General features: G+C 69.2%; 52 protein-coding genes. 25 read left to right on the forward strand and 27 right to left on the reverse strand.

Translation table 11 applies throughout. The features are described from left to right. Positions 1–120: 120 nt before the first annotated feature. Genes BKN37_RS03720 through BKN37_RS03730 form a run of 3 tightly spaced genes read left to right on the forward strand, consistent with a single transcriptional unit; the run spans position 121 to position 3,295 of the window. Complete coding sequence (locus tag BKN37_RS03720; protein ID WP_071021696.1) at positions 121–1,014, forward strand: alpha/beta hydrolase; 894 nt, start codon at positions 121–123, stop codon at positions 1,012–1,014. 4 nt (positions 1,015–1,018) lie between these two features. Beyond that, complete coding sequence (locus tag BKN37_RS03725) at positions 1,019–2,131, forward strand: acyl-CoA dehydrogenase family protein (protein ID WP_071021700.1); 1,113 nt, start codon at positions 1,019–1,021, stop codon at positions 2,129–2,131. A gap of 3 nt (positions 2,132–2,134) precedes the next feature. Further along, positions 2,135–3,295, forward strand: a complete 1,161-nt coding sequence (locus BKN37_RS03730) for an acyl-CoA dehydrogenase family protein (protein WP_071021702.1) — start codon at positions 2,135–2,137, stop codon at positions 3,293–3,295. A 76-nt stretch (positions 3,296–3,371) separates the two neighbouring features. Here the strand turns inward: BKN37_RS03730 and BKN37_RS03735 are convergent, their stop codons facing one another. The 3 genes from BKN37_RS03735 to BKN37_RS03745 all read right to left on the reverse strand — a co-directional run bounded on the left by BKN37_RS03735 (position 3,372) and on the right by BKN37_RS03745 (position 6,947). Then, on the reverse strand, positions 3,372–4,667 hold the full coding sequence (locus BKN37_RS03735) for an amidohydrolase family protein (RefSeq protein ID WP_071021705.1): 1,296 nt from the start codon (positions 4,665–4,667) through the stop codon (positions 3,372–3,374). After that, positions 4,661–5,779, reverse strand: coding sequence for a CoA transferase (locus BKN37_RS03740; RefSeq protein WP_071021708.1), 1,119 nt, complete (start codon positions 5,777–5,779; stop codon positions 4,661–4,663). Before BKN37_RS03740 ends, BKN37_RS03735 begins: the two co-directional genes overlap by 7 nt. 172 nt (positions 5,780–5,951) lie before the next feature. Further along, positions 5,952–6,947: a MaoC family dehydratase gene (locus BKN37_RS03745; RefSeq protein ID WP_242657068.1), complete on the reverse strand. Its 996-nt coding sequence runs from the start codon at positions 6,945–6,947 to the stop codon at positions 5,952–5,954. A 46-nt stretch (positions 6,948–6,993) separates the two neighbouring features. On the opposite strand from BKN37_RS03745, the gene BKN37_RS03750 reads away from it, so the two are divergent. After that, on the forward strand, positions 6,994–8,151 hold the full coding sequence (locus tag BKN37_RS03750; RefSeq protein ID WP_071021711.1) for an acyl-CoA dehydrogenase family protein: 1,158 nt from the start codon (positions 6,994–6,996) through the stop codon (positions 8,149–8,151). Positions 8,152–8,252: 101 nt separating this feature from the next. On the opposite strand, the gene BKN37_RS03755 is transcribed toward BKN37_RS03750, so the two are convergent. Next, positions 8,253–8,870, reverse strand: coding sequence for a TetR/AcrR family transcriptional regulator (locus tag BKN37_RS03755; RefSeq protein ID WP_071021860.1), 618 nt, complete (start codon positions 8,868–8,870; stop codon positions 8,253–8,255). Between the two features lie 85 nt (positions 8,871–8,955). Here BKN37_RS03755 and BKN37_RS03760 point away from each other — a divergent pair, with 85 nt between their 5' ends. The 3 genes from BKN37_RS03760 to BKN37_RS03770 all read left to right on the forward strand — a co-directional run bounded on the left by BKN37_RS03760 (position 8,956) and on the right by BKN37_RS03770 (position 11,898). Beyond that, entirely contained in the window at positions 8,956–10,245 is a 1,290-nt protein-coding gene (locus BKN37_RS03760) for an NAD(P)/FAD-dependent oxidoreductase (protein ID WP_071021714.1), read from the forward strand. Between the two features lie 246 nt (positions 10,246–10,491). Continuing rightward, positions 10,492–10,890, forward strand: a complete 399-nt coding sequence (locus tag BKN37_RS03765) for a YidH family protein (protein WP_071021718.1) — start codon at positions 10,492–10,494, stop codon at positions 10,888–10,890. A gap of 69 nt (positions 10,891–10,959) precedes the next feature. Further along, complete coding sequence (locus BKN37_RS03770) at positions 10,960–11,898, forward strand: LysR family transcriptional regulator (protein WP_071021721.1); 939 nt, start codon at positions 10,960–10,962, stop codon at positions 11,896–11,898. 26 nt (positions 11,899–11,924) lie between these two features. Here BKN37_RS03770 and BKN37_RS03775 read toward each other — a convergent pair whose 3' ends face one another. From BKN37_RS03775 to BKN37_RS03795, 5 genes are all read right to left on the reverse strand, one after another. Beyond that, the gene (locus BKN37_RS03775; protein WP_071021724.1) at positions 11,925–13,028 is read right to left on the reverse strand and encodes an FAD/NAD(P)-binding protein; all 1,104 of its coding nucleotides are present in this window, start codon (positions 13,026–13,028) and stop codon (positions 11,925–11,927) included. 261 nt (positions 13,029–13,289) lie between these two features. Continuing rightward, positions 13,290–14,231, reverse strand: coding sequence for an enoyl-CoA hydratase/isomerase family protein (locus BKN37_RS03780; RefSeq protein WP_071021727.1), 942 nt, complete (start codon positions 14,229–14,231; stop codon positions 13,290–13,292). Beyond that, positions 14,228–15,745: a fatty-acid--CoA ligase FadD4 gene (gene fadD4, locus BKN37_RS03785; RefSeq protein WP_071021732.1), complete on the reverse strand. Its 1,518-nt coding sequence runs from the start codon at positions 15,743–15,745 to the stop codon at positions 14,228–14,230. Before fadD4 ends, BKN37_RS03780 begins: the two co-directional genes overlap by 4 nt. A 127-nt stretch (positions 15,746–15,872) precedes the next feature. After that, complete coding sequence (locus tag BKN37_RS03790) at positions 15,873–17,693, reverse strand: phosphoenolpyruvate carboxykinase (GTP) (RefSeq protein WP_071021734.1); 1,821 nt, start codon at positions 17,691–17,693, stop codon at positions 15,873–15,875. Between the two features lie 141 nt (positions 17,694–17,834). After that, complete coding sequence (locus BKN37_RS03795) at positions 17,835–19,508, reverse strand: hypothetical protein (RefSeq protein WP_071021736.1); 1,674 nt, start codon at positions 19,506–19,508, stop codon at positions 17,835–17,837. A gap of 250 nt (positions 19,509–19,758) precedes the next feature. Here BKN37_RS03795 and trmB point away from each other — a divergent pair, with 250 nt between their 5' ends. From trmB to mmpL3, 3 genes are all read left to right on the forward strand, one after another. Continuing rightward, positions 19,759–20,532: a tRNA (guanosine(46)-N7)-methyltransferase TrmB gene (gene trmB, locus BKN37_RS03805; RefSeq protein WP_071021864.1), complete on the forward strand. Its 774-nt coding sequence runs from the start codon at positions 19,759–19,761 to the stop codon at positions 20,530–20,532. Positions 20,533–20,612: 80 nt separating this feature from the next. Beyond that, positions 20,613–21,224, forward strand: a complete 612-nt coding sequence (locus BKN37_RS03810) for an NYN domain-containing protein (protein ID WP_423212756.1) — start codon at positions 20,613–20,615, stop codon at positions 21,222–21,224. 43 nt (positions 21,225–21,267) lie between these two features. Then, positions 21,268–24,093, forward strand: coding sequence for a trehalose monomycolate exporter MmpL3 (gene mmpL3, locus BKN37_RS03815; protein ID WP_071021747.1), 2,826 nt, complete (start codon positions 21,268–21,270; stop codon positions 24,091–24,093). Here the strand turns inward: mmpL3 and BKN37_RS03820 are convergent. Then, complete coding sequence (locus BKN37_RS03820; RefSeq protein ID WP_071021751.1) at positions 24,090–25,220, reverse strand: AI-2E family transporter; 1,131 nt, start codon at positions 25,218–25,220, stop codon at positions 24,090–24,092. The genes mmpL3 and BKN37_RS03820 overlap by 4 nt on opposite strands. A 118-nt stretch (positions 25,221–25,338) precedes the next feature. Here BKN37_RS03820 and BKN37_RS03825 point away from each other — a divergent pair, with 118 nt between their 5' ends. Beyond that, positions 25,339–26,448, forward strand: a complete 1,110-nt coding sequence (locus BKN37_RS03825) for a lysylphosphatidylglycerol synthase transmembrane domain-containing protein (RefSeq protein ID WP_071021754.1) — start codon at positions 25,339–25,341, stop codon at positions 26,446–26,448. Next, a complete protein-coding gene (locus tag BKN37_RS03830) occupies positions 26,445–26,801 on the forward strand; it encodes a DUF3054 domain-containing protein (protein ID WP_071021757.1) in 357 nt (118 codons plus the stop codon). The genes BKN37_RS03825 and BKN37_RS03830 overlap by 4 nt, the downstream gene beginning before the upstream one ends. 153 nt (positions 26,802–26,954) lie before the next feature. On the opposite strand, the gene BKN37_RS03835 is transcribed toward BKN37_RS03830, so the two are convergent. After that, positions 26,955–27,512, reverse strand: a complete 558-nt coding sequence (locus tag BKN37_RS03835) for a hemophore (RefSeq protein ID WP_071021760.1) — start codon at positions 27,510–27,512, stop codon at positions 26,955–26,957. A 246-nt stretch (positions 27,513–27,758) separates the two neighbouring features. Between BKN37_RS03835 and BKN37_RS03840 the strand changes: the two genes are divergently transcribed. From BKN37_RS03840 to BKN37_RS03850, 3 genes are read left to right on the forward strand one after another with little or no spacing between them, the layout of a single operon-like run. Beyond that, entirely contained in the window at positions 27,759–30,710 is a 2,952-nt protein-coding gene (locus BKN37_RS03840; protein WP_071021763.1) for an MMPL family transporter, read from the forward strand. Beyond that, positions 30,707–31,210, forward strand: coding sequence for a transcriptional regulator (locus BKN37_RS03845; protein WP_071021766.1), 504 nt, complete (start codon positions 30,707–30,709; stop codon positions 31,208–31,210). Before BKN37_RS03840 ends, BKN37_RS03845 begins: the two co-directional genes overlap by 4 nt. After that, positions 31,210–31,617, forward strand: coding sequence for a CoA-binding protein (locus tag BKN37_RS03850; protein ID WP_071021769.1), 408 nt, complete (start codon positions 31,210–31,212; stop codon positions 31,615–31,617). The genes BKN37_RS03845 and BKN37_RS03850 overlap by 1 nt, the downstream gene beginning before the upstream one ends. Before the next feature lie 82 nt (positions 31,618–31,699). Here the strand turns inward: BKN37_RS03850 and BKN37_RS03855 are convergent, their stop codons facing one another. The 3 genes from BKN37_RS03855 to BKN37_RS03865 form a co-directional block, all read right to left on the reverse strand. Next, the gene (locus tag BKN37_RS03855; protein ID WP_131823519.1) at positions 31,700–32,974 is read right to left on the reverse strand and encodes a DUF7373 family lipoprotein; all 1,275 of its coding nucleotides are present in this window, start codon (positions 32,972–32,974) and stop codon (positions 31,700–31,702) included. Positions 32,975–33,100: 126 nt separating this feature from the next. Further along, entirely contained in the window at positions 33,101–33,790 is a 690-nt protein-coding gene (locus BKN37_RS03860) for a hypothetical protein (RefSeq protein WP_071021775.1), read from the reverse strand. After that, positions 33,787–34,398, reverse strand: coding sequence for a hypothetical protein (locus BKN37_RS03865; RefSeq protein ID WP_071021778.1), 612 nt, complete (start codon positions 34,396–34,398; stop codon positions 33,787–33,789). Before BKN37_RS03865 ends, BKN37_RS03860 begins: the two co-directional genes overlap by 4 nt. 60 nt (positions 34,399–34,458) lie before the next feature. Between BKN37_RS03865 and BKN37_RS03870 the strand changes: the two genes are divergently transcribed. Further along, a complete protein-coding gene (locus tag BKN37_RS03870; RefSeq protein ID WP_071021781.1) occupies positions 34,459–36,441 on the forward strand; it encodes a M13 family metallopeptidase in 1,983 nt (660 codons plus the stop codon). An 87-nt stretch (positions 36,442–36,528) separates the two neighbouring features. On the opposite strand, the gene BKN37_RS03875 is transcribed toward BKN37_RS03870, so the two are convergent. The 4 genes from BKN37_RS03875 to BKN37_RS28240 all read right to left on the reverse strand — a co-directional run bounded on the left by BKN37_RS03875 (position 36,529) and on the right by BKN37_RS28240 (position 39,861). Beyond that, positions 36,529–37,545 (reverse strand): L,D-transpeptidase, encoded by a 1,017-nt coding sequence (locus tag BKN37_RS03875; RefSeq protein WP_071021786.1) that lies wholly within the window; start codon positions 37,543–37,545, stop codon positions 36,529–36,531. Between the two features lie 140 nt (positions 37,546–37,685). Next, positions 37,686–38,921, reverse strand: coding sequence for an MFS transporter (locus BKN37_RS03880; RefSeq protein ID WP_071021789.1), 1,236 nt, complete (start codon positions 38,919–38,921; stop codon positions 37,686–37,688). A 70-nt stretch (positions 38,922–38,991) separates the two neighbouring features. After that, positions 38,992–39,282, reverse strand: a complete 291-nt coding sequence (gene ricR / locus BKN37_RS28235; RefSeq protein WP_071021793.1) for a copper-sensing transcriptional repressor RicR — start codon at positions 39,280–39,282, stop codon at positions 38,992–38,994. Next, positions 39,283–39,861 (reverse strand): DUF305 domain-containing protein, encoded by a 579-nt coding sequence (locus BKN37_RS28240; RefSeq protein ID WP_071021867.1) that lies wholly within the window; start codon positions 39,859–39,861, stop codon positions 39,283–39,285. 77 nt (positions 39,862–39,938) lie between these two features. On the opposite strand from BKN37_RS28240, the gene ilvD reads away from it, so the two are divergent. Further along, on the forward strand, positions 39,939–41,648 hold the full coding sequence (ilvD, locus tag BKN37_RS03895; RefSeq protein ID WP_071021796.1) for a dihydroxy-acid dehydratase: 1,710 nt from the start codon (positions 39,939–39,941) through the stop codon (positions 41,646–41,648). A 108-nt stretch (positions 41,649–41,756) separates the two neighbouring features. Here the strand turns inward: ilvD and BKN37_RS03900 are convergent, their stop codons facing one another. Both BKN37_RS03900 and BKN37_RS03905 read right to left on the reverse strand, forming a co-directional pair. After that, a complete protein-coding gene (locus BKN37_RS03900) occupies positions 41,757–42,200 on the reverse strand; it encodes an SPW repeat protein (protein ID WP_071021800.1) in 444 nt (147 codons plus the stop codon). A gap of 129 nt (positions 42,201–42,329) precedes the next feature. Continuing rightward, complete coding sequence (locus BKN37_RS03905; RefSeq protein ID WP_071021804.1) at positions 42,330–42,989, reverse strand: O-methyltransferase; 660 nt, start codon at positions 42,987–42,989, stop codon at positions 42,330–42,332. A 156-nt stretch (positions 42,990–43,145) separates the two neighbouring features. Between BKN37_RS03905 and mymT the strand changes: the two genes are divergently transcribed. Next, complete coding sequence (gene mymT, locus BKN37_RS03910; RefSeq protein WP_071021808.1) at positions 43,146–43,301, forward strand: copper-binding metallothionein MymT; 156 nt, start codon at positions 43,146–43,148, stop codon at positions 43,299–43,301. A gap of 57 nt (positions 43,302–43,358) precedes the next feature. Here the strand turns inward: mymT and BKN37_RS03915 are convergent, their stop codons facing one another. From BKN37_RS03915 to BKN37_RS03925, 3 genes are read right to left on the reverse strand one after another with little or no spacing between them, the layout of a single operon-like run. Next, positions 43,359–43,862, reverse strand: a complete 504-nt coding sequence (locus BKN37_RS03915; RefSeq protein ID WP_071021812.1) for a TIGR04338 family metallohydrolase — start codon at positions 43,860–43,862, stop codon at positions 43,359–43,361. Continuing rightward, positions 43,859–44,608, reverse strand: a complete 750-nt coding sequence (locus tag BKN37_RS03920) for a DUF2786 domain-containing protein (protein WP_071021815.1) — start codon at positions 44,606–44,608, stop codon at positions 43,859–43,861. The genes BKN37_RS03915 and BKN37_RS03920 overlap by 4 nt, the downstream gene beginning before the upstream one ends. 45 nt (positions 44,609–44,653) lie before the next feature. Beyond that, positions 44,654–45,493 (reverse strand): alpha/beta hydrolase, encoded by an 840-nt coding sequence (locus BKN37_RS03925; RefSeq protein ID WP_071021819.1) that lies wholly within the window; start codon positions 45,491–45,493, stop codon positions 44,654–44,656. Between BKN37_RS03925 and BKN37_RS03930 the strand changes: the two genes are divergently transcribed. After that, positions 45,441–46,523, forward strand: coding sequence for a sigma-70 family RNA polymerase sigma factor (locus tag BKN37_RS03930; RefSeq protein ID WP_083341555.1), 1,083 nt, complete (start codon positions 45,441–45,443; stop codon positions 46,521–46,523). The two genes, BKN37_RS03925 and BKN37_RS03930, sit on opposite strands and share 53 nt — an antisense overlap. A 16-nt stretch (positions 46,524–46,539) precedes the next feature. Here the strand turns inward: BKN37_RS03930 and BKN37_RS03935 are convergent, their stop codons facing one another. Both BKN37_RS03935 and BKN37_RS03940 read right to left on the reverse strand, forming a co-directional pair. After that, complete coding sequence (locus BKN37_RS03935) at positions 46,540–47,442, reverse strand: endonuclease domain-containing protein (RefSeq protein ID WP_071021825.1); 903 nt, start codon at positions 47,440–47,442, stop codon at positions 46,540–46,542. Between the two features lie 101 nt (positions 47,443–47,543). After that, complete coding sequence (locus BKN37_RS03940; protein WP_083341556.1) at positions 47,544–48,677, reverse strand: NAD(P)H-dependent amine dehydrogenase family protein; 1,134 nt, start codon at positions 48,675–48,677, stop codon at positions 47,544–47,546. Between the two features lie 72 nt (positions 48,678–48,749). Between BKN37_RS03940 and BKN37_RS03945 the strand changes: the two genes are divergently transcribed. The 6 genes from BKN37_RS03945 (at position 48,750) to BKN37_RS03970 (ending at position 54,968) form a co-directional block, all read left to right on the forward strand. Next, positions 48,750–49,589, forward strand: a complete 840-nt coding sequence (locus tag BKN37_RS03945; RefSeq protein WP_071021828.1) for an IclR family transcriptional regulator — start codon at positions 48,750–48,752, stop codon at positions 49,587–49,589. A gap of 84 nt (positions 49,590–49,673) precedes the next feature. After that, positions 49,674–50,414, forward strand: a complete 741-nt coding sequence (locus BKN37_RS03950; RefSeq protein WP_071021832.1) for a glucose 1-dehydrogenase — start codon at positions 49,674–49,676, stop codon at positions 50,412–50,414. Between the two features lie 68 nt (positions 50,415–50,482). Then, complete coding sequence (locus tag BKN37_RS03955; protein ID WP_071021836.1) at positions 50,483–51,607, forward strand: NDMA-dependent alcohol dehydrogenase; 1,125 nt, start codon at positions 50,483–50,485, stop codon at positions 51,605–51,607. 37 nt (positions 51,608–51,644) lie between these two features. Continuing rightward, positions 51,645–52,367: a pirin family protein gene (locus BKN37_RS03960; protein ID WP_071021839.1), complete on the forward strand. Its 723-nt coding sequence runs from the start codon at positions 51,645–51,647 to the stop codon at positions 52,365–52,367. Positions 52,368–52,369: 2 nt separating this feature from the next. Beyond that, positions 52,370–53,725: a DUF3533 domain-containing protein gene (locus BKN37_RS03965; RefSeq protein ID WP_083341557.1), complete on the forward strand. Its 1,356-nt coding sequence runs from the start codon at positions 52,370–52,372 to the stop codon at positions 53,723–53,725. Between the two features lie 166 nt (positions 53,726–53,891). Further along, positions 53,892–54,968: a phosphodiester glycosidase family protein gene (locus BKN37_RS03970; protein ID WP_071021842.1), complete on the forward strand. Its 1,077-nt coding sequence runs from the start codon at positions 53,892–53,894 to the stop codon at positions 54,966–54,968. A gap of 96 nt (positions 54,969–55,064) precedes the next feature. On the opposite strand, the gene BKN37_RS29720 is transcribed toward BKN37_RS03970, so the two are convergent. Together BKN37_RS29720 and BKN37_RS03980 are read right to left on the reverse strand one after the other, a co-directional pair. Next, positions 55,065–55,844 carry an Mce protein gene (locus BKN37_RS29720; RefSeq protein WP_242657070.1) on the reverse strand — a complete coding sequence of 260 codons (780 nt, stop codon included), beginning with the start codon at positions 55,842–55,844 and terminating at the stop codon, positions 55,065–55,067. A gap of 218 nt (positions 55,845–56,062) precedes the next feature. Then, positions 56,063–56,665: a hypothetical protein gene (locus BKN37_RS03980; protein ID WP_071021846.1), complete on the reverse strand. Its 603-nt coding sequence runs from the start codon at positions 56,663–56,665 to the stop codon at positions 56,063–56,065. Between the last annotated feature and the right edge of the window lie 339 nt (positions 56,666–57,004).

Raw genomic sequence — 57,004 nt, forward strand, 5'->3', positions numbered from 1 at the left:
GGGTAGCGGGTCTGCGCTGGCGCCGTCATCCCCGGAGCGTACCGCGGCGGGGTCGCGCTCCCCCGCCGATCCGGCCGGGTTGTCGGCCGCCGCCCCCGGCGATGGCGTAATACTGAACCGATGCCGAGCACCGCATTCCATCCCGACCTTCGTCGCGTTGCCCGCGTCGCGCCCCGCGCGCTGGTGAGCCCCCGCAGCCTGCCGTTGCTACGGCGGCTGACCATGCTGCAGGGGCGTCGCACCCCCAAAGACGTTGAGCTGCTCACGTTGCCCTCCGGGGTGGGGATCCGGTTGTTCCGGCCGCCGCACGGCGGCGGCGACCCGGGGCCTGCGCTGCTGTGGATGCACGGAGGCGGTTACGTGCTGGGCCAGGCCGCCCAAGACGACGGGCTGTGCCGCCGGTTCAGCCGCGAACTGGGGGTGATGGTCGCGTCGGTGGACTACCGGCTGGCGCCCGAACACCCCTACCCCGCCGCGCTCGACGACTGCTACGCGGCGTTGACCTGGCTGGCCGGGCTGCCGGCGGTGGATGCGGCGCGGGTGGCGATCGGCGGGGCCAGCGCCGGCGGCGGGCTGGCGGCGGCACTGGCACTGCTGGCCCGGGACCGCGGCGAGGTGGCACCGGTGCTGCAGCTGCTGACATATCCGATGCTCGACGATCGCAGCGCGGACCTGCCCGGCAACCCGGACTACCGGCTGTGGAATGCGCGCAGCAACCGGTTCGGCTGGACGGCGTATCTGGGCGGCGCCGACCCGGCGCTCGCGGTGCCGGCCCGGCGCGCCGACCTGGGCGGGCTGGCCCCGGCCTGGCTGGGGGTCGGCACCCTCGACCTGTTCTACGAAGAAGACCTGGCCTACGCGGAGCGGCTGCGGCAGGCCGGGGTGCCCTGCCAGGTCGAGCAGGTCGCGGGCGCCTTCCATGGTTTCGATTTGCTGGTCCCCAAGGCCGGGGTGTCCCAAGCATTTTTCGCCAACCAGTGCGCGAGCCTGGGCGCGGCGTTCACCGGGGGGTAGGGCGATGTCGTTTGCGGCCACCGACGAGCAGCGCGCCCTGCGGCGCGCCGTCGCCGACCTGATGGCCAAGCGTTGCACCGAGTCCGATGTGCGCGCGTTGATGGCCACCGACACCGGCGTCGACCCGGCGGTGTGGCGGGAGCTGGCGGCGATGGGCCTGCTGGGGCTGCTGATCCCCGAAGAGCACGGCGGCGCCGGCGCCGGGCCGGTCGAGCTGGGCATCGTCGCCGAGGAGATGGGCCGGGCCCTGCTGGTCAGCCCGTTCCTGGCGACGGCCGTGCTGGCGGTGCATCTGCTGACCGAGTCCGGCGACGCGGCCGAGCAGGCGGCGGTGTTGCCGCGGATCGCCGCCGGTGAGCTGATCGCGACCATCGCCTACGCCGAGGACGGCTCGGCCCGGCTGCCGGCCCGGATCGCCACGTCGGCCGGCGCCATCGGCGACGCCTGGCACGTCACCGGCTATAAGCATTTCGTGTTGGACGCCGCGGCCGCCGACCTGCTGTATGTGTTGGCCGCCACCGACGCCGGCCCGGCGATCTTCGCCGTCGAGCGTGACGCGGCCGGCCTGGACGTGGTGCCGCTGACCACCGTGGACGCCACCCGCAAGCAGAGCCGGCTGCAATTCGTCGACACCCCGGCGCGGCTGGTCGGCCGACCGGGCGTCGGCGCCGAGGCGTTCACCGCGGCGTTGGACCGCTCCGCGGTCGCGTTGGTCGGCCAGCAGGCCGGCGCGGCGCGGCGCGCCGCGCAGATGGCCGCCGACTACGCCAAGACCCGCTACCAGTTCGGGCGGGCGATCGGCAGCTTCCAGGCCGTCAAACACCTGTGCGCCGACATGCTGCTGGAGGCCGAGTCCGCCACCTCGGCCGCCCGGTTCGTCGCGGCCGCGTTCGCCGCGCAGTCGCCGTCACGGCTGGCGGATCTGGCGCTGGCTCAGGCGTATTGCTCGGATGCCTTCGTCTTCGTGGCGGCCACCAACATTCAGGTGCACGGCGGCATCGGGTTCACCTGGGAGCATCCGGCTCACCTGTACCTGCGCCGCGCCCGCAGCGACGCCCAGCTGCTGGGTAGCCCGTCCTGGCACCGCGAGCGCTACCTGCAGCAGATCGGAGCGTGACACGTGACTGATGACGAGCTCCGCAGCGAGGTCCGGGACTGGTTGGCGGCCAACTGGTTCCCCGGTGTCGACCGGGCCGGCTACGCCCAGGCCGTGCTCGACGCCGGCTGGGCGGTGCCCAGCTGGGAACCGGACCGATACGGCCGCGGCCTGCCGGATCGGCAATCCCGGCTGGTGGCCGCCGAATTCAACGCCGCCGGGGCGCCGGGCGCCGGGCACGACCGGGCGAATCTGTTCGCCTGCACCCTGCACGACTGCGGTTCGGAGGAACAGCAGCGACGGCTGATTCCGCCGTCGCTGCGCGGCGAGAGCAAGTGGTGCCTGCTCTACAGCGAACCCGGCGCCGGGTCGGATCTGGCCGGGCTGCGCACCCGCGCCGACCGCGACGGCGACGACTGGGTTATCAATGGGCAGAAGGTGTGGACGTCGTTTGCCACCACCGCCGACTACGGTCTGCTGGTCGCGCGCACCGACTGGGACGTACCCAAACATCAGGGCATCACCTTCTTCATGCTGCCGATGCGCCAACCCGGGGTCGAGGTGCGCCCGATCCACCAGATCACCGGGGAATCGGAGTTCAACGAGGTGTTCCTGGAGAACGCCCGGGTGCCCGACGCCAACCGGGTCGGTGAGCCCGGCGGCGGGTGGGGCGTGCTGCAGGTGGCGCTGGGCTACGAACGCCGGCTGATGGGCGATTTGGCCCGCACCACCAAGGACAGCCGGCGGCTGCAGGACGAAAAGCCGCACGAGCTGGTGGAGTTGGCGCGCGACGCGGGCCGGCTCGACGACGCCGCAATCCGTCAGCAGATCGCCCGGGTGGATGCGCTGGCCACCGTCAACCGCTGGAACACCCAGCGGGCCAAGGCCACCGGCGACCGCGCGGAGGCCGCCACCCTGCTGGCGTTGGGCAAGATCGCGATGTCGCGGATCCTGCACGAGACCGCCCGGGTGGAGACCGAGATCGTCGGGTCCGAGGCGATGCTGTGCGGTCCGGACAACCCGGTCGGTGACGCGGTGACGTTTAGGACGCTCAACGCGTATTTCACGTCGATCGGTGGGGGCACCGACCAGATTCAGCGCAACATCATCGGCGAGCGGGTGCTGGGCCTGCCCAAAGAGCCCGACCCGTACCGCGACGCCCCCTTCCGCGACCTGCCGTTCTGAGCTCCTTCCCCCGCGAGCGTGCGTGTCCCCGGCCGACACGCCGGGCTAATCACCGTATTTCCGCACGCTCACCGGGTCACGGGTTGACGACCGCGCCGCCCATGATGGTGGCGGCCACCATGTCGGAGGCCAGGTCGGGAAGCGCCTCGGCGGGGGGAACGCTCAGCACACACAGGTCGCCGGGCTGCCCGGGCGCGACGGCCCGCGGTCGGCCGGGGTCGTCGGGATGACCGAGAAAGAGCTGCAACGCCCGTATCGGCGGAATGCGTTCGTCGGGTCCGAGCACCGCACCGGAGTCGGTGGTGCGGTGCACGGCGGCGCGCATCGCCGCCCACGGGTCGAGGGCGCCGAACGGCGCGTCGGTGCTGCCGCCCACCCGGATCCCGGCGGCCAGCAGCGCGGCCAGCCGCCACAGCTGCGGCTGTTCGTCGGCGGCAACGTCTTCCACATACTGGTCGCCGCGTTCGGCGACGAAATTGGGTTGGGTGACGACGGTGACACCCAGGTCGGCGAGGTCCGCCAGGGTGTCGTCGGGCGCGATCGCGGCGTGCTCGATACGGTCGCGCCGATCGGGGCCCGCGGCGCGCAGCGCGGCGATGGCCACCACCAACTGGGCGGCGGTCACGCAGTGCAGGGCGACCGGGTTGTCGTCCCGGTGGCGATCGCGAATCCAGTCGGTCAACCCGTCGAGATCCAGCGCATCGTCGTGCAGGATCTTTTTGCCCGGCGCCAGGAAACGCGGCCGGGGTCGGAAGTCACCGCGACGGTGAGCCACCATCAGTGCGACCATGTCGTCGGCGTCCAGATCCGGTGTGGCGTCCGTGACGCCGGTGACACCGAAGGCGGTGAGCTGGCGACCCAGCGCGGTCAGGTCGGTGTCGCGGCGCGGTAACGCATCCGACCAGCGGTCCGCGCTGCGCAGCCGACCGTCGGGATGATCCGCCAGCCCGATACGGATCAGGCCCGTGGAGTTGAGGATCCACAACACGCCGCTGCGGTGCTGGATGCGTAGCGGCGTCGCCGGCAGCAGTGCGTCGAGCACCGCGCGGCCCAGTTCGCCGGCCACCGATTCGTGGTAGCCGACGGCTCGGATCCAGCCGTCGGCGCCGGCTGTCGCACTCGATAGGGCCTGTGCCAGCTCGGCTTTGGTGCGCACCACCGGTGGCCCGACCCGCAGCGAATCCAGCGCGGCGGCGACGGCGCGCAGATGCAGGTGATGGTCGTGCAACCCGGGCAACACGGTCCCGCCGCCGGCGTCGAGAACCTCTTCACCCGCACGCCGGTCCAGCGTGGCGGCAACCTCCTGGATCCGGTCGTCGACCCGGACGTCGACCCTGCGCCCGTCCAGCAGGGTGCCGCGGCGGATCAGCATGGGAGACGACGTTCGGCGACCAGGCGGCGCACCGCCGCGTTGTCCGCGCCCAGCGGGCGGGCCGGCCGCGGCGGCAGCGTCGGCAGCCGGGGCGCGGCAGCACCGGAGGCGGACGGTAGCGCGGCATACGTTGCGGCGACGGCCGCCATCGCGACGTCGACGATCTCGCCGCCGCCGCGGGCCAGGCTGTCCAGCACCGCACCGGCGGCCTGTAGCCCGGTCAGCGGGTCGGCGATCGCGTCGCCGCAAAACAGCGGCCCGTCCCGACCGGCGGTGACCAGCCCGCCGGCCGCGGCGGCGTCGTCGCCGAACGCGACCCATGGATGCGCGGGGCCGTAGCCGGTGATGCGGACCCACACCCGGCCGGGCCGGGCCGGTGTCTGATCGGCGCCCAGCCCGCGGCGCGCCAACCCGGCCGGGCGTGATCCTTCGATGACGACGTCGGCGACCGCGAGCAGCTCGGCCAGCTCGGGCGCGTCGAGATCGACGGCATACGAGAGCTTTTCGCTGTTCACCCAGTCGTAGAAGCCGGGGTGCCCGGCGCGGGTGCCGTCCGGGCGGCCCGGGGTTTCCACCTTGACGACGGTGGCGCCGGCGGCCGCGAGCAGCCGCCCGCACAGCGGACCGGCCCACATCGAGGACAGGTCGGCCACCAACAGTGTGGGCAGCGGGCGACCGGCCGGGGCGGTGTGGGGCCGCACCGTCGGCTCCCCCGGTGCACACTCGCCGAGCAGGGCGGCGGGCATGCCCAGTAGTCGGGCGCGGGCCACCAGGTCGGCGCCGCGAGCCGCCGTCGACGCCCGGGCCAGCGCGGGCCACGGGTCGGGTCCCACCTCGGATAGTTCCAGCAGCGCGGGCACCGCGTCGATGTCGTCGGGACGCGACAACGTCAGCGCCCACCAGCCGTCGGCGCTGGCCAGCAACCGCGACGCGCCGCCCGCCGAAACCCGGCCCGGTGCCGGCAATCCCAGCAGCGCCGCGCGCCCGGTGAGGATTTCGGCGGCGTCGATGCCGATCGGCCGTCCGCCGAGGTCGCCGATCCGGGCGGCAATCGCGTCGGCGACCCGCTGCGCGTGGGTCAGCGCCGCGTCGGGGATGCCCAGCGAGCCCATCGGTTCATTGTCCCGTCGTCCCGCGAGCAGTCCCCCAGAGGGGGTGCCCCCAGCAAAATCCCTTTTCGGCGGCGTCGCGAGCCAGAGTGTCCGTCACGGTGCGGTGCCATACGCCCCATTGCCGCAGAGCGTATGCAACCACACAATCGGCGCAATGGATAGCTGCTCGCGCCTAGAACTGCAGCGCGGTGAACCGCCAGTCCAGTACCTGCCGATCCGGCTCGTCGGCTGCTCCGCTGACCGCGTAGACCAGCGACCGCAATCCCAGCACGCCGCCCTGCGCGACGGGTTCGGCGGATTCCACGTGCAGCTCGCTGTAGAGCGTGTCCCCCTCGCGCACCGGGCCGGTGTGGTCGCAGGATTGCCAGCCCAGCACGGTGGCCAGGTTGGGCAGCAGCCGGGTCGCCTGCGCCAACGCCAGCCCGATGGTGTGCCCGCCGTACACCAGCCGCCCGCCACCGGGTCGTGAATCGTGGTGGGTGGCCGCGATATTCAGGCTGAGGCGAGCCAGCTCCGGGGCGCTGGAGACCACGTCGGCGGTGCTGTGCAGTACCGCACCCGCCAGGCCGGGGTCGAAATGCGGGCCCGGTACCCGGCGGCGGAACTCCTCGGCGTCCCAGCCGGCGGCCGGATCGGGCACCGGCCCGGCGGTGTCGGTGCCGATCGTGGACAGATCGTCGCCGCCGCCCGCGTCGGGGCTCCAATCCGGGCTGGCCGGCAGCATGGCGCAGCGATAGAAGTCGAGCACCAGTTGGTCGGCCTGGTCGATGGTGGTCATCCGCAGCGCGGCCAGCCCGGTCGGCGCCCGGCCCGGTTTAATGGAGTTCGCCCGCAGCCCAACGACTTCGGTGCGGGTGTAGAGGGTGTCCCCGATCACCGGGAACCGGTGGAAGACCAGGCCGCGGTAGAACAGGTTGGCTTTGACCCGTTGGGTGGCCAGCGTGCTCTGCCCGATCGCCACGTCGCACACCAGCGCCGGGTGGGCCAGCGGTGCGACCGCGCCGGTGACCGCATGAGCGAGGACGCCATCCAGCGAGAGCCGCAGCCGGTCGCCCAGGATCGACTGATGCACCGCGGCCGCCCCCGCCGACAGCGTCATCGCCGGCACCGCGTCAAACACCTGGCCCACCGTCAGGTCGTCGAAGTAGGGTCCACCGCCGTTGTGCACGCCTGTCAGTATGGCGGTACAGGCTCGGGCGCGCGGAAGGTGATCGATGAGGAGCGAACTAAGCGAGGAAGAAGCCCTGCTGGTCGCCACGGTGCGGGAGTTCATCGACCGTGACGTGAAGCCGACGGTGCGGGAGGTGGAGCACGCCAACACCTATCCGGAGGCCTGGATCGAGCAGATGAAACGCATCGGCATCTACGGCCTGGCGATTCCCGAGGAGTACGGCGGATCACCAGTGTCGATGCCGTGTTACGTAGAAGTCACCCAGGAACTGGCCCGCGGCTGGATGAGCCTGGCCGGGGCGATGGGTGGCCACACCGTCGTCGCCAAACTGCTGACCCTGTTCGGCACCGAGGAGCAGAAGCGAACCTACCTGCCGGCGATGGCCACCGGCGCACTACGGGCCACCATGGCGTTGACCGAGCCCGGCGGCGGCTCCGACCTGCAGAACATGACCACCACCGCGCTGCCCGACGGCGACGACCTGGTGATCAGCGGCTCCAAAACCTGGATCTCCAACGCCCGCTACTCCGGGCTCGTCGCGCTGCTGTGCAAAACCGATCCGAGCGCCACCCCGCGGCACCAGGGGATCTCGGTGCTGCTGGTGGACAACCCGTGTCCGGGGCTGACGGTGTCGCGGGATCTCCCCAAGCTGGGCTACAAGGGGGTGGAGAGCTGCGAGCTCAACTTCGACGCGTGTCGGGTGCCCGCGGCCGCGGTGCTGGGCGGGGCGCCCGGCCAGGGGTTCGCCCAGATGATGAAGGGGTTGGAGACCGGCCGCATCCAGGTCGCGTCGCGGGCGCTGGGGGTGGGCACCGCGGCGCTGGAGGACGCGTTGGCCTACGCGCAGACCCGGCAGAGCTTCGGCCAGCCGATCTGGAAGCACCAGAGTGTCGGCAACTACCTGGCCGATATGGCCACCAAGCTCACCGCCGCCCGCCAGCTGACCCGGTACGCCGCGAAGCGCTACGACAGCGGGCAGCGCTGCGATATGGAGGCCGGGATGGCCAAGCTGTTCGCCTCCGAGGCGGCCATGGAGATCGCGCTCAATGCGGTCCGTATCCACGGCGGCTACGGGTACTCCACCGAGTACGACGTCGAACGCTACTTTCGCGACGCGCCGCTGATGATCGTCGGCGAGGGCACCAACGAGATCCAGCGCAATGTGATCGCCGCGCAGTTGGTCTCCCGCGGAGGGATCTGATACGCCTTCTCGCCGCGTCGAGTGTGTGGTTGTGACACGGCTTTTCGCTGCTCGCGTTCGTTAACTGCACACTCGGCGATCCCACCCGGTTGTCACTTCGGCTAGGCCCGGCCCCGGACCAGGTCGCCGAGCGTGACGACGCCTTGCATCAGCAGTCCAACGCTGGCGGCGGGATCGTTTTGGAGGCGCTCGGGAAGGTTAGCGGTCAACAAGAGGGTCGCGAATCCGTGCGCTATCGACCAGCCGGCCATCGCCACACCAAGGACATCGTCGTCGCTGACCGCCGCCTTCCGCTGTGCCTGCAAGCTGGCGCGGGCGCTGCCGTAGAGGAGGTCGAAGGCGGCTTCGCGGGCGGCGACGAGGGCGGGGTCATCGGCTCGGTACAGGTAGGGCCGAAACATCACCTCGAAATATCCGGGGTGGGTGACGGCGAATTGCACATAGGCCTGGCCGCCGGACAGGAACCCGTCGGGTCCGGTCGCGACCCCGCCGATCGTCTTGGCCTGCAGCCGAAATCCCTCGGCGGCAACCGCGGTGAAAATGCCTGTCTTGTCGCCGAACTGGTAGGCCAGCGCGGCATGCGACACCCCGGCCCGGCGGGCGATGCGCCTCATGCTGACCGCCCCGACTCCGACCGTGTTGACCTCTTCGACGGCACCCTCGATCGCCGCGCGAACAAGGTCACCGTGGTGGTAAGGCCGCGACCGTTCCGTGCTCATGGCCATTAGCCTAGCCAGAATCTGACCATTGATAAGTTCCACCGGCCGCGGCATACTTACCACTGGTAAGACCCAGGAGGGGCTCGTGGACGATTTCGACGTGGTGATCGTGGGGGCCCGCTGTGCGGGCTCACCGCTGGCGATCATGCTGGCCCGCCACGGCCTGCGGGTGTGCGTGCTCGATAAGGCCCACTTCCCCAGCGAAACGCCGTCCACGCACGTCATTCAGCCCTGTGGAGTGCGCATCCTCGACGACCTCGGCGTCCTCGAGGCCGTCCGCGCCGCCGGCGCCGTGCCGCTGTACCGGGTCACCCTGATTAACGACGACGTGCGCATCGACGCGAAGACCCGCAGTCCGGGGTTGTGTGTGCGGCGGGTGACCCTCGATGCGCTGCTGGTCGACGCCGCCAGCCACGCCGGCGCCGAGGTCCGCACGGGTTGCCGGGTGACGGGATTGATGCGCGACGAGGCGGGCCGGGTGAGCGGCGTGCACACCGACCGCGGCCCGGTGCCCACCCGACTGGTGGTCGGCGCGGACGGGTGCCACTCGACCGTCGCCGCCGCAACCGGCGCCGCCGAGTACCTGGGCACACCAGCGGGGCGAGTATTCGCCTGGGCGTACTTCGATGGGGTCGCCGACCGGGAGGGGCGCTTGCGCCTGGGCAAGCGGGGCGATCAGGGGTTCCTCGCGAGCCCTACCGACGGTGGACTGTACATGGCGGCCATCGCGATCGACCGAGCTCATCGGGACGACTTCCAGACCAACCGGGATCGGCACTTCACCGACGGATTAACAAAGTGGCCGGAGTTGGCCGACCTGCTGGCCGACGCCACCCGGGCGGGGCCCATTCGAGTGATCAGCAATTGGCACGGCTACTTCCGCCAAAGCGTCGGGCCCGGCTGGGTGCTGGTCGGCGACGCCGGGCACTTCAAAGATCCCAGCCCCGGCCAGGGCATCTCCGATGCCCTGCGGCAGGTGCAGCGGCTCGCCGAATCCATCACGTCCGGGTTCGCCAGCGGCGGGTCCCTGGATGTGCAGCTACAGCGGTGGTGGCAATGGCGTGATCGGGATGCCAACGAAATGTATTGGTTCGCACACGATATGGCTACACCCGGTGCTTCAACCCCGTTGGCTACCCGCATGCTGCGCGATATCGCCGCGGACGCGGCAGCAACCCAACAACTCCTCGACGTGCTCAACCACGACCTGCGTCCCTCGCAACTTTTCACCACGGGCCGGGTGATCAAGGCCGCGGCCCGTGCGCTCCGCGACCGGCCCGACCTGATGTGGGCCACCCTGCGGGAGATCGCGTCAGCGGTCAAGGCTGAGGTTTACCGCGCCAGACATCGGCACCCGCCGAGTGGTCAGTTATGACACGGATTTTCGTGGTTTGGGTGCATTAAGTGGCCACTCGGCGAGGTCGGATGAGCATGGGCCCGGCAGCGCGGACCTGCTGAGCGCTGCACCACAGTCACAAGACGCGTTGGTGACCTCCCAACGTCGAGACCCCTACCGGACTGCATCTTCGGGCGGGAACCATCAAAGGCATGGCGACACAGACCCGGAACACAAGGGCGGCGCCCGCCGCCGCCTTACCGGCACTGGATCGGGGGGCGTTAGATGTCTGGTCGGCGTGAAATCGACGACAACAGCCGCGAGTTGGTCAACGGGCGCGATCCGGAGCCCGAACCCGACTACCGGTTCACTCTCGCCAACGAACGGACCTACCTCGCCTGGCAGCGCACCGCACTCGGTCTGCTGGCAGCCGCCGTCGCCGCGGTACAACTCATCCCCCCGCTGCAGATCACCGGGGCGCGCCATGCGCTGGCTGGACTGCTGGCCGTGTCGGCGATTGTGGCCGCGGGGGTGGGATTGCGCCGCTGGCAGCGGGCCGATCGCGCCATCCGCAGCGGCACGCCGCTACCCCGCCATCCCACACCCGCCTATCTCGGGGTGGTCCTGGTTGTACTCGGCATCATCACACTCGGGTCGGTGATCGGCATGGTGGCGCCGCGGTGACCGATCTCGGGCCGCGCAGACCTCCCGTCGCCTAAGTCTCACAAGGCATGTTTGTGATTGGATCGGGTCATGGCACTCGGCCCCCGCATGCCCGAACTGTCCGCGTTCGAAGTGTTGCTGGCCATCGCCAAGACAGGCAGCCTCGGTGCCGCAGGGCGGGAGCTCGGACTGACCCAGCAGGCGGTCTCGGCGCGGCTCACCTCGATCGAGGCCCAGACCGGTGTGCAACTCGTGGTGCGCACTCCGCGCGGCTCCCGACTGACCCCCGCCGGGGCCGTTGTCGCGCAGTGGGCGGACCGGTTGCTGGATGTCGCTCAGCAGGTCGACGCCGGACTGGCGTCGCTGCGAACCGAAAGCCGCAAACGAATTCGGGTGGTTGCAAGTCTGACGATCGCCGAACAGCTGATGCCCCGCTGGCTGGTGGGATTGCAGGCCGCCGCCCAACGCGGCCGCGGCGCCCCGGAAGTGATTCTGACCGCCACCAACAGCGAACACGCGATATCGGCGGTCCGAGACCTGACCGCGGACCTTGGCTTCATCGAAAGCCCCGGTGTGCCCACCGGGCTCCGTAGCCGCGTGATCGGGCACGACGATCTCGTCGTGATCGTCCCGCCCGGGCACAAGTGGGCGCGCCGCGCAAAAGGTGTCAGTGCAGCCGAACTCAGCCAGACACCGCTGGTCGCGCGGGAACCGGGTTCGGGGACACGCGATTCGCTGACGGCGGCGTTGCGCAGCGCCCTGGGCGACGCTGCCGAACAAGCCCGCCCAATATTGGAATTGTCGTCTGCTGCCGCGGTGCGCGGTGCCGTGCTGGCCGGCGCGGGGCCGGCGGTGATGAGCAGGTTAGCGGTGGCCGACGATCTGACCGTCGGACGACTACGCGCCGTCGAAGTGCCCGAGCTGAACCTGCGCCGTGACCTGCGCGCCATCTGGGTGGGCGGGGCCACACCACCGGCCGGCGCTATCCGAGACCTGCTCAGCCACATCGGCGCCACCGGCGCACCGTAGTCCGCGCGGCGCCCCAAGACAGCGAGTCAACTGGCGAATGCGGGTGCCGCGCACCGATCGAGGGTGCCGAGTTCCGGTGCCGGGTTGCTGTGCCCTGCTCCGTAGTGCAGCCATAGCGGTAGAACGTCGTTCAGCCGTTGCATGAATTTGTGCAGGCCGACCCGGTACTGGCCCGATTCGAGTGGGTGGATGCGGTACTCGGGAAAGGCGATACCGACCCCGAAGAGGCCGGGTGCGAGGATCCCGTTGGCGGTGTCGTATTGCAGCGGCCCCCACTGTGGGGTGAGCGGCAGCTGCCGGCGTTCGAATCCGACGGTGTACACGACGTGGTCGCACTCTTGGAGCCGCTCCTGGAATTCCGGGCTGTTCACCCGGCACCTCTCCAAGCGTGCCGGCTGCTCCCCGTCGATGTTCGTCCGCGCCCAGGCGGCGGCCTGACCCTTGAGTCCGGTGTCGTCGAACAATGTCCAATCCTCGAAGCGCACGGCGTAGCGCAGCGGGCTCTGGTAGAAGTTGACCACTTTGCGCGCCGCGGTGCTCAGCAGGTTCGGCAACGCGACCATGGCTGAGTGCGACGAACCGAACACCGCGACCGTCGCCCCGTCCAGGGCGGGCCCGTCGAGCCGCCGGGGATCCAGAGCCGCTTCCAGCGGGATCTCCACCAGCCCGGGGTAGTTGAGCTTCTTGGGAACCGAGCCGACTGCGAGGATCACGTTCTTCGACCGAATCTCCCCTTGCTCGGTGCGCACGCTCCATTGCCCGTTGCTCAGTGCGAGATCGGTCGCGGTCGTCCGGAGGGGCCGCACCCGTTCGCCGAGCTGCTGGGAGATCCACACCAGGGGATCGGCGACCACACCCAGCGGGCAGGTCTGCTGCGGATCGAGTTCGTTGAGCTCGAAGGGCGGCGCTTCGGCGAAGCGAAAAGACGGTGACGCGTTCAGATAGTCGAGAAACAGCGCCACATGCGTGTTGCCGGGGACGGCGCGCCATTTGCCGCCGATATCACCGGCGGCAAATTCCGGGTCGATCCAGGCGATGTCCTGGCCGGCTATGCCATGGTCGAGCAACCTGCCCACCGCCGCGATACCTGCGGGTCCTGCTCCGATCACAGCCCACGCGTACTGAGTCATGTCCTGCCTTCCGCCAGCGTTCGGTCGGACGAGACCGGCAAGTCCCGACCGCCATCCTCGATGCTGCCCCGGCGACCCGCACCCGAGTAGGGGTGCCGTTCTTGTCGACCCACAAGCCAGGCTTGTCACTGCCATCACGACCAGGCTGCGCATGCGGTCCCACCGGCCAGCCACCAAGGACACCGGCGGGGCTCCGTCAACTGTCAGGGTATGACGCAGTTTTCGTGAAACAGGGGCATTACCAGCCGGCGACTCGAGGGATTAACCAACCGCATCCACCAGCCCCCACGCCAGCGCGGTGTCGACATCGATCATGGCGCCCGACAGCACCAGATACGCGGTGCGCCACCGCCCGATCCGGCGGGTGATGCTGACGGTGCCACCGGCCCCCGGTATCAGTCCCAGCTGAAGTTCCGGCAGCCCGAATACCGAATCCGGCTGCGCGACAACCGTTCCGCAAAAGCAGGCCATTTCCAGACCGCTGCCCAGCACCTTCCCGTGCACCTCGGCGCGGCAGGCCGGGCCCAGCCGGGTAGCGAGGTCGGCGAGGGCCAGCGCCGGGCTGTGGCGGGTGCGGGCCAGGTGCGCGCTGGCCGGGTCGGCGAACGAGCCGAATTCGGCCAGGTCGCCGCCGCTGCAAAACGATGGGCCGTTGCCGGATAACACCACTTCATCGATCGACGGGTCCAGCCGGGCCACTGTCAGCGCCTCCAGCAACGCGGCACGCGCGTCGGTGGAAAACGCGTTGTGGCGCTGGGGTCGGTTGAAAGCGATCCGCAGCGTGTCGCCGTCGCGCTCACACAGCACCGGATCGGGAACCGCCGGCACCCGGGCGGGACCCCGCTCGGTCAGCCAGCGGGCGAACTCCGGGCCGGCCTGCAGTGTGGAGTAGGCCAGCGATTCGGTGACCAGCCCGGGCAGCGCGGGCCCGGTGACGTCGACCGCGCGCAGGACGTCGTCGCAGACGGCCGCCGCGTGCGGCCAGCGGTCCACCCGCGCGGCGAGATCGGCGACGGCGGTGTCGACCGAGTCGACGGTGATCACCCGACGGTCGTCGGTGCCGTCCTCGCTCACCGTGAATGTGGCGTGCTCCAGCCAGAATTCAGCAGCGCCGCGCAGTCCGCCGACCGCGACGACCGGGCCGGATAGCCCGGCACCATCGACCTCCGGCGGCGCCGACAGGTCAACAATGCGCAGGGTCATGCCGAGTACTTTGCCACCAGTTCGTTCTTGTAGAGCTTGCCGGTGTCGGTGCGCGGCAGCTGCGCCTCGAACGCGATCGATCGGGGACATTTGTAGTGCGCCAGGCGGTCCCGCAGCCAGCCGAGCAGCTCGTCGGCGAAGGCAGCGGTGGCATCGGCCGGGTCCACGGTCTGCACCACCGCCTTGACGCTTTGCCCCATCTCGTCGTCGGGAATCCCGAACACCGCCGCGTCCAACACCTTTGGGTGGGTGACCAGCAGGTTCTCCGCCTCCTGCGGGTAGATGTTCACCCCGCCGGAGATGATCATGTGGTGGCGGCGGTCGGTGAGGTACAGATAGCCGTCCTCGTCGAGGTAGCCGACGTCGCCGACGGTGATCCAGCCGTGCCGATCGCGCGACTTGGCCGTCTTATCCGGGTCGTTGAGGTACTCGAACGGGTTGCCGCCCTCGAAGTAGATCTCCCCCGCCTGCCCCGGCGGCAGCTCGTTGCCGTCCTCGTCGAGGATGTGCACCGCACCCATCATCGGCTTGCCGACCGAACCCGGGTGCGCCAGCCACTCTTCGGCGCTGATCAGCGTCGAGCCGTGCGCCTCCGAGGAGGCGTAGTACTCGTCGACGATCGGACCCCACCAGTCGATCATCTGCTTTTTGATTTCTACCGGGCATGGCGCCGCGGCGTGCATCACCCGCTGCAGGCTGGAGACGTCATACGAATCCCGCACCGACTCCGGCAGTTTCAGCATCCGGGTGAAATGGGCGGGCACGAACTGGCCGTGCGTGACCCGGTGACGCTGGATGGCATCCAGGCAGCCCTCGGGGTCGAACTTCTCCATCACCACGGTGGTGATACCGCCGGCTTGCGCGCTCATCGACCACACCGACGGGGCGGTGTGGTACAGCGGCGCCGGGCTCAGGTAGACCGATTCCGGGGTCATCCAGACCGACACCAGCATCGACATCAGGCCGGGCGCCTCGGCCGGCGGCAGGTGCGGCAGGGCACGTTTGATGCCTTTCGGTCGGCCGGTGGTGCCCGAGGAGTACTGCAGTAGATCGCCCTCGATCTCGTCGGCGATCGGGATATCCGGTTGGCCGGCGACGCATTCGGGGTAGCGCAGCCAGCCGTCCAGGTCATCATCGGCGATCATCAGCACGTCGGGTAGCCCGCCCGGCAGGTGCTGGGCCAGGTTCTCGCAGGTCTTGCGGAGCGCCGCGGAACCGATGATGGCCTTGGCTCCGCTGTTGTCGATGATGTAGCCGGCCTCGGCGGCGGTCAGGTGGGTGTTGATCGGCACGTAGTACAGACCGCTGCGCCGCGCCGCCCACATGACGGCGTGGATGTGCTCGTTGTTCTCCATGAGGATCGCGACGGTGTCGCCCTCGGCCAGGCCGGCGCCGCGGAAATAGTGCGCCAATCGGTTGGCGCGGGATTCCAGCTCCTCGAAGGTGAGGACGGTGCCGGACGGATGCAAGATGATGGCGGGTTTGTGGGCGCCGAGGTGCTCGCGGATCTGCATGCGCAGACTGTACCGCCGCCAAACTTGACGGGTGTCAAGTGGTCGGGTTGCCGGCCGTGAGCGTGCGCAAATCCGGAAATCTGCGCGACGTGTCGGCCGGGGACACGCACGCTCGCGAAAAAACGCCCTACCCCAGGCGCTGTTTGAGGGCGTCGAACTCGTCGCGGATGCCGGTCGGCAACCGGTCGCCGACGAACTCGAACCATTCCTCGATCAGCGGCAACTCGTCGCGCCACTCCTCGGGACGCACCGCCAGCGCCGCGTTCACGTCGGCCGGGTCGACGTCCAGGCCGTCCAGGTCCAGGTCGTCGGCGGTGGGCACGGTGCCGATCGCGGTGGTGGCACCCTCCCCGGTGCCCTCGATGCGGTCGACGATCCACTTCAGCACCCGGCTGTTCTCACCGAACCCGGGCCACAGGAACTTGCCGCCCTCGCCGCGGCGGAACCAGTTCACGAAGAACACCTTCGGCAGCTTGGACTCGTCGGAGTTCTTACCCAGGTCCAGCCAGTGCTGGAAGTAGTCGCCGACGTGGTAGCCGCAGAACGGCAGCATCGCCATCGGGTCGCGGCGCACGGTGCCGACCTTGCCCTCGGCCGCGGCGGTCTGCTCGCTGCCCATGGTGGCGCCCATGAACACACCGTGCTGCCAGTCCCGCGCCTGGGTCACCAGCGGCACGGTGGTCTTGCGCCGGGCGCCGAACAGGATCCCCGAGATCGGCACACCCTGCGGGTCATCCCACTCCGGCGCCAGGATCGGGCACTGCGACATCGGGGTGCAGTACCGCGAATTGGGGTGCGCGGCCTTGGTTTCGGTTTCCCGGATGACCCAGTCGTTGCCCTTCCAGTCGATCAGGTGCTCGGGCTCGCCCTCCAGGCCCTCCCACCACACGTCGCGGTCATCGGTGAGCGCGACGTTGGTGAAGATGGTGTTGCCCTCGGCGATGGTGCGCATGGCGTTGGGGTTGGACGACCAGTTGGTGCCCGGGGCCACCCCGAAGAAGCCGAACTCCGGGTTGACCGCGTAGAGCCGGCCGTCCTTGCCGAACCGCATCCAGGCGATGTCGTCGCCCAGGGTTTCGGCGCGCCAGCCCGGAATGGTCGGCTGGATCATGGCCAGGTTGGTCTTGCCGCACGCCGACGGGAACGCCGCGGCGAAGTAGTACGCCTTGTTCTCCGGGGAGATCAGCTTGAGGATCAGCATGTGCTCGGCCAGCCAGCCCTCGTCGTGGGCCATGGCCGACGCGATGCGCAGCGAGTAGCACTTCTTGCCCAGCAGCGCGTTGCCGCCGTACCCGGAGCCGTAGCTCCAGATCTCCCGGGTCTCCGGGAAGTGGGTGATGTACTTGGTGTCGTTGCACGGCCACGGCACGTCTTTTTGCCCGGCCTCCAACGGCGCACCCACCGAATGCAGCGCCTTGACGAAGAACCCGTCGTCGCCCAGCTTCTCCAGCGCGGCGGCACCCATCCGGGTCATCACCTTCATCGAGACGACCACGTATTCGGAGTCGGTGAGCTCGACACCGAGCTTGGGGTCCTCGGCGCCCAGCGGACCCATGCAAAACGGCACCACATACATGGTGCGGCCCCGCATGCAGCCGCGGTACAGGTCGGTCAAGGTGGACCGCATTTCGCCCGGGTCCATCCAGTTGTTGGTGGGTCCGGCGTCCGCCTCGTGCTCGGTGCAGATGAAGGTGCGGGATTCGACGCGCGCGACGTCGGACGGATCGGACAGCGCGAGGTAGGAGTTGGGCTGCTTCTCGTCGTTGAGCCGGGTGAACGTGCCGGCCTCGACCAGCTGCGTGCACAGCCGGTCCCATTCCTCATCGGAGCCGTCGGCGAAGACCACCCGGTCGGGTTGGGTGAGTTCGGCGACTTCCTGAACCCAGGTGAGCAGGCCCTGGTGCTTCGTCGGCGCAGTGTCCAGACCGGGAATGGTCGCTGACGTCATCGAACTCTCCTGTGTAGGTTGCACGGGTCACGCTGGCGGAACCGCTCTCAATAAACCCTTAGTAGAGGTTATCGCGGGCGAGTTATCCAGCAACGATCGGGCATCTTGCGGAATACCCGCAGCGCCGCGATCCAGAACCCGTCAAACCGCGCGGTCCGCCGGTTTGGCGTCAGATGCGCCGGTCGTCGCCTCGTTCGGGGTGGACCCGCCGGTGTCGGGTTCCCCCGATTCGCCGCCGTCGGGTTCCTCGGACTCGTCACCGTCGGGTTCCCCCGAGGCGTCGCTATCCGGCTCCTCCGACTCGTCGCTGTGCGCTTCCTCCGCCTCGTCGCTATCCGGTTCCTCCAGTTCGTCGCTGTCGGGCTCCTGCGACTCGTCGGGTTGGCCCAATTCGGCGCGCACCGTGTCCAGCGCGCGGCGCAGCGCCGGCATTTCCCGGTCCCGCGTCGCCGCGGCCCGCGCGGCGGCCACCGCGTGTTCCCGCAGCTCGCTGTCGATCACCTTGACCTGCTCGGCGACCTTCTCGGCTTCGGCGGCGTCGCGCTCGCTCAGCGCGGCCAGCAGCGCCGACTCGGCCGCGAGCACCCGGGTGGCGACCAGCTGCTCGACCGCGGACCGCAGCGACGCGGTCACCTCGCCCACCCAGCGGTCCAGCACCGCCCGGTCGTGCAACACCCCGCGAATCCCCACCACCCAGACGGTCAGCGCCAGCCCGATCACCGCGCACACGGCCGCCCCGGCGGCCGCCCACCCGGGCGGCAGGTCGACGAACAACCGGCTCACGGCGAGCGCCACCCCCAACCCGAAGCCCGCGCCCAACAGCATCATCAGCCGGGTTTGCAGCCGCCGTGACTTCAACGCCGGGTCGGGCACCGCCACCTCGGGCAGCTCCGCGGCCGCCGGGAGGTCCGCGGACAGCTCCAGCTCCTGGGCGACGTCGGCCAGGTGCTCCGCGCAGCCCTGATCCACCTCGGCGACCACCTCGTCGACCCGGCTGCGGGTGTAGGCCTCGAACTCGGGCAGCTTGCGCCGGGTCATACCCGCCGCATCCTCCTGCAGTTCGCTGCGCACCGAACCACACCGGTTGCGGGCGAAGTAGGTCAGCTGCACCCGGGCCTGCTGGATCTGGCTGCGCAGCGCGATGGTGCGCTCGGATTTGGCCAACCGCCGCTGCCGCAGCGCGGTGTCGCGTCGCTCCTGCAGGGCGGTCACCCGGGCCCGCCGGCCCAGCCCCTCGACCTCGTGGTCGTGTCGATCAACGGCGGTTTGGAGCCGGGATTCCCAGGCGCGTAGCCGGTTTCGGCGCGCCAGCGCCACGTCGGCGAGCTGGTCGCGGACCGTCTCCACCAGCTCGTCGACCCGCGGTTCGCCTTGTTGCGGGGCGGCGGCCACCCCCACCCACGGCACGTTGCGGTACCGCGGGGCGTGGGCGGCCAGCCGGTCGCGGGCACCGGCCAGCATGTCCGACCAGCCGCGGTGCACATCGATCTTGGACACCGCGCAGACCACCGCGTCGGTGTGCACCACGGCCGCGTCCAGCAGCGCGCAGTCGGAGGCGGTCAGGGCGGCGGCCGCCGACACGACGAACACCACCGCGGCCGGCGCCTCGCCGGGCGCCAGCTCCGTGGACTCGACAAACACCAGGTCGGGCAGCCGGTCGCGCAGCGCCGCGGCCACGCCGCTGACCCCGGCCAGCCAGGGCCCGGTGACCAGCACCACGTCGCGGCGCTGCACCGCCGGCGGTCGCACCCGCGGGCCGATCCCGGCGACCAGGGCATCGACCTGGGCGGCCGCATCCTCGGATGCCGCGTTCACGCCGTTACCCCCGCCGCGGCTCGCTCGGCGATCGCGGTCACCCGCGCGTCGGCCGCCTCGGCGGCCAATCGCCTCAGTTCATCGACGAAAATCTGGTGCTCCTGTGCTCTGATCGCCAGCCCCGGTGATCGGGCTAACCGAATCGTGACATCTACGCCTCCGCGCCGCGAGCCACCCCCATACATCGGCTACCAGTCCAAGGCAACTGTTGGGTATCAATCTGCACCACGGCGCGGGCACACTGCAGGGCATGGGTCACCATGGACGGATGCAGGCGCACAGCGGCACGGGGCCGACCAGCTCACCGGCAGCACCGGGGGCCGACGTGCCCGTGCAGCGCTCCAGCCAATTTCCGCGCACCACCAGCTTCCGGTCCCGGCGCTCGGCGCTGTCCGACGCCCAGCAGCGCACCTGGGCGCGACGCTGGCCGACGCTGGGCCGGCAGGCCACCGACACGCCCGAACTGCTGGACACCGAGTCCTGGTTCGGCCGGGACGCGCCGCTGGTGTTGGAGATCGGGTGCGGCACCGGCGCCTCAACGGTGGCGATGGCGCAAGCCGAACCCGATATCGACGTGCTGGCCGTGGAGGTGTACCGGCGGGGGCTGGCACAGCTGCTGAGTGCCATCGACCGGGAAGACGTCACCAACATCCGGTTGATCCGCGGCGACGCGGTCGACGTGCTGGACCACATGCTCGCGCCGAATTCCCTAGTCGGCGTGCGGGTGTTCTTTCCGGACCCGTGGCCCAAGGCCCGCCACCACAAGCGGCGGCTGCTGCAGCCCGCCACCATTGCGCTGATCGCCGACCGGTTGCGGCCCGGCGGTGTGCTGCACGCCGCCACCGATCACCCCGGCTACGCCGAGCAGATCGCCGAGGCCGGCGACGCCGAACCCCGGTTGCGTCGGGTGTACCAGGACACCCCGGGGCTACCGATCTCGGTGGTCCGCCCGATCACCAAGTACGAGACGAAGGCTCAGGAGGCGGGCAGCGCCGTCGCGGAGTTGCTCTGGGAGAAGCCGTGAGCGTGACCGAGGAAACAGCCGCCGACGCGCCCGATGGCGGTGCGACGGAGACCCCGAGCGTTGCTCCCGCGGCGCGGCGGGTGCTGCTGGTGTGGGACGCGCCCAACCTCGACATGGGCTTGGGCTCCATCCTGGGGCGCCGCCCGACCGGTGTGGAACGCCCCCGCTTCGACGCGCTGGGCCGCTGGTTGTTGGCCCGCACCGCCGAGGTGTCGGCCCGCTACCCGGAGATCACCGTCGAACCCGAGGCCACCGTGTTCACCAATATCGCCCCCGGCACCGCCGATGTGGTGCGGCCGTGGGTGGAGGCGCTGCGTAACGTGGGGTTCGCGGTGTTCGCCAAACCGAAGGTCGATGAGGACAGCGATGTGGACGCCGACATGCTGCATCACATCGCGCTGCGCCGTGACGAGGGCTTGGCGGCGTTAATGGTGGCCTCCGCCGACGGGCAGGCGTTCCGGCTGCCGCTGGAGGAAATTGCGCAGGCCGGAACCCAGGTTGAAGTGCTGGGATTTCGTGAACATGCCAGTTGGGCGCTAGCCTCGGATACCTTGGAGTTTGTCGACCTGGAAGACATTCCTGGTGTGTTCCGGGAGCCGCTGCCGCGGATCGGTCTCGATTCGCTACCAGAGCAGGGGGCGTGGCTGCAGCCGTTCCGGCCGCTGACCTCGCTATTGACCTCGCGTGTGTGACAACTGTAAAGAGCGCGGGTCGCCACAGAAGTAAGGAGCGTAGGTGTTCGCCTGGTGGGGTCGAACTGTATATCGCTACCGGTTCATCGTAATCGGGGTCATGGTGGCGCTCTGCCTCGGCGGCGGCATTTTCGGGGCGAGCCTGGGCAAGCACGTCACCCAGAGCGGCTTTTACGACGAAGGCAGCCAGTCGGTGCAGGCGTCGATCGACGGCGACAAGGTGTACGGGCGCGACCGCACCAGCCACGTCGTGGCGGTGTTCACCGCCCCCAAGGGCAAGACCGTCGACGACAAGAAGTGGTTCGACAGCATCAAAAACGGCCTCAACAAGGTCAAAAGCGATCACCCCGAGCAGGTGCTCAGCTGGGTGGGGTACTTCACCAACCCCGAGGCGCTGCGCACGATGGCCGACCCCGACAAAAAGCACGCGTTCGCCTCCATTCAGCTCAAGGGTGACGACGACGACACCATCCTGAAGAACTACCAGGACGTCCAGCCGGCCCTGCAGAAACTCGACGGCGGCACCGTCAAACTCGCCGGTTTGCAGCCGGTCGCCGATGCACTGACCGGCACCATCGCCACCGACCAGAAGCGAATGGAGGTCCTGGCGCTACCGCTGGTGGCCGTGGTGCTGTTCTTCGTGTTCGGTGGGGTGATCGCCGCCAGCCTGCCGGTGATAGTCGGCGGTTTGAGCATCGCCGGGGCGACCGGCATCTTGCGGGCGGTCACCCTCTTCGGGCCAGTGAACTTCTTCGCCCAGCCGGTGATCTCGCTGATCGGTCTCGGTATCGCCATCGACTACGGGCTGTTCGTGGTGAGCCGGTTCCGGGAGGAGATCGCCGAAGGCTACGACACCGAGGCCGCGGTGCGCCGCAGTGTGATGACCGCCGGTCGGACCGTGGTGTTCTCCGCGGTGCTGATTATCGTCTCGGGCGCCAGCCTGCTGGTGATGCCGCAGGCCTTCGTCAAGGGGCTGACCTACGCCATCTTCGCGGCGGTCGGGTTGGCGGCGTTGCTGTCGATCACGCTGCTGCCGGCCATTCTGGGTGTGCTGGGCCGCCACGTCGACTCGCTGGGGGTACGCACCCTGTACCGGGTGCCGTTCCTGCGGAACTGGGGGCTGTCCAACCGCATCATCGGCTGGTTCGCCGAGAAGACCCAGAAGACCAAGACCCGCGAGGAAGTCGAGGGCGAGTTCTGGGGCAAGCTGGTCAACGTCGTGATGAAGCGGCCGTTGGCGTTCGCCATCCCGATCGTGATCGCGATGATCCTGCTGATCATCCCGTTGGGGAAGCTGTCGTTCGGCGGCATGAGCGAGAAGTACCTCCCACCGGACAATTCCGCCCGAGTCGCCCAAGAGCAGTTCGACAAGATCTTCCCCGGCTTCCGGACCGAGAAGCTGACACTGGTGATCGAATCCGACAACCACAAGGACGTCACCGACCAGCAGGTCGCCGACGTCCGCAACAAGGCGATGGCGATCAGCGGCTTCGTCGAGCCGGACAACAACCCCGCCGACATGTGGAAGGAACGACCCGAGCTGCCGGGTGCGTCGAAGGACAAGTCGGTCCGGGTGATCGAAAACGGCTTGATCAGCCGCAACGATGCCGCCCAGAAGATCAAGGACCTGCGGGCGATCCCCGCCCCCAAGGGGCTTCGCCTGCTGGTCGGCGGCACCCCCGCGCTCGAGCAGGACAGCATCCACGCCCTGTCCGCGCAGGGTCCGCTGATGCTGGTGATCATGCTGACCACCACCACGCTGTTGATGTTCCTGGCGTTCGGGTCGGTGGTGCTGCCGCTCAAGGCGTCGGTGATGAGCGCGTTGACGCTCGGGTCCACGATGGGCATCTTGACGTGGATCTTTGTCGACGGGCACGGCGCCGGCTTGCTGAACTTCACCCCGACCCCGTTGATGGTGATCATCATCGCCCTGGTCGTCGCGGTGGGTTGGGGTCTGGCCACCGACTATGAGGTGTTCCTGGTCTCCCGCATGGTGGAGGCGCGCGAATCCGGGATGTCCACCACCGAGGCCATCCGGATCGGCACCGCGACGACCGGGCGGCTGATCACCGCGGCCGCGTTGATCCTGGCCGTGGTCGCCGGATCGTTCGTGTTCTCCGACCTGGTGATGATGAAATACCTGGCGTTCGGTCTGATGGCGGCGTTGCTGCTGGACGCCACCGTGATCCGGATGTTCCTGGTGCCCTCGGTGATGAAGCTGCTCGGCGACGACTGCTGGTGGGCGCCGCGCTGGATGAAGCGGGTGCAGATCCGCATCGGGCTGGGTGAGATCCGGCTGCCCGACGAACGCAAGCGGTCGGTCGCCCGCAGCCGGGCCGTCGCTGCCGCACCGGCTCCCAGCAGACCGCGGCCCCCGCACGACCCCACCCATCCCAGCGGACCGGGCCCGACGCGGCGTCGTCCCGCCGGCGCGGTGGAGACCCGGCCCGCCAGTGGCCCCTCGGATACCGGCACCACCCGGATGCGGACCGCGCCCGAACCCGAAGAGCCGGCGACAACCCGCTTCTCTGCCGCGGGCGGCCAAGGCGGCAGCCCCGCGCGCCGCAGCGAAACCCCGCCCCGGACCGCGTCGCCGGCACCCGGTCAGGCTTCCGAACGAGAAATCGAGTCGTGGCTCGGCGAGCTGCGCGGTGGGGCCGGCGAACGCCGCGGCTCGGGCAGCGGCGAGACCCCCGCCGAGTCGCTCGAGACCACCGCCTTCCGGCAGCCGGAGGGCGATGACCCCGACATCGCCACCGAGAAGTTCAGCGCGCCCGGGCAGCCGGGGAACGGCAGCGGCAAACCGCGCCCGCGGCGCGGCGGCGGAGTCAGCGCCCAGGATCTGTTGCGCCGCGAGGGCCGCTTCTAAGGTTTGGTTTCGGCGCCGACGCTGTCCGGTTCGGCGTGGATGATCGCCGGCGCCTCGTCCTCGTCGGCTTCGGAGAAGTCCGGTGCGATCAGCACCCGCACCGCCCGGTCGGCGAACGCGATCGTCGGCACCGCCAGCAGCGCACCGACAATGCCGGCGAGCACGCCCCCGGTCGAGATGCCCAGCACCACCGCGAGCGGATGGATCGACACCGCGCGGCCCATCACCAGCGGCTGCAACACATGCGCTTCCAGCTGGTTGACGCCGATGATCACCCCCAGCGTGATCAACGCGTAAATCCAGCCCTTGGCGATCAACGCCACGATCACCGCCAAGAACCCGCTGACCACCGCACCGACCAGCGGAATGAAGGCGCCCAGGAACACCAGCGAGGCCAGCGGCAACGCCAGCGGCACACTCAGGATCGCCAGGCCGGTGCCGACGCCGGCGGCGTCGACCAGCGCCACCAGGAACGTGGCCCGCACGTAGCCGATCAAGGACTGGAAGCCGGCGATACCCGCGGCGTGCACCCGGCCCCGGACCTGGCTCGGGAAGATCTTGACCAGGAACTGCCAGATGTTGCGGCCGCCGTACAGGAAGAAGATGACCGTGAACAGCACCACGAATGCGCCGGTGATGATCTCGGTGATCGTCGCGGCCGTCGACAACGCGCCGTGGGTCAGCTTGGCCTGATTACGCTGCAGCATCTCGGTGACGGTGTTGCCGATGTTGTTGACTTGGTCCCGGCTCAGATGCAGCGGGCCTTCAACCAGCCACTTGCGCGACGAGTTGATCAACTGCGTCACCTGCTCAACCAGCGCCGGCAGGCCCTCGATGAACTGGCTGACGACAAAGGCCAGCACCCCGGCGATGATCGCGAGCCCGCTCAGCATCAGCAAAAACACCGCCAGGCCGCGGTTCACCCGGTGCCGGTCCAGCCAGTCCACCCCGGGCAGCAGCAACGCCGACAGCATCAGCGCCAGCGCCACCGGAACGAAGATCACCTCGAGTCGTTTGACCAGCCAGCCCACCGCCACCGCGGTGGCCAGCAGGATCAGCAGGCGCCACGACCAGGCAGCGGCCTTGCGGACCAACGGGTGAACGGCGGCGTCCTCAGGGGCGGGCATGCCGGTAGCGTAACCGCCACTTCCGTTACCCAACCGCCCAATATCGGTACTCAACCGAGACAGCGCTGCGTCACCGCATGCCCCTGTCCGCGGGGGCCGCGCGGCTACCCTAAACGGCGTGTCGCACGACGCGCCGGCTAACAGCGCCCGCCAGCAGACGGGTGCTGTCCGCGGCCGGTACTGGTGGGTGCGCTGGGTGGTCCTCGGCGTGGTGGCGATCGTGCTCGCCGTCGAGGTCGCCTTGGTGTGGGACCAGCTGGCCAAGGCGTGGCAAAGCCTGTACGCCGCCAAGTGGTGGTGGCTGGTGGCCGCGGCGCTGGCCGCGGGCGCGTCGATGCACAGCTTCGCCCAGATCCAGCGCACCCTGCTGCGCTCGGCGGGGGTGCGGGTCAAACAATGGCGATCCGAAGCCGCCTTCTACGCGGCCAATTCGCTGTCCACCACCCTGCCCGGCGGGCCGGTGCTGTCGGCCACCTTCTTGTACCGCCAGCAGCGGCTGTGGGGGGCCTCGCCGATGGTGGCGTCTTGGCAGCTGGTGATGTCGGGGGTGCTGCAGGCGGTGGGGCTGGCGGTGCTCGGGTTGGGCGGCGCCTTTTTCCTCGGCGCCAAGAACAACCCGTTCTCGCTGCTGTTCACCCTGGGCGGCTTCGTTGCCCTGCTGCTGTTGGCGCAGGCGGTCGCGTCGCGGCCGGAACTGATCGACGGGATCGGGGTGCGGGTGCTGTCCTGGGTCAACTCGATCCGCGACAAACCGGCCAACACCGGCCTGGCGAAGTGGCGCGAGATGCTCAACCAGCTGGAGTCGGTGAGCCTGGGCCGCCGGGACCTGGGGGTGGCGTTCGGCTGGTCGCTGTTCAACTGGGTCGCCGACGTGGCCTGCCTGGCGTTCGCGGCCTACGCCGCCGGCGATCACGCCTCGGTGGCCGGGTTGACCGTCGCTTACGCCGCCGCCCGCGCGGTGGGCACCATCCCGCTGATGCCCGGTGGTCTGCTGGTGGTCGAGGCGGTGCTGGTGCCGGGTCTGGTGTCCAGCGGCATGTCGTGGCCCGACGCCATCTCGGCGATGTTGATCTACCGGCTGGTCAGCTGGTTGTTCATCGCCGCCATCGGCTGGGTGGTGTTTTTCTTCATGTTCCGCACCGAAAGTGAGGTCGATCCGGACGCCGAGATCGACTCGGCCGACGCCGCGCCACCGCCCGACGGACCCGAAGAGCGGAGGCAACCGTGAGCGCCCGACCCGCGTGGCTGGCGCTGGCCGCCGACATCGGCTGCGTGCTGGTGTTCTGCGCGGTGGGCCGACGCAGCCACGCCGAGGGTTTGACCCTCGCGGGCGTCGCCGCCACCGCGTGGCCGTTCCTGACCGGAACCGCGACCGGCTGGCTGCTGGGTCGCGGCTGGCGCCGCCCCACCGCGCTGGCCCCGACCGGCGTGGTGGTCTGGGCGGCCACCGTCATCGTCGGCATGCTGCTGCGGTGGCTGCTGCACGCCGGGACCGCGCTCAGTTTTATCGCGGTGGCCTCGACGGTCACCGCGGTGCTGCTGCTGGGCTGGCGGGGCCTGCTGACGGCCGTACGCCGGTAACCACGGTTGCGCCGCGACGGTTGCCAGGTGTGTCGCTGCGTCCGCGTCTGCGCGACACCGCCCGCGCGGTTTCGAGGGTTGAGTCTGCGGCGAGGGCGAGGGCCACTCGAGCTTTTGCGCCGTAACCGCAGAGTGAACGCGTTGCCGGGCCGATTACCGGCCGGGGCTGGGCGCCGCGGCGGCCGGGGCTGGGCCCGGACGCGGCACCGGCACCGCGCCGGGGCCGGGTGCGCCGACCACGGCTTGGGTGCCCGGGCCGCCGGGCGTCGCACCGGGCAGCCCGCCCGGCAAGCCACCAGGCAGCCCGCCCTGATTCTGCGCGGTCTGCAGGGCGCCGAGCAGCTGCGGCAGCGACACCGGCAGCTTGCACCGGGTGCCCAGGCTGGCCAGCGGCTCGGACAGCTTCTGAATGTCGCCTTGCACCTTGGGGTTGGCGTCGAAATAGGTTTTCAGCGCCCCGACCGACTGCGGTCCCGGCTGGTCCTGCATGGCGTTGGTCATCGCCTGGTTCGTCTCGGGGTGGGAGTCCAGGTAGTCGCCGGTATCGGTGGCGACCTTGCCGACCGTCTTGGCGATCGAACTGGCGGCGCACGGGTCCGGCGCGGCGGTCGCCGACGGCACCAGCAGGGCAACGACCGCCGCACCGCCCACAGCGGTAGCGGTCAACACTCCGAAGAGCCGATGACGCACGACGGCAGTTGTCGTCTTCACTGGATAACTCCTTAGGGATGGCGAACGCCGATACACGCCGCCCACGGCGGCGACCGGCGCCGGGTGTCATCCTGCCATCACCCGCGCCGCCGTGGCCAGTTCGACTGGCTCACAACCGGGCTACAACTTGATACAGATCTCGGATCATCGCAGTTCAGCGCGCCAGAAGCGGATTACTGTACCGCACGCTGCGGTAGGCTCGCGAGCACGCAACGCCGGAGCGGGGAGAAAAAAATCCAGCAGTTCATGATGCGCCTCAGCAGCAACCTGCGCAGATTCCGCTGGGTGATCTTCACAGGTTGGTTACTGGCGTTGGTGCCCGCGCTGTACCTGGCTGCGACGCAGTCGGGCCACCTCACCGGCGGCGGCTTCGAGGTGTCCGGATCGCAATCGTTGTACGTGCACGACGACCTGGAGAACCACTACCCCGACCAGGGCGCCTCGCCGTTGGCGCTGGTCGCCGCGCCCCGCGCGGACGCCAGCTACAAGGACATGGACGACGCCGTCGCGCTGCTCAACCGGGTGGCCAGCGAGGTCCCCAGCGTGACCGTGGTGCCCAACCCGGCCCAGCGGCCACCGCAGCCTGACCGCCCGTACGTGGTGTCGCTGCGGCTGGACTTCAACAACACCGGCGCCGTCGACGTCGCCAAAAAGCTGCGCACCAAGCTCGGCATCAACGGCGACCAGCCCGGGCAGCTCGAGAACGGCACGGTGCGGCTGTACGTCATCGGCCAGGGCGCGCTCGGCGCCGCGGCCTCGGCGAAGACCAAACAGGACATCGCCAGCGCCGAACACTGGAATCTGCCGATCGTGCTGATCGTGTTGCTGGCGGTGTTCGGGTCGCTGGCGGCGGCCGCGATTCCGCTGGCGCTGGGCATCGGCACCGTGATCGTCACGATGGGGCTGGTGTACCTGCTGTCGATGTTCACCACGATGTCGGTGTTCGTCACCTCCACGGTGTCGATGTTCGGCATCGCGCTGGCGATCGACTATTCCCTATTCATCTTGATGCGGTTCCGCGAGGAACTGCGGGCCGGTCGGCAACCGCAGGAGGCGACCGACGCGGCGATGGCGACGTCGGGGCTGGCGGTGGTGTTGTCGGGGCTGACGGTGGTGGCCTCGGTGACCGGCATCTACCTGATCAACACCCCGGTGCTGGTGTCGATGGCCACCGGGGCGATCCTGGCCGTCTCGGTGGCGGTGCTCACCTCGACCACGCTGACCCCGGCGGTGCTGGCCACCTTCGGCCGGTCGGCGGCGAAACGGTCGGCGGCGCTGCACTGGTCTCGGCTGCCGGAAACCACCCAATCCCGGTTCTGGACCCGCTGGACCGGCCGGGTGATGCGCCGGCCCTGGCTGTCGGCGGTGCTGGCGTCGGCGTTTCTGCTGGCGCTGGCGGCGCCGGCGTTCGCGCTGACGCTGGGCAACAGCATGCTGCGCCAGTTCGACTCCTCCCACGAGATCCGCGGCGGGGTGGCCGCCGCCGCGCAGGCGCTGGGTCCGGGCGCGCTGGGACCGCTGCAGATCCTGGTCACCTTCCCCGACGGCGACGCGTCCTCGGCCGCGCACGCCCCGGTGCTGGCCGCGGTCCGCGAGGAGCTGGCGCGCGCCCCCAATACCACCAAGCAGGTGCCGCCCCCGGTGTTCGCTGACGACAACAGCAGCGCGCTGCTGTCGGCGGTGCTCTCGGTGGACCCCGAGGACATGGCGGCCCGCGAGACCGTCGACTGGCTGCGGGCCGAGCTGCCCAAGGCGGCCGGCTCATCGGCACGGGTCGACGTCGGCGGCCCCACCGCGCTGATCAAGGACTTCGACGATCAGGTGTCGGCGACGGAGCCGCTGGTGCTGGTCTTCGTCGCGCTGATCGCGTTCGTGATGCTGCTGGTGTCCATCCAGTCGGTGCTGCTGGCGTTCAAGGGCGTGCTGATGACGATGCTGTCGGTGGCCGCGGCCTACGGCAGCCTGGTGATGGTGTTCCAGTGGGGCTGGCTGGAGAAGCTGGGGTTCGAGCCGATCAGCTCGATCGACAGCACCATCCCGCCGATGGTGCTGGCGATGACCTTCGGCTTGTCGATGGACTACGAGATCTTCCTGCTGACCCGGATCCGGGAACGGTTCCTTCAGTTCGGTGACACCCACGACGCGGTCGCCTACGGCGTGAGCACCAGCGCCCGCACCATCACCAGCGCGGCGCTGATCATGATCGCGGTGTTCATCGGATTCGCCTTCGCGGGGATGCCGCTGGTGGCCGAGCTCGGGGTGGCCTGTGCGGTGGCCATCGCGGTGGACGCCACGGTGGTGCGGCTAGTGCTGGTTCCGGCGCTGATGGCGATGTTCCACCAGTGGAACTGGTGGCTGCCGCACTGGCTGGAACGCATCCTGCCGTCGGTGGATGTGGAAAAGCCGCTACCCACCGTCGACCTGGGCGGGGTGGTGCTCATCCCGGACGACATCTCCGTGCCGGTGGCTCCCAGCGCGGATCTGCGGATGGTGGTGAAATCGGCGGCCAAACTCAAGGAATTGGTGCCCGACGCGATCTGCGTGACCGACCCGCTGGCGTTGCAGGGCTGCGCCCGCACCGACCTGTCGCAACGGGTCGCCCCGCAACTGGATGCCCCGACCCAAACCCTGACCGCCGTCGCCACCGCTCCCGCGCCCGCGGGCACCCGGAAGTTGGTCGGCTGGCCGTACCGCAACGGCGCCGGCCGGGCGCTGCGTCCGGTGCATCCGGTTACCATGTGGCGCGGCCGGCTCTCGGTCGCCCTGGACGCGCTGGCCACCGACACCGAGGCCGTCAACCCGGCCTTCGAGCGGCGCAGCCCGCTGGAAACCACCAACGTCCAGCTGCCCACCGGTGACCGGTTGCAGGTGCCCACCGGGGCCGAAACGCTGCGGCTCAAGGGTTACCTGATCATGTGCCGCAACAGCAGCCGCGACTACATCGAGTTTGCTGAGCTTGTCGATGCGATGGAACCCGAAACCGCCGCCGTGGTGCTGGCCGGGATAGACCGGTATTACTGTGGTCAACCAGCTAAGCGACAATGGATCGCCACCCAGCTGGTCCGTCGGCTCGCGGATCCACATCCGGCCGATATTGACGATGAGCCATCGGCCGACCCGGATTCCGGTGCAGACTGGGAGGAAGTCCGGCAGCGCTGCCTGTCGGTGGCCGTAGCGATGCTTGAGGAGGCGAGGTGACGTTGGCAGCCGACCCGCGTCGCGGACCGGTGCCGCACCGGTCCGGCCCTCGCCCGCGCTACAACGACCGCCCCGTGGAGTTTTGGTCCACCGCCGCCATCCGGTCGGCACTGGAAAGCGGCGACATCACCGTGTGGCAGCGGATCGTCGTCGCGCTCAAACGTGACCCGTACGGGCGCACCGCCCGCCAGGTCGAGGAGGTGCTCAACGGCGCCCGGCCCTATGGCATCTCCAAGGCGCTGTCGGAGGTGCTGGCCCGCACCCGCGCCCACCTGGAAGCCAACGAACGCGCCGAGGTCGCCCGCCACATCCGGCTGCTGATGGAGCGCTCCGGCCTGGGGCCCCCCGAGTTCGCGTCCCGCATCGGGGTGCCGCCCAAGGAGTTGACCGACTACCTCGACGCCAAAGTCAGCCCGCCGGCGTCGCTGATGATCCGGATGCGGCGGCTATCGGACCGGTTCGTCAAAATGCGGGCCGAGCGGTCGGCCGGCACCAACTGATGGCGGGCGATCAGCTGCGACGCATCCTGGCTGAGACCAAGACCATCGCGGTCATCGGCGCGTCGGCCAACCCGACCCGGCCCAGCCACGAGGTCTACTCCTATCTGGTCGCCACCGGCGACTACCAGGTGTATCCGGTCAATCCGACGATCACCGAGATCGACGGCGCGCCGGTGTATCCCAGCCTGGCGGAGCTGCCGGTGGTGCCGGACCTGGTCGACGTGTTCCGGCGCCGCGATCAGCTGCCGTCGGTGCTCGACGAGGTGCTGCGGCTGGACGCCCGCCCCAAGACCCTGTGGCTGCAACTGGGCCTGTCCGATGAGCAGGTGGACCGCGACGCCGAGGCCGCCGGGCTGCAGGTTGTGATGGATCGCTGCCTCAAAGTCGAGCACGCCCGGCTCGCTTAACTACGCGAGCGTGCGTGTCCCCGGCCGCCACGCCGGGGGTTATTCCGGGATTGCGCACGTTCGCGGCAACCGCAACGACGGCTCACTTGCCGGCCAGGATTAGATATTGAGCGGAGAGTTGCTGCTTGGCATCGACCTCATGGTTCGAGAACGACGTGAATGCGTAGCGGTCCACCCGTGCGACGCACGTGTAGCGCGGGTAGAGCCGTTGCACCGATGGGCCGCCTTCGTTCGTCGCGAACCCTTTCGTTCGGTTGAAACATCTGGCTATCGGAAAACCCGGCACCCCGGGGATCGGTTTCACGCTGGGAAACTTGGTCATCCCGGCACTGATCTGGTCGGCCACCAAAGTTGCGCCTGCAGTGTCCCGAGCCTGGTAGATGGTCGTTAACCGCTGCGCCACCCTATCAACGCCCGCCATGTCCAATAGGTGTGCCGTTTCGATCGGATCGAAGGCGAAATGCAACCAGGTGTCCGGGCCCCAAACGCCCATGGCCCTGCCGGGTTCCTGATCGCCATCTCCGGACAGCACGCGGGACATCAGCCCAGTCGGGTCCTTGGGGAGGGCAGCGAGCTTCGACGGGTCGGTGGGTACGAACCGGTCGATCAGCGGCACCTGGAGATCGAGAGTTTTGGCGATCAGCTGCAAGGCGCGGCCGGATGGGTCCTGATCGTCGGCTTTCGCAGTAAATGCGTATTGATACAACATGTACGGACCGTGCGGGGCGAAACTTTCCACTTTCGCATCGCCGTCGTCGTAGTGGATCGAAGCGATCGCCTCGGGGTGGTGGTCGATCGCCACCGGGCGCTCCGGAGCCCCCGCCGCCGAGGCGCCGATAGCCGCCATCTCGTGGGCTGCAGCCGCGGCGGCGTCGGCGTCGGGGAATCGCAGCACCATATTGGTCAGGGTCTTCGCGACGCCGTCGGAACCCAGCACGCTGCGCGCGGTGGAAAACCCGGCGATGAATCCATGCTCGGTGATGCTGGCCGCGATCCGGGCCTTCAGTTCGGTGACACCCGGGTACATGGCGAATCCGACAGATTCTGGATCTGGAAATGGCATGGTCGCCCAAATATTGAAGTCATTCTGTCGACGCAAGGTTTCATCGACCTGCCACGGACCGGCCACGTAAGCCGCCATCCGTATCCCTTCAAATTGACCCCCACCGGGGCCGGCGGCACCGAGGGTAGGGCTCGGCCTGGCTTTGTAGTTGCCTATCTCGAGCAGTTCCACGACCACGCCGTGGGAATCGGTCAGATCAGGCGGCGTCACCGCGACGCCGGAAACCGTTGCTGTACACCCGGTGAGTGCAATTGCAGCCAACGCACTCAACGCCTGTGCCCGCAGCTTTCCCATCCGTGTCCTCCCACCCAGAGCCACCCCTATCCAGCAGCATATGGCTGCGTCTGACCACAGGGATGTACCAGCCGATGCCCGTTGACGGAGGTTCGTCGACCCGCAACCCTGATCGAAAGCGCAGCCTCACCGTTGGTTGATCGGCGACACGTCGAGCACCAGCCACTGTCCGTCGCGCTTGGTCAACGCCACCCGCAGGGCCACCACCGCCTGATCGGGCGGCTGACCCGGGGCGTTCTGGATGACCCGCAGCACGGTGGTCACGGTGCCCATCGACGGCCCCAGCGCCTCGACACCGGCCGACAACGTCAGCGCCTGCGCCGTCACGTTGCGGTGCGCCAGATCGGCGGAGGACTTGGCGACGTTCTGTTTGAACGCCTCGGCCCGCTCCGGCACCATCAGCGCCGCGGCCTTCTCGGCGGCGCCGGTCGGGTTCTGCGGGGTGAACGTCGCGGTCGCTTCGGCCATCGTGGTGGCGATCTGCACCACCTGCGCCGAATCGCGGGTGAACTCGCGGTCCGGCTCGGTCCACCGCTCGAACCCGACCACCACCGCCGCGACCAGCGCCGCCGTACACAGGGCCACCACGGCCAGCCGCAGCCCCGGCCCGTCGTCGTCGGTGCCGACGGTCACCGCGTCGCGGCGCAGCAGCCAGAAGTTGATCGCCACCCCCTCGAGCACCAGCAGCACCAGCACCGAGCACGCCGACACCCACCACCACGGCCAGCCGAGCACCACCCCGATCGCCAGCAGGGCGGCCACCGCGGCCAGCGGGGCGGCGATGTCGAACGCCACCACCCGCCAGAGGTTCCTCATCGGATGGACCCCAGCCGCGATATCTGCAGCTTGCCGTCGACGTCGGCGACGTCCAGGCGCAGATTCCAGTGCACCGTCTGCGGCTTGCCGCTGACGTTCTCGGCGACCGAGGTGGCCACCACCAGCACGGTGTCGACCCGGCTGGCCACTTCGGGCAGCGGGTCATCGCGCGGCCGGTCAGCCGGCCGCGCCTCGGGGTCGTGGTGCATCGATTCGATCGCCACCGACTCGACCTGCCCCACGCTGTGCGGCTTGAGCTTCTGCACGACTTGGCGATACGACTGCATCGCGGAGTCGAACTCCACATTGAGCTGGCCGACGGTGCCCTCGTGCAGCTGTCGCAGACTGGCGTCGACGTTGTCGGTGTTCATGTTGATCAGCACCCCGGTCCACTCGACCGCGGCCTCCAGCACCCGGGTCTGGTGGTCGCGCTCACCCACGTTGTCGCGATGGACCGACCAAATCAGCACACCCAGCGCCAGCGCGGCCACCGACAGCAGCCCCAGCGCCGTCGACGCGACGCCGTAACCGGAGAACACCCGACCGTCCGAGGAGGCGTCGTCGTCGGGATCGGTGTCGGCTGACGCGCTCGGCTCCCCGTCGGACATGGCTGGAGGGTACCTGCCAGGCCCGGCGCATCCGTGCCCCGCCGTGGTAAGGATGGGAACGTGACGCCACAAGCCTTGCGCTCGGGGATCGACCTGAGCTACGTCGACGCCGCTGCCCGCCCCCAGGATGACCTGTTCGGTCACGTCAACGGCCGCTGGCTGGCCGACTATGTCATCCCCGCCGACCGGGCAACCGACGGCGCATTCCGCACGTTGTTCGACCGCGCCGAGATCCAGGTGCGTGACCTGATCACCGAGGCCGCGGAATCCGGCGCCGCCGCCGGCACCGACCGGCAGCGCATCGGCGACCTGTATGCCAGCTTCGCCGACGAGCAGGGGGTGGAAACCCGCGGCGTGCAGCCGCTGCTCGACGAGTTGGCCGCGATCGACGCCGCGGCGACTCCGGAGGAGTTGGCGGCGGCGCTGGGCGGCCTGCAACGCACCGGGGTGGGCGGCGGGACCGGGCTCTACATCGACACCGACTCGAAGAATTCGTCGCGCTACCTGGTGCACCTGACCCAATCCGGGCTCGGGTTGCCCGACGAGTCCTACTACCGCGAGCCGCAGCACGCCGAGGTGCTGGCCGCCTACCCGAACCACATCACGGCGATGTTCGCCCTGGTCTACGGCGGCGACCACACCGACACCGCCGCCCGGATCGTCGCGCTGGAGACCAGACTGGCGGCCGCGCACTGGGACGTGGTCAAGCGCCGCGACGCCGAGCTGGGCTACAACCTGCGCACCTTCGCCGACCTGCCGGCGCAGGCCCCCGGATTCGACTGGGCCGGGTGGCTGACCGCGCTGGGCACCAGCCCGGACGCGGTCCCCGAACTGGTTGTGCGCCAACCCGACTACCTGACCGCGTTCGCCGCGCTGTGGTCCGGGGAGGACCTGGCGGACTGGAAGCGCTGGGCGCGCTGGCGGGTGATCCACTCCCGCGCGGGGCTGTTGACCGAGGCGCTGGTCGCCGAGGACTTCGCGTTTTACGGTCGGACGCTGACCGGCACCGAGCAGATCCGCGACCGCTGGAAACGCGGCGTCGGGCTGGTCGAAGGCCTGATGGGTGATGCGCTGGGCAAGCTGTATGTCGAGCGGCATTTCCCACCCGAGGCCAAGGCCCGGATGGACGTGTTGGTGGACAACCTGCGGGAGGCCTACCGGGTCAGCATCACCGACCTGGACTGGATGACACCGGCCACCCGGGAGCGCGCCCTGGCCAAGCTGGACAAGTTCACCGCCAAAATCGGCTACCCAACGAAGTGGCGGGACTACTCGGCGCTGGTGATCGACCGCGCCGACCTGTACGGCAACTACCGCCGCGGCTACGCGGTCAACCACGACCGCGAGTTGGCCAAGTTGGGCGGCCCGGTGGACCGCGACGAGTGGTTCATGACCCCGCAGACCGTCAACGCCTACTACAACCCGGGGATGAACGAAATCGTCTTCCCGGCGGCCATTTTGCAGCCCCCGTTCTTCGACGCCGACGCCGACGACGCCGCCAACTACGGCGGGATCGGGGCGGTGATCGGGCACGAGATCGGGCATGGTTTCGACGATCAGGGCGCCAAGTACGACGGCGACGGCAACCTGGTCGACTGGTGGACCGACGACGACCGCACCGAATTCGGGGCGCGCACCCAGGCGCTGATCGAACAGTACGAGGCCTACGTGCCGCGGGCGTTGGCCGACGGCAATGGCCACCATGTCAATGGCGCCTTCACCGTCGGGGAGAACATCGGCGATCTGGGCGGATTGTCGATCGCGCTGCTGGCCTACCAGCTGTCGTTGGGCGGTCGGGACGCGCCGGTGATCGACGGGCTGACCGGGGTGCAGCGGGTGTTCTTCGGCTGGGCGCAGGTGTGGCGCACCAAATCCCGTGACGCCGAGGCGATCCGGCGGCTGGCCATCGACCCGCACTCACCGCCGGAGTTCCGCTGCAATGGCGTCATCCGCAACGTCGACGCGTTCTACGAGGCGTTCGAGGTAGCCGAGGCCGACGCGCTGTACCTGGAGCCGGACCGCCGGGTGCGCATCTGGAACTGACCGCCCGCGAAGGCGCCCAGTGGCCAGTTATGACACGCAAAAACCGCGCGAAAAGCGTGCGCTAACTGGCCACTCGGCGTGCGCGACCTAGATCTGCCAGTCGTTGGAGCCGTCGTTCTTGGTGTAGGAGCCGACGGAGTTCTTCACCACCACCGGGTCCCCGGACCCGAAGTTGTCGTAGAACCACTTGGCGTTGGCCGGCGCCAGGTTGATGCAGCCATGGCTGACGTTGCGCTTGCCCTGGTCGCTCACCGACCACGGCGCGCTGTGCACGAAGCCGCCGCTGTTGTCGATGCGCACGGCGTCGTTCACCGTCACCTTGTAGCCGTAGGTCGAGTTGACCGGGACCCCGTAGGTCGACGAGTCCATCACCACCGTGGGCATCTTCTCCAGCACGTAGTAGGTGCCGTTGGGGGTCTGGTGGTTACCGGCGGCCATCCCCATCGACATCGGGAAGGTCTGCTCCACCTTCCCGTTGCGGGTGATGGTCATCTGGTGGGTGGCGTCGTCGGCGGTGGCCACCAACGCATCCCCGGTGTGAAAGTCCGACTGGGTGCCGGCGGCGTCGATGTGCACCGCGGTATGGGCGGGCCACAGGTTCAGCGGGCGCCACCGCACCTGGGTGGGGGTCATCCAGTAGAACTTGCCGGGCACCGGCGGCACCGAGGAGATGTGGATCGCCTGCTCGGCCATCGCCTGGTCGGCGATCGGCCGCTGGAAGTTGATGATGATCGGCTTGGCCACCCCGACCATCGAACCGTTGACCGGGTTGAAGCTGGGCGGCAGGAATGGCGGCTCACCGGTGAACGGCGCCGGGTTCTGCCCGGCGACCGGCCCGGCCGGCGCACCCTCGGGCACCGCGGGCGGCGGCGCCAGCGGGTTGGCCGGCGGCGGCGCCGCGAGCGGATCGGCCGGCGGCGGCGCCGGGGGCTCGGGCGGCGGCGGCATGTCGTCCGGTGCGGGGTCGACCGCCGCCGGATCCGCCGGGGGCGGCGGCACGTCGTCGGGATCGGCCCACGCCGGACCAGCGCCAAGCGTGAGCACGGCGGCCATTCCGACCGCTCCCAGCGCGGCGGTGAACGTACCCGTCGTCCATCGCGACATGTGATTACCTCCAGTCACAAACTCAATCCAGTGTTGCACAGCGCGCACCCCAGCTACCGGGCCCGACGTGCCCGGGCACCGCGAATCCGTCGCGTACAGGCCGCTGAACTGCTGTGTTAATCGCCAGACAGTGGCCAACGTTACGGTTGGCTACTGGTCGAGGGAACTTCGAACAGCCGTCGACCCGCCGCCATCCCGGCCAGCGCGGCCCCGACCAGGACCGCCGACGCCGCCAGCATCACCGGCACGCCGGCGCGTTCGTAGAACAACCCGCCCAGCAGCGAGCCGGCCATGATGCCGACCTGAAATGCCGCCACATACAGCCCCGACGCCCCGTCCGGGTCGTCCGGGGAGGTGCGCATCGCCGCCGATTGCAGCATCGGCGAGACCGCCATCGCCATCGCCCCCCACAGCACGATGGCGGCGGTGCCGATCACGGCGGTGACCAGCGAATGCCGCGCACCGAACGCCAACACCGTCAAGACGACGAACGCCATCATCAACGCCGCCATGCACACGTTGACCGCGGCCTTGGGCTGGCGGTCCAGCGGCCGCGCGACCAGCGGCATCGCCACCAGGCCGGCGACGCCGAACGCGGCCAGCAGCCAGGCCAGCTTGGGCCCGTGCACACCGACCACGTCGCGGATGATCACCACGATGAAGGTGTAGGAGATGAAGTGCCCGGCGACCGCGGTCAGGGTCAGCCCGCTCAGCGCGAGCAACTGGTTGTTGCGGTGATGGCGGGCCTGCCCGCCGACGGCGGCCCGCTGCTCGGGGCTGAGCACCATCGCCGGCAGCACCAGCCAGGCCGCCACGGTCACCACCGCCGCGGCCACGGTGACCCCCACCACCGCCAGCCGCCAGCCCCACAACAGGCTCATCGCCGCGGTCAGCGGGTTACCCAGCACCAACGCCAGGCTGGTGCCCACGTAGATCGCGGTGGTGGCCCGTCCGGAGTGGCTGGCGGGCACCAGCCGGGCCGCGATCGGCGCGATCACCGACCACATCAGCCCGTGGGTGATGGCGCACAGCACCCGCGCCCCGGTGAGCACCGCGAAGTTGAGCGCCGCCGCGGAGACGGCCTGGGAGACGGTCAGGCACACCAACGTCAGCAGCAGCGTGCGGCGTCGCGGCCACTGCGCGGTCCACCGCACCAGCGGAATGGTGGTCACCGCCGCGACCAGGGCATACCAGGCCAGCAGGGTGCCGACCAGGGCCTCGCTGACGTGCAGGTCGCGGGCGATCGCCGGCAGCGCACCCACCGGCACCGTTTCGGCGGTGACATAGATGAAGGCCGCCGCGGCCAATACCGTCAACTGCACAGCGACCCGCGGTGTCCACGGTCCGCTGCGAGCACTTCCGGTTTCAATAGCCATGGTGTGGGGGCAGCGCTGAGTGGCCTCTAACGCGTGCCCCCACCGTAGCGGCTACCTCGGCGGGCGCCGCTCAGGACCGGACAAGTCGGGCGATCGCGGCCGAGGCTTCGGCGAGCTTGGCGTCGGCCTGCGTGCCGCCCTCGGCGACCGCGTGGCTCACGCAGTGACCGAGATGCTCGTCGAGCAGATTGAGCGCCACCGACCGCAATGCGCTGTTGGCGGCGCTGATCTGGGTGAGGACGTCGATGCAGTACTTGTCCTCCTCGATCATCTTGGCGATGCCCCGCACCTGGCCCTCGATGCGGCGCAGCCGCTTGGCGTAGTTGTCCTTTTGCGGCGAATATCCGTGTGCGGTCGCCATCTACCCTCCCAGCATCTGATTCATCTGATCGACCTCGGCCTGCTGGGACGTGACGATGGCGTGGGCCACCGCAATGACGTCGGTGCTTTGGCCGTGGCTGAGTTCGGTTTGCGCCATGGTGATGGCGCCGCGGTGGTGCGCGATCATCGACTGCAGCCACAAGGTGTCGAATTCCGCGCCGGACAGGGTCTGCAGTTTGTCCAGGGTGGCCGGATCGACCATGCCGCCCATCGGCGCACCCGGCTGCGCGCCCGGGGTGAGGTCCCATTGGATCAACTGGGCCCGGAAACCTTGGATCTCGGCCTGCTGCTGGTCGGAGATCTTCGCGGCGAGCGCGGTGAGCTGCGCGTTGCTGGTGCGGGTGGGCGCCATCGCCGCCAGCTGCACGGCCTGCTGGTGGTGCGGGATCATCGTCTGCAGGAAGGCGACGTCGTCGGCGTTGTGCGCCGGCGCCGACGAGGTGGCCGTCGTCGACGCCGAGTCGGTCCGATGCTCCGCGTGGCTCCCGCAGGCGGCGACGACGCCGGCGGTGGCCAGGGTCACGACCACCGCGGCCAGACGGGCGATGATCGAACTCATGACGCCACTGTAGCGCATACCCCTGTAGGGTATCTAAATCGTTTTGCCCAGCTAACCGGTCCAGGCATACTGGCACGGTGACATCCAAGGCCGCATCGACCGTCGACATCAAACCCCGCAGCCGCGACGTTACCGACGGGCTGGAGAAGGCCGCCGCGCGCGGCATGCTGCGCGCCGTCGGGATGGGTGACGATGATTTCGCCAAGCCGCAGATCGGGGTGGCCTCGTCGTGGAACGAGATCACCCCGTGCAACCTGTCCCTGGACCGGTTGGCCAAGGCCGTCAAGGAGGGCGTGTTCGAAGCCGGCGGCTACCCGCTGGAGTTCGGCACCATCTCGGTGTCCGACGGGATCTCGATGGGCCACGAGGGCATGCACTTTTCGCTGGTGAGCCGCGAGGTGATCGCCGACAGCGTCGAAACCGTGATGCAGGCCGAGCGCCTCGACGGCTCGGTGCTACTGGCCGGCTGCGACAAGTCGCTGCCGGGCATGCTGATGGCCGCCGCCCGGCTGGACCTGGCGGCGGTGTTCCTCTACGCCGGCTCGATCCTGCCCGGCCGGGCGAAACTGTCCGACGGCACCGAACGCGACGTCACGATCATCGACGCGTTCGAGGCGATCGGGGCCTGCGCCCGCGGGCTGATGCCCCGCGAGGACGTCGACGCCATCGAGCGGGCCATCTGCCCGGGCGAAGGCGCGTGCGGCGGCATGTACACCGCCAACACCATGGCCAGCGCCGCCGAGGCGCTGGGCATGTCGCTGCCGGGCAGCGCCGCGCCCCCGGCCACCGACCGCCGCCGCGACGGCTACGCCCGCCGCAGCGGTCAGGCCGTCGTGGAGTTGCTGCGTCGCGGGATCACCGCCCGCGACATCCTGACCAAGGAAGCCTTCGAAAACGCGATCGCGGTGGTGATGGCGTTCGGCGGCTCCACCAACGCGGTGCTGCACCTGCTGGCCATCGCCCACGAGGCCGGGGTGCAGTTGTCGCTGGCGGACTTCAGCCGGGTCGGCGCGCGCGTGCCCCACCTGGCCGACGTCAAACCCTTTGGCCGCCATGTCATGTTCGACGTGGACCGGATCGGCGGCGTGCCGGTGATCATGAAAGCGTTGCTCGACGCCGGGCTGCTGCACGGCGACTGCCTGACGGTGACCGGACAGACCATGGCCGAAAACCTCGCCCACATCGCTCCCCCGGATCCCGACGGCAAGGTGCTACGCGCGCTGAGCGACCCGATTCACCCGACCGGCGGCATCACCATCCTGCATGGTTCGCTGGCACCGGAGGGGGCCGTGGTCAAGTCCGCCGGCTTCGACAAGGACGTGATCGAGGGCACGGCACGGGTTTTCGAGCGGGAGCGCGCTGCGCTGGACGCCCTGGAGAACGGCACCATCACCGCCGGCGACGCGGTGGTGATCCGCTACGAGGGCCCCAAGGGCGGGCCCGGGATGCGGGAGATGCTGGCGATCACCGGCGCCATCAAGGGCGCCGGGCTGGGCAAGGACGTGCTGCTGCTCACCGACGGCCGGTTCTCCGGGGGCACCACCGGGTTGTGCGTCGGGCACGTGGCGCCCGAGGCGGTGGACGGCGGCCCGATCGCGTTCCTGCGCGACGGCGACCGGATCCGGCTTGACGTCGCCAACGGCACCTTGGACGTGCTGGTCGATGAGGCGGAATTCGCGGCGCGCCGTGCCGGTTTCACGCCGCTGCCCCCGCGCTACACGACCGGTGTGCTGGCCAAATACGTCAAGCTCGTCGGCTCGGCCGCGGTCGGCGCGGTCTGCACGTAGGCAGCAGTTTTCCCCGCGAGCAGACGCAGAATCGCATCAGATCGCATCGCGGCGTGCGATTCTGCGTCTGCTCGCCGGGGGACGGCTCGCCGGTAGGGACGTGACCCGCTACGCGTGCTCGGTCGCCTCGCTACGGGCCCGCATCCCGAAATACACCGCGGTCAGGCCCAGCGCCATGAGCAGGCCACCCGCGATCACATTCGACCAGATCATGCCGGCGGTCGGCGAGACCCCGGACAGGACCCACGGCGAGATGACGAGCCAGAGACCGAATACCGGCAGTGTCCAGGTCATGCCGTGGGTGCGGTCCAGCGCCGAGGCGAAGCAAAACGCCAGCACCGCGACCGTGATCCCGACAATCAGATCGTTGCGCGCGAGCTCCCTGGTCGCGCTGAATCCGACGATCCAGGGTGAGAGGGCCGCGTACACACCGGTCAGCAACGTCAAACCGAAGGTGAACTGCGCGGTCATCGACTCGGCTGCCCGGTCGTAGTTCGCCCGGAGAGCCAACAAATCCGGGTGGTGATCAATTGATGAATGGACTGTACTCATTTCGCAACCTTTCTGTTACGCAGCAAGCAGATTGGCGCTCGCTGCACCCATCCATCTGCTGCCAGGTTACGCTCGGCGCTCAGCCGCCAGCAACGAAAATCGGCCGACCCCCAGGCCGCCGACCTGGGCTTATTGCACCACGGCCAGGGCGAAGCCGTCCCAGCCTTTGACCCCGACCGTCTGAATGGCGGCGGCCTGCAGCCGGGGGTGCTCCCCCATCGCGACCAGCGTGTCGTGGCTGGCCCGCGCCGTTGCATCGTCGCTGGCCGGTTCGAGCACCGCGCCGTCGCGAATGACGTTGTCCACCACGATGACCGACCCCGGGTGGCTCAACCGGACCGCCCACTCCAGGTAGGCCAGGTTGTTCTCCTTGTCGGCGTCGATGAACACTAGGTCGAAGGACTCGCCGTCCAGCGTCGGCAGCGTGGTCAGGGCGGCGCCGACGTGCACCTGCACCCGGTCGGCCACCCCGGCCCGCTCCAGATTGGCCTTGGCCACCTCGGCGTGCTTCGGCTCGTACTCCAGGGTCACCACGGCGCCCCCCGCTCCGACGGCGCGCGCCAGCCAGATCGTGCTGTAGCCGCCGAGGGTGCCGACTTCCAGGATGCGTTTGGCGCCCGTCGCCGTCGCCAGCAGATTCAAGAACTTGCCCTGCTGCGCCGACACCGCGATGGAGGGCAAACCCGCCGCCTCGCTGGCCCGCAGCGCCTCGGCCAATGCCGGGTCGTCGCCCACCAGCGTGCGGTCCAGCAGGGCATCGACGTCACGGGGGGTCGCTTTTTCGGTCATGCCGTCAACGCTAACGCCTCGCCACACCCCCCGCGACTCGTTAAATCCGGGGCTTTACTCCATACCCCTATGGGGTATACAGTCGGAGCTGGTTGTACCGCAGCGGCCATAACCAACCCGAGATATCCAGATCCCCTCCGGGGGCCGACCAAGGAGATGCCGCAGATGAGCAGCTACGAACAAGGAACCGTGTTGACGTGCACCCATGAAGGGTGCGGGTGCCGGGTCCGCATCGAAGTCGAATGCCACTGCACCGAGTCCAGCGACGCCTACCAGTGCACCTGCGGCGCCGACCTGGTCCCCGTCAGCTGACACGCTCAAACCCCAAGTCGCCCAGGCTTACCCGACGGTAGGCCTGGGCGACGGGTGCTAGCGCACCCCTTCCTTGGCGTACACCACCCGCAGCACGTGGCCGACTTCGGCGCCCATCACCAACTCGGCCAGCGTGCACAGCGTCGCGACGAACTGCGGCCCGTGCGCCGGCTGCGCATCGCACAGGTGATGGGCGACTTCGTGCAGCACCACCAGCTCGCGCATCGCCCAATCGGCGCAGTCCCGATCCGGTACGGCGATGACGCCGGTGCCATCGCGGTTCTCGTAGTGGGCCGCGGTGGCGCCCCGGCGAGCGCGGACCGTCAACGGCGGCACCGCCGGCCAGCGCTGCCGCACCGACGGCAACGCCAGCACGAGGTCGACGTAGCGCTGCACCGCGGCCACCGATCCGAACCGGGCCTCGGGGGGCAGCGTCAGCTGGGTGCCGAAGAACTCGACGACCGGCGCGCCGTGCTCGGCGGCCCGATCGAACAAGGTCCGGACGAACTCCTCGGCGGCGTAAACCTTGGCGCGCTGCGCGTCTCGTTCCGGGTCGGTCACCGGTCCAACGCGGTGCGCGCCGCCGACAGCTCCGGGTCGTGGCCCAGCCGGGCCCGTCGACCGGCCCGGTCCCCGGCCCGGCGCGCCGCCGACGAGTACCCGGCCGAGGCGCGGGCCGCCCGCCAGGTGCCGCGCGCCTGCGACGCGCTGCGGTAATAGTCGTGCAGCTCGATCTCCTTGTCGCGCAGCGCCAGAGCGGTCCCCGGGCGGCGGCTCCGGTCCTCGGTCGCTTCGCGTTGGGCCTCGTCGCGGGCGTCGGCCAGCCGCTGCCCGATCCGCGCCCCGAAGGCCAGCTGGAAGTTCAGCCGGGCGGTGATCGTCGGGGTGGGGCGATGCGCACCGGAGCCGATATAGGCGTCGGAGGCCCGCACCATCTGGACCACCAGGCTGGCGTACAGCGCGTGTGAGGCGTCGATGTCTTCGGCGAACCCGTAGGCGTAGACGAAGGTCGAGTTCGACGCCACATCGCAGCGCACGTCGTTGGCCGCGGCGATCACCACGAACAACTGCACATAGGTCCGCAGCCCCTTGGTGCCGGCGGCGCCGATGGTGATGGTGCGCTGGATGGGCCGCTGCGCCGCGGACCGCTGGGCGCCGTGCGCCCGCGCCACCGCCAGGTCGATGGAGGTCGCGGTGGCCAGCCGCTGCGCGGCCGCCAGGAACGCCTCGGCCTCGTGCAGGTTGTCGGTACCTTCGGCTTGGCGCAGCAGCGCGGCGATGCGCGCCAGCATCTTGTCGTCGGTCATACCGGCCAAGCTAGCCGACCGCCACGACGGGGCGCCGACCTCAGTTCACAGCCGGGCGTCGAGCCAGGACACGACGTCGTCGAGCACCTGGTCGCGCTCCGGCTCGTTGAACACCTCGTGATACAGGCCCGGATAGATCTTGAGCTGCGCCTCGGTGGACACCGCACAGGCGACCAGCCGGCGGCTGCCCTCCACGGGGATCAGCCGGTCCTCGCCGCCGTGCACCACCAGCAGTGGCGCGGTCACCGCCGCCGCCCGCCGGGGCATGGCCTCCCCGACCAGCACCAGCGCCCGGGCCACCCCGGCGGGCACCTTGCCGTGATGGACCAGCGGGTCGGTGTCGTAGGCGGCCACCACCTGGGGATCGCGCGACACCGCCGACGAATCGAGTTGCTGCACCGGCAGGCCCGGGGCGATCACCCCGAGGACCTTGGCGGCCACCACCAACGGCGGCGGCACCTGGGACTGGGCCGCCACCGCCGGGCCGGACAGCACCATCAGCTGGTAGTCCTCCGGGTAGTCGACGCCGTAGGCGAAGACGATGGCGCCGCCCATGCTGTGCCCGAGGACGATCCGGGGCAGACCTGGATGTTCGTGGGCGGCGATGCCGACCAGGGTGCGAAAGTCGCCGGTGTACTCCGACATGTCGCTGACCCGGACGCGTTTGCCCCCGGAGCGACCGTGGCCGCGGTGGTCCAGCGCATAGGTCACCAACCCGGCCGCGCCGAACCGCTGCGCGACGTGGTCGTAGCGGCGGGCATGCTCACCGAAACCGTGCGAGAGCACCACCACCGCGCGCGGCGTGGTGTCGGGGGTCCAGACGTCGTAGACGATGTGGACGCCGCCGACACCGTCGAAGCTGTGTTCGACCCGGGTGGTAATCATCAGCTCGAAGCGTAACCGCCCGCGTGTCGCCGTTCTGCGTAAGCTCGGTCGCGTGAGCCTGCCGGCCGAATCCCTGGACGCCGCCGAGGGCGCGGATTTTTCCGCCCGCGTCGAACCGTACCGCCGTGAACTGCTCGCCCACTGCTACCGGATGACCGGGTCGCTGCACGACGCCGAGGATCTGGTGCAGGAGACCTTGCTGCGGGCGTGGAAGGCCTACGACCGGTTCGAGGGCAGGTCCTCGCTGCGGACCTGGCTGCACCGCATTGCCACCAACACCTGCCTGACCGCGCTGGAGGGTCGGCAACGCCGGCCACTGCCGACCGGGCTGGGCGCCCCCAGCGCAGACCCGACCGCAGACCTGGTGGAGCGCACCGAGGTGCCGTGGTTGGAGCCGCTGCCGGATCCCGTCGACCCGTCGGAGGTGGTGGGCACTCGGGAGTCGGTGCGGTTGGCGTTCGTGGCGGCGCTGCAGCACCTGTCCGCGCGCCAACGCGCGGTGCTGGTGCTGCGGGATGTGCTGGGCTGGAAGGCCGCCGAGGTGGCCGGGGCGATCGGCGCATCCACCGCCGCGGTCAACAGCCTGTTGCAGCGGGCCCGCGCGCAACTCGACGTCGTCGGCCCCAGCCCGGACGACCGGCTGCAACACCCGGACTCCCCGGAGGCCCAGGACCGGTTGGCGCGCTACATCGCCGCCTTCCAGGCCTACGACATCAACGCGCTGGTGGGGCTGTTCACCGCCGAGGCGATCTGGGAGATGCCGCCGTTTACCGGCTGGTATCAGAGCCGGGAAGCGATCGCCACGCTGATTCAGCAGCAATGCCCGGCCCAGGCGCCCGGGGATATGCGGCTGCTGCCGGTGACCGCCAACGGCCAGCCCGCGGCGGCGATGTACATGCGCGATCCGGCCGGGGTGCATCGCGCATTCCAACTGCAGGTGCTCGACATGGGGCCCGACGGGGTGTCGCACGTGGTGGCCTTCCTGGACACGTCCGTGTTCCCCAAATTCGGCCTGCCCGCGTCCCTCTGAGCCGCCGAGTGGCCAGTTATGACACGTTTTTCAGGAGAAAGCGTGCGATAACTGGCCACTCGGCGCCGGCGGCATGCAGCGCCGCACACGTCCGTTCCACAATCACGTGCGGTCGATACCGCAGCATTTCCGCGCTGACGCGGATGATGATCCAGCCCAGGGCCAGTAGTTTGGCGTGCCGGTCAATGTCGTGGGCGCGCCGCGCGGGATCGGTCCAGTGCTGTTCCCCGTCGTACTCGACGGCCACCTTGAACTCCTCGTATCCCATATCCAGGCGCGCGAACACCGCGCCGAACTCATCGCGCACCCGGATCTGCGTCTGCGGCTTGGGTAAACCGGCCGTGACCAGCACCAACCGAGTGCGGGTTTCCTGCGGTGACTCGGCGCCGCCATCGACCAAGTCCAGCACTCGGCGCAGCTGGACGATGCCGCGGGCGCCGCGGTGGTTGTCGGCGAGCGCCTCGACGTCGGCGGGTACGAGATCGGTCGCCTGAAACAGCGCATCGAGCCGGACCACGGCGCGTTTCCAGCCCGCCCGCCGCCCCAAGTCGTAGGCGGTGCGCGCCGCGGTCGTCACGCGAATCCCGTTGACGAGGCACACCTCGTCATCACCCAGCTCGTCGCGGTGCATCAGGATGCCGTCGGCCGCCTTCCCGTTACGGCGATACAACTCGGCCGGCAGGTCGGCGTCGATCCACTGCGAACCATGCAACGCAGCCGCCGAAAGCCCCGCCGCGGTTGCCTGGCGATCCGACCACAGCCACGCCGCCACCGCACGGTCCGTCGGAGTCAGCTGCTGATCGTTCGCCAAATACACGTTGCGGTAGATCGCCCGGTAGTAGGTAGCTAGTGCGCGCCTGCTGACCGTCCCCGCCGCCAATGCCTCGGTGCCAAGAAAAGGTCCTTCGATTGCCCCCATGCGCCGACCCTGCCACCAGGGTCCGACACGCCCGTCGAGTGGCCAGTTATTGCACGCAAATCGACGAAAAATGTGCAATAAGTGGCCACTCGGCGCCAAACCTAAAAAAGCCGACTATCCGGGGGCGGGCCGGGGACGGGGCGGACCAGGCCGGCCCCGGTGACCAGCGGCAGGTCCAGTGCGGACAGCAACCCGGGCGCCGCGGCGCACACCGCCGGGATGGCGTTGACCATCCGGCACGCCCCGGCGATCCGCGCCCCCAGGTCGTGATCGTGGTCGTCGGCCAACTCCAACTCGCAACGCACACTGGGTGATCCGTCGATCTCGACCCGGTAGACACCGCGCCCCGACGCCGCCCCGTAGCCGAGGTCGCGCGGCGGAATCGAAATCTGCGGTTGCGGCCAGTCCGGGGCGATGTCGTCGCGCATCCGGGTGACGTGGTCGACGACGAACGTCGGTGTGCCGTCGACGTATCCGGTCAGCACCGAGCGCATCGCCGCGATCGTCCCGGCCGCGATATGCCCGGTGGGGGTATCGAACGCCGCGTCGGTGGCGACCCGCTCGACCTGCTCCTCGACGTTGTCGATCCGCACCCCGAGCCCGGTGGCGAGTTGGTGCAGCACCGGCCCCCAACCGAAGGTGAACACTCCGGGGGCGGCGGCGATCGGGGTGACCTCGGGCGGCTTGCCGAAGCCAAGGATGTCGTAGACCGCGCCCGGGTCGGGGTAGGTGGCGTAGTTGAACATCTCGGTGACCCGCACCGACGTGATCGACCGGGCCACACCGGAAAGCACCAGGGGCAGCACATCGTTGGCGAAGCCGGTGTCGATGCCGGTGGTGAAGAACGATGCGCCGCCGGTCAGCGCGGCCTCGCGCAGCGGTTCGGTGAGCGCGGCGTCGACGGCGTCGGGAAACACCAGCGGCACCACCGAGCAGGACACCACGTTCTTGCCGGCCCGCAGCAGCGACGCCATGTCCTGCACGGCCTCCAGCGGCCGCAGGTTGGCGGCCGCGGCGTAGACGACCGCGTCGGCATCCCCGGCCAGCAGCGCGGCGGGATCCTGGGTCGCGGGCACGCCGACCGGGTCCACCCCGCACAGCTCCCCCGCGTCGCGGCCGGCCTTGGCGTCGCTGTGCACGACGAGGTCGACCAGCTCGAGCTCCGGGTGGTCGATCACCGCGCGCAGTGCGATCACGCCCATCGAGCCCGGACCCCAGACACCGACCTTGATCACCGTTCCTCCTACTATTAGGATGCGCTGTAAGATAATTTGGACGAATCGTAGGGTGGGCCTCCGGAGTCGTCAATGGTGAAATCCCCGCCGACGCGGCGCGTGGTGGCGGTGCTGACCGCCCTGGCCGAGGCGCCGCGCGGCCAGACGTCGGCCGAACTCGCCCGCGGTTGCGGCATCACCACCTCGACGTGCGCGCTGTTGCTGGCCGAGCTGGAACACGCCGGCTGGGTGGCCCGCCGCGACGACCGCCGCTACGTCCTGGGCAGCGGATTGTTCGGGCTGGTCCACGGGCTGCGCACCCAATTTCCGCTGCTGGACCGCGGCCGCGACGCGCTGCTGTCCTTACACCGCACCCTGGGCGCGGCCTGCTCAATGTCCAAGATCGGCGACCGCAACCTGGTCACCGTCGACGCGGTGGGCCACGCCACCGAGGGCGAGCACGCCGTAGGTCAACGCTTCCCGATCGATCCCCCGTTCGGGCTGGTGGCGATGGCCTGGCGCGACGAGGCCAGCGTCGACGCGTGGCTGCGCGGGGTGACGCCGCGACTGACCGCGGCCGACCTCGATCGGCACCGCGCGGTGCTGGCCGATATCCGCGACCGCGGCTACGGAGCGTGGCGGTTCGACGAGACCCACGCCGGCCTGCACGACCGGCTAACCGCCGTGCTCGCGTCGATGGAGCCCACCGCGCGGCTCACCCGGCAACTCAGCGCGCTGATGACGATGGTGACCCTGCGCTCGGTCACCGGCACGCTGGAACGCGACTTGCCGGCCACCGAGTTCGTGGTGGTGCCGATCTTCGGCGGCGACGGCCAGCCGGAGTATCAGATCGAGATTCACCTGGGCCGCAACCAGGGGCTCACCCTCGATGCACTCGACGCCGCCCTCGCCGCGGCAACGGCCCTCTTTTAGCGCCGAGTGTGGGGTTGTGTCACGCTTCTGCCGGCACAGCGTGCCTCAAGACCACACTCGGCGGCGGGCAGGGCGGAGGAAGTCATGGGCAGAGTCGACGGCAAGGTCGCGGTGATCAGCGGCGGGGCCCGCGGAATGGGCGCCGCGCACGTCCGGGCGCTGGCCGCCGAGGGCGCCCAGGTCGTCATCGCCGACATCCTGGACGCCGAGGGCACCAGGCTCGCCGACGAGCTCGGCGGCCAGGCCCGCTTCGTCCACCTCGACGTCACCCAAGCCGATCAGTGGCAGGCCGCGGTCGTCGCCGCCGTCGCGCAGTTCGGCAAGCTCGACGTGCTGGTCAACAACGCCGGCATCGCCCGGTACCAGACGATCGAGAACTTCGACCTCACGCAGTGGCAGCAGGTCCTCGACGTCAACCTCACCGGCACGTTTTTGGGGATGCACGCCGCCGTGGCGCCGATGAAGACCGCCGGGGGCGGATCCATCATTAACATTTCGTCGGTGGAGGGGATGCGCGGCAGCCCGGCCCTGTACGGGTACGTCGCGTCGAAGTGGGGGGTGCGGGGCCTGGCGAAGGCCGCCGCCGTGGAGCTGGCGCCGCACGGCATCCGGGTCAACACCGTGCTGCCGGGTCTGGTGCGGACCCGGATGACGATCGCCATCCCCGACGACTCGCTGCAAATCCCGCTCGGTCGCGGGGCCAAGCCCGCCGAGGTGTCCAGCACGGTGGTGTTCCTGGCCTCCGACGAGTCCGGCTACATGACCGGCGCGGATCTGGTGGTCGACGGCGGACTGTCGGCCGGGATTCCGCACAAGATGACATAGCGGCACGTTTACGCAGCTAGAAAGGCCAATCTGCGTCTGTTCTGGAACGTGTTCTATGATCACGGGTCATGAAGACCAAGGGCGCACTGCTGTGGGAGTTGAACTCGCCGTTTAAGGTCGACGAGATCGACCTGGGTGATCCGGTGGACGACGAGGTTCAGATCCGGATGCATGCCGCGGGCATGTGCCACTCGGACTACCACCTCACCACCGGCGCCACCCCGATCGGGCTGCCGGCGCTGGGCGGCCACGAGGGCGCCGGCGTCATCACCAAGGTCGGCAAGAACGTGACCGGCCTGGCCGAGGGCGACCACGTCATCCTGGCGTTCATCCCGGCCTGCGGCGCCTGTCCGCCCTGCCTGAAGGGTTTCCGGTCGCTGTGCGATCGCGGCGCGGTGCTGCTGGGCGGCAAGGCCATCGCCGACGGCACCAACCGGATTCGCGCCGGTTCGCACGAGGTGTCGCCGATGAACCTGCTGGGCACCTTCGCCCCGTACATGACCGTGCACAAGGATTCGGTGGTCAAGATCGACCCGGACGTGCCGTTTGAGTCCGCGGCGATCATGGGCTGCGCGGTGCCGACCGGGTTCGGTTCGGCCACCAACGTCGCCGAGATCCAGCCCGGCGAAACCGCGCTGATCGTCGGCGTGGGCGGCATCGGGATGAGCGCGCTGCAGGGGGCGGTGCTGTCCGGCGCCCGGCACGTCATCGCGATCGACCCGGTGGAGTACAAGCGCGAGCAGGCCATCAAGTTCGGCGCCACCCACGTGTTCCCGTCCATGGCCGAGGCCATCGTGCCGGTGATGGAGCTGACCTACGGCCTGATGGCCGATAAGACCATCATCGCGGTCGGCGAGATGCGCGGGGAGATGCTCGAAGAGGCGATGACGCTGACCGCCAAGACCGGCACCTGCGTGGTGACCGGCATGGGCGCCATGACCGACGTCGACGTCAAACTCAACCTGTTCCTGTTCACGATGTTGCAGAAGACGTTGAAGGGCAACATCTTCGGTGGCGGCAGCTCGCACATCGAGACGCCGCGGCTGGTCGGCCTGTACAAGTCCGGGCTGCTGAAGGTCGACGAGATGGTGACCAAGACCTACAAGCTGGAAAACATCAACGACGGCTACCAAGACATGATCGACGGCAAGAACATCCGCGGCGTCATCACGTTCGACGAGTCCGACTGGTAATTCCGTGGCGGTGCGGCTGGGCCTAGCCTAGAGAGCCATGAGCACCGTCGACGTCCGGCGCGCCGCGGACCGATCCGCCACCACCACGTCGTGGCTGAACTCACGGCATTCGTTCTCGTTCGGCGACCACTACGACCCGAACAACACCCACCATGGGCTGTTGATGGTCAACAACGACGACATCGTGGCGCCCGGCAGCGGCTTTGACACCCATCCGCACCGCGACATGGAGATCGTCACCTGGGTGCTGCGCGGCGAGCTGACCCACCGCGACTCCCTCGGCAACTCCGGGGTCGTCTACCCCGGTCTGGCCCAACGCATGTCCGCCGGGACCGGGATCCTGCACTCGGAGAAGAACGACTCCGCCGACAAGCCAGTGCATTTCGTGCAGATGTGGGTGGTGCCCGACGAGCCCGGCGGCGACCCGGGATATCAGCACGCCGAGGTCGACGAGGCCCTGGCCGGCGGCGGCCTGGTACCGATCGCCTCCGGCATCCCCGGCCGCGACGCCGCCATCACCATCGGCAACCGACGGGCCGCGCTGCACTGCGCCCGGCTGTCGGCGGGCGACGGCGTCGCGCTGCCGGCGGCCCCGTACCTGCACCTGTTCGTCACCCGCGGCCAACTCGCGCTGGAGGATGCGGGCGAGTTGTGCGAAGGTGACGCGGTGCGATTCACTGCCTGCGACGGTCGACGGGTCACCGCCGTGACGCCCGCGGAGATCCTGGCCTGGGAGATGCACGCGGGGCTGGGCGGCTAACGGTGCCCGACCCAGCACGCCACGCACCCCCCAACCCGACCGCCGGTCTCCGCACGACACGAACGGTGCGGTTCTGGGCGGCACCGATCGTGCTGGCCCTCGCGCTGCTGGCCGCGTTGGCCGCGCTGTATCTGGGCGGCATCCTCAAACCGACCAGCAACCTGCGGCATTTCCCGATCGCGGTGGTCAACGAGGATGCCGGACCCAGCGGGCGGCAGATCGTCGACGGGTTGGTGTCGGCGCTGGACGCCGAGAAGTTCGATGTCCGGGTGCTTTCCGCCGCCGACGCCGTCCGCCAGTTGGACACCGCGCAGGTCTACGGCCTGGTCGCGATCCCGCCGGATTTCTCGGCCAAGTTCCAAAACGTCGCCAAGAGCGCGATCAGCCCCGGCCGCGTCGACCGTCCGGTGATCACCATCTCGACCAACCCACGCGCCGGGTCGCTGGGCGCCACCATCGCCGGCCAAACCCTGAACCGGGCGATCAGTGCGGTGGATGTTAAGGCGGGAGAACGGCTTTCCGCACAGGTGACGCAGCGCGCCGGGGGTGCGCCGCTGGCCGGTGCCGTGTCGATGGTGCTCGCCAGCCCGATCAATATCCACAACACGGTGCACAATCCGCTGCCGGACGGCACCGGAAACGGGCTGTCGGCGTTCTACTATGCGCTGCTGCTGCTGTTGGCGGGCTTTACCGGCAGCATCGTGGTCAGCACGCTGGTGGATTCGATGCTGGGCTATGTGCCGGCCGAATTCGGCCCGGTATACCGCTTCGCCGAGCAGGTCAGCATCTCCCGATTCCGCACCCTATTGGTCAAGTGGGCCTTGATGATTGTGCTGGCGCTGCTGACGTCGGCGGCGTATCTGGCGATTGCCCACCGGCTCGGTATGCCGATCCCGCACGGCTGGGCGCTGTGGGGATACGGGGTGTTCGCGATCGCCGCGGTCGGCATCACCTCCACGTCGTTGATCGCGGTGCTGGGTTCACTGGGGCTGCTGGTCAGCATGCTGGTGTTCGTGATCTTGGGCCTGCCGTCCGCGGGCGCCACGGTCCCGCTGGAGGCCACCCCGCCGTTCTTCGGCTGGCTGGCCCGATTCGAGCCGATGCACCAGGTTTTCGTCGGCGCCCGGGCGCTGCTGTACCTGGACGGCCGGGCCGGCTCGGGCCTATCGCATGCGTTGGCGGTGACGACGATCGGACTGATCCTCGGATTGCTGTTGGGCGCGGTGGTGACCCGCGGCTACGACCGCCGCGGCTACCACCGGATCCACGCGGTGGCCGAGGGCGACGCCGCCGCCCCGCAGCCGCCGACGTCGGATATCGCCGACCCCGGGTGGAGCGGCAATTCCGTCATCCGCTAGGCCGCGACGCTCGACAGCGCCCGAAGGCCTCCGCAAACCATAAGGGGCAGAACGTAATTGCCCTGGAGCCAAACCGACGCCCAACCGTTACAAATGTTGACAGTGTGATTGTTGTGGTTATTGTGTTGTTTGTCGGAGTGACCTTAGTAGCGCCGAAAGGGCCACCGTGTCGAGTCCAGCCGCACTATTTCGGCGCCTCGCAGCCGGCTGCGCTGCGGTCGCGCTGGGGATGACGCTGGCGGCTCCGGTGGCACGGGCGGAGAGCCGCGACCTGCTGGCCGACGCGATCGCCACCACCCGCGGCTCGTACCTGGTGTACAACTTCGGCGCCGGTCATCCCGCGCCCATGCTCAACGCCGCCGGCAACTGGTACGACGGCACCAGCGGCGGCCACCTGATGATCATCAAGGCGGCGTCGCAACGACTTTCACCGCACCTGCTGGTCGACAGCCACGCCGGCTACCAGGCCCGCTGTGAACGCACCCCCGGAGCCCGCACCAGCGAGGGCCTGCGGCAGGCGGCCGAAACCTATTCCCCGCTGCAGGCCTGGCAGGTGCTGGGCCAGCCCACGATCGCGATCAACGCCAACTTCTTCGACGTGCGCGGCCAGCAGGGCGGCTCGTGGCGCTCGACGGGGTGCAGCTCCCCGCTGGGTGTCTACGTCGACAACACCCGCGGCCAGGGCCGGGCCAACCAACCGTTGACCGGCACCATCCCGTATGCCGGCAAGCAGGGGCTCTCCGGCGGAAATGAGCACTGGAGCGCGCTGGCGACGATGATCCTGCCGACCTCGGGCGCGCCGTCGATGTTGTGGCCCAACGGTGGCCGCGACGGGGGCGACTACGACGCCGCCGGCCCGGTCGTCACCGGGTTGGTGGAAAAGGGGCAACGATTCGTCGCGGTGAGCGGGCTGGGGTTGTTATCCCCCGGCAACACCGGCCAACTCAACGACGGCGGTCCTAGCGCGGCGCGCACCGCGCTGGCCTACTCGCGGCCCAAGGACGAGATGTACGTATTCCAGGGCGGCAGCTACACCCCGGACAATATCCAGGACCTGTTCCGCGGCCTGGGCAGCGACACCGCGCTGCTGCTGGACGGCGGCGGATCGTCGGCGATCGTGTTGCGGCGCGACACCGGCGGGATGTGGGCCGGCGCCGGGGCGCCGAAGGGCTCCTGCGACACCCGCCAGGTGCTCTGCGACTCCCACGAGCGCGCGCTGCCGAGCTGGCTCGCGTTCAACTAAGCAGCGCGAGCGGTCCCCCAGAGGGGGTGCCCCCAGCAAAAGCCCCCATTTCGCACCGAAATTAGGGGCTTTTGCGTCTGCTCGTGGGTATAGCGCTTACGGCATCTCGAGCTTGCTGGCCAGCCACCGGCCGTCGACCTTCTCCATGGTCATCGTGATGCGGCTGCGATCCAACTGCGGTTGGGGCACCGCGGCGTTGCTCACCGACTGGTCGATGAACAGCACCACCACCACCTTGTTCTTGGTGGCGGACTTGACCGCCGCTTCGATCACCGTGCCGTGCGCGACGGCCTTGTTCTCGATGAGCAACTGCCGGAGCTGTTCGGTGGACTGGGTGTACATGTCCTTGAACTCACCGGTCGCGCCGTCGATGACTTCGGCGAAGTTCTTGTCGATGGCGTTGGGATCAATAGTGGTCAACGCCAGGGTGAATTTTTGGGCCGCCTCGAGCGCTTGGGCGGCGGCGACGTCTTTCTGGTGCTGCTGGTACAGCAGCCAGCCCTCATAGCCGGCGCCGGCCAGCACGAGGACCAACACCGCCGCCGCGAGCCACCGCCGCAGCGACGTGCGCCGCCCGCCGTCGTCGCGGGAATCGGACCCGACCCGGGACTTCCGCTTCCACCACCGCGCCGGTTTCGCCGACTTTTCGGCGGCGCCCTCCTCGGCGTCCGGGGGTTCGTCGTCCGATTCGGGGTCGGCGGAGTCGTCCGTCGGTGTCTCGTCCGCCGCCGCGTCTTCGACTGTTACGTCCGAGTTTTCGGTTAGTTCTTCCGGTTCTTCGGTCGGGTTGTCGACGACTTCATCCCTCTCAGCGTCCTTGTCGCCCGTGTCCGGATCGCCGGTGCGTACCGCCGCGGTATCTGTCGAAGACTTCACCTCAACGAACCTCCCTGTGATCTCCGCCCGGAATCGGTCACCGCGAGCCATCTAGCGCCGTACCCCGGCGCTCAACCCGGACGGTGGTCGGGACATCCTGACCGGCAAGCCATAGCCCGCCACTCACATCCCGCGTTCTGGTTGGCCACCATACGGGTTAACCGGGGCTGCCGATAGTAGTTGTCGGGTCGCGCCTCGGCCACTTGCCAACGCGGCCGTCAATTACAGGCGCCCGAATCCCGTAACGCGTTGCCCCATCCGGCGGCGTGAACGATATGCGCGTGCGTAACCCCGGACGGTTCCTTGCGTTTCATGCTGTCGGCGATGCTCGAGAGTTGAAAGAGCACGCTGGTCATCTGTTCACCGCCGTAGATCGGCGAGTACGGGCCGAAGTTGTTCGGGGTGTTCCGGATGGTCAGTGGCTGCAGCCGCGGCGCCAAGAAGCCGGTCGACTGGTCGATGTTGGCGACCACCGCGTTGACCTGCGACTGCACACCGGAGTACACGTCGTGGTTGTCACCGAGGACGCGGTTGACGTCGTTGATCTGACCCATCAGCGGGTCGAACTGCGCGGCGAACCATTGGCAGGAGTCCGACATCCCGCTGATCATCTCCGGTGTCACCTTCTCTGTGAATGTGCTGTACGGCCAGATCTCCGAGTGCGGTGACCAGTCGGAGGGCCCGGGGGTGAACACCGGCAGCGGTGGTGGCGGGCCTGAATCGGCCACTGCCGGACCGGATGTCAGCAGTGCGGCCGCGGCCAATGCGCAGCCGGTGCCCAGTGCGGCGGTCCCGCGCTGTCGCACATTTTTCGACACCATTGGCATCCTCCCAGGGCTTGCATCTGTCGACCGCCCGTCTTCGCCGATCATCTTGCCCGAATCGGCCACACCAGGTCGCCGGATGGCCGAAGATGGCCAGATGGGGGCGTCTCAGCGGGACCGCGTAGATTGCCTTGGACGCACCGGTTCGGGCCGCCCAGACCTCCTGATGCCAGTCGTCCAAAATTGGTATTGCAGAAACCTACCGCAGGGTAAGGACGGCCGTTAACATGTCCGCCGTGGATCACCCCGTCAGCGCGCAGCAGCCGGCACTGCTCACCGCGGCGTTGTACAGCCGCCGGTGGACGGCCACGGCCGGTTGCGGCTCGGGCAGCAGCA

It is taken from the genome of Mycobacterium talmoniae, assembly GCF_001854525.1.
GTDB lineage: Bacteria > Actinomycetota > Actinomycetes > Mycobacteriales > Mycobacteriaceae > Mycobacterium > Mycobacterium talmoniae.

Excerpts from the sequence above, each read along its gene's own strand:
- BKN37_RS03725 (WP_071021700.1), top strand. The coding sequence starts at position 1,019 with ATGTCGTTTGCGGCCACCGACGAGCAGCGCGCCCTGCGGCGCGCCGTC.
- BKN37_RS03740 (WP_071021708.1), bottom strand. The coding sequence starts at position 5,779 with ATGGGCTCGCTGGGCATCCCCGACGCGGCGCTGACCCACGCGCAGCGG.
- BKN37_RS03850 (WP_071021769.1), top strand. The coding sequence starts at position 31,210 with ATGGCGGGCGATCAGCTGCGACGCATCCTGGCTGAGACCAAGACCATC.
- BKN37_RS03735 (WP_071021705.1), bottom strand. The coding sequence starts at position 4,667 with ATGCTGATCCGCCGCGGCACCCTGCTGGACGGGCGCAGGGTCGACGTC.
- BKN37_RS03880 (WP_071021789.1), bottom strand. The coding sequence starts at position 38,921 with ATGGCTATTGAAACCGGAAGTGCTCGCAGCGGACCGTGGACACCGCGG.
- BKN37_RS03905 (WP_071021804.1), bottom strand. The coding sequence starts at position 42,989 with ATGACCGAAAAAGCGACCCCCCGTGACGTCGATGCCCTGCTGGACCGC.
- BKN37_RS03930 (WP_083341555.1), top strand. The coding sequence starts at position 45,441 with ATGTGGACGCCGCCGACACCGTCGAAGCTGTGTTCGACCCGGGTGGTA.
- BKN37_RS03980 (WP_071021846.1), bottom strand. The coding sequence starts at position 56,665 with ATGGTGTCGAAAAATGTGCGACAGCGCGGGACCGCCGCACTGGGCACC.
- BKN37_RS03775 (WP_071021724.1), bottom strand. The coding sequence starts at position 13,028 with ATGACTCAGTACGCGTGGGCTGTGATCGGAGCAGGACCCGCAGGTATC.
- fadD4 (WP_071021732.1), bottom strand. The coding sequence starts at position 15,745 with ATGCAGATCCGCGAGCACCTCGGCGCCCACAAACCCGCCATCATCTTG.
- BKN37_RS03945 (WP_071021828.1), top strand. The coding sequence starts at position 48,750 with ATGGTGAAATCCCCGCCGACGCGGCGCGTGGTGGCGGTGCTGACCGCC.
- BKN37_RS03840 (WP_071021763.1), top strand. The coding sequence starts at position 27,759 with ATGATGCGCCTCAGCAGCAACCTGCGCAGATTCCGCTGGGTGATCTTC.
- BKN37_RS03855 (WP_131823519.1), bottom strand. The coding sequence starts at position 32,974 with ATGGGAAAGCTGCGGGCACAGGCGTTGAGTGCGTTGGCTGCAATTGCA.
- BKN37_RS03920 (WP_071021815.1), bottom strand. The coding sequence starts at position 44,608 with ATGACCGACGACAAGATGCTGGCGCGCATCGCCGCGCTGCTGCGCCAA.
- trmB (WP_071021864.1), top strand. The coding sequence starts at position 19,759 with ATGGGTCACCATGGACGGATGCAGGCGCACAGCGGCACGGGGCCGACC.
- BKN37_RS03865 (WP_071021778.1), bottom strand. The coding sequence starts at position 34,398 with ATGTCCGACGGGGAGCCGAGCGCGTCAGCCGACACCGATCCCGACGAC.
- BKN37_RS28240 (WP_071021867.1), bottom strand. The coding sequence starts at position 39,861 with ATGAGTTCGATCATCGCCCGTCTGGCCGCGGTGGTCGTGACCCTGGCC.
- mymT (WP_071021808.1), top strand. The coding sequence starts at position 43,146 with ATGCCGCAGATGAGCAGCTACGAACAAGGAACCGTGTTGACGTGCACC.
- BKN37_RS03720 (WP_071021696.1), top strand. The coding sequence starts at position 121 with ATGCCGAGCACCGCATTCCATCCCGACCTTCGTCGCGTTGCCCGCGTC.
- BKN37_RS03955 (WP_071021836.1), top strand. The coding sequence starts at position 50,483 with ATGAAGACCAAGGGCGCACTGCTGTGGGAGTTGAACTCGCCGTTTAAG.
- BKN37_RS03925 (WP_071021819.1), bottom strand. The coding sequence starts at position 45,493 with ATGATTACCACCCGGGTCGAACACAGCTTCGACGGTGTCGGCGGCGTC.
- BKN37_RS03875 (WP_071021786.1), bottom strand. The coding sequence starts at position 37,545 with ATGTCGCGATGGACGACGGGTACGTTCACCGCCGCGCTGGGAGCGGTC.
- BKN37_RS03770 (WP_071021721.1), top strand. The coding sequence starts at position 10,960 with ATGGCACTCGGCCCCCGCATGCCCGAACTGTCCGCGTTCGAAGTGTTG.
- BKN37_RS03900 (WP_071021800.1), bottom strand. The coding sequence starts at position 42,200 with ATGAGTACAGTCCATTCATCAATTGATCACCACCCGGATTTGTTGGCT.
- BKN37_RS03790 (WP_071021734.1), bottom strand. The coding sequence starts at position 17,693 with ATGACGTCAGCGACCATTCCCGGTCTGGACACTGCGCCGACGAAGCAC.
- BKN37_RS03935 (WP_071021825.1), bottom strand. The coding sequence starts at position 47,442 with ATGGGGGCAATCGAAGGACCTTTTCTTGGCACCGAGGCATTGGCGGCG.
- BKN37_RS03780 (WP_071021727.1), bottom strand. The coding sequence starts at position 14,231 with ATGACCCTGCGCATTGTTGACCTGTCGGCGCCGCCGGAGGTCGATGGT.
- BKN37_RS03860 (WP_071021775.1), bottom strand. The coding sequence starts at position 33,790 with ATGAGGAACCTCTGGCGGGTGGTGGCGTTCGACATCGCCGCCCCGCTG.
- BKN37_RS03960 (WP_071021839.1), top strand. The coding sequence starts at position 51,645 with ATGAGCACCGTCGACGTCCGGCGCGCCGCGGACCGATCCGCCACCACC.
- BKN37_RS03820 (WP_071021751.1), bottom strand. The coding sequence starts at position 25,220 with ATGCCCGCCCCTGAGGACGCCGCCGTTCACCCGTTGGTCCGCAAGGCC.
- BKN37_RS03765 (WP_071021718.1), top strand. The coding sequence starts at position 10,492 with ATGTCTGGTCGGCGTGAAATCGACGACAACAGCCGCGAGTTGGTCAAC.
- ricR (WP_071021793.1), bottom strand. The coding sequence starts at position 39,282 with ATGGCGACCGCACACGGATATTCGCCGCAAAAGGACAACTACGCCAAG.
- BKN37_RS03755 (WP_071021860.1), bottom strand. The coding sequence starts at position 8,870 with ATGAGCACGGAACGGTCGCGGCCTTACCACCACGGTGACCTTGTTCGC.
- BKN37_RS03750 (WP_071021711.1), top strand. The coding sequence starts at position 6,994 with ATGAGGAGCGAACTAAGCGAGGAAGAAGCCCTGCTGGTCGCCACGGTG.
- BKN37_RS03950 (WP_071021832.1), top strand. The coding sequence starts at position 49,674 with ATGGGCAGAGTCGACGGCAAGGTCGCGGTGATCAGCGGCGGGGCCCGC.